This window comes from Streptomyces sp. NPDC089919 (assembly GCF_040684615.1).
Lineage (GTDB): Bacteria > Actinomycetota > Actinomycetes > Streptomycetales > Streptomycetaceae > Streptomyces.
Window position 1 is genome coordinate 1 of sequence record NZ_JBFBGK010000055.1, and the last position, 50,966, is coordinate 50,966.

General features: G+C 73.4%; 45 protein-coding genes, 2 tRNA genes and 1 pseudogene. 40 read left to right on the forward strand and 8 right to left on the reverse strand.

What is annotated here, in order from left to right; translation table 11 throughout:
- Positions 1-298 precede the first annotated feature (298 nt).
- From AB0O40_RS21825 to AB0O40_RS21855, 7 genes are all read left to right on the forward strand, one after another.
- Positions 299-1,282: a glycosyltransferase family 2 protein gene (locus AB0O40_RS21825; RefSeq protein ID WP_365044067.1), complete on the forward strand. Its 984-nt coding sequence runs from the start codon at positions 299-301 to the stop codon at positions 1,280-1,282.
- Positions 1,279-1,728, forward strand: a complete 450-nt coding sequence (locus tag AB0O40_RS21830) for a GtrA family protein (protein WP_365044070.1) — start codon at positions 1,279-1,281, stop codon at positions 1,726-1,728. The genes AB0O40_RS21825 and AB0O40_RS21830 overlap by 4 nt, the downstream gene beginning before the upstream one ends.
- A 159-nt stretch (positions 1,729-1,887) precedes the next feature.
- Positions 1,888-2,994, forward strand: a complete 1,107-nt coding sequence (gene proB, locus AB0O40_RS21835; RefSeq protein WP_365044185.1) for a glutamate 5-kinase — start codon at positions 1,888-1,890, stop codon at positions 2,992-2,994.
- Between the two features lie 135 nt (positions 2,995-3,129).
- Positions 3,130-3,513 (forward strand): hypothetical protein, encoded by a 384-nt coding sequence (locus AB0O40_RS21840; RefSeq protein ID WP_365044188.1) that lies wholly within the window; start codon positions 3,130-3,132, stop codon positions 3,511-3,513.
- Positions 3,514-3,580: 67 nt separating this feature from the next.
- Complete coding sequence (locus AB0O40_RS21845; RefSeq protein WP_365044073.1) at positions 3,581-4,855, forward strand: glutamate-5-semialdehyde dehydrogenase; 1,275 nt, start codon at positions 3,581-3,583, stop codon at positions 4,853-4,855.
- 77 nt (positions 4,856-4,932) lie between these two features.
- Positions 4,933-5,535, forward strand: coding sequence for a hypothetical protein (locus AB0O40_RS21850; RefSeq protein ID WP_365044075.1), 603 nt, complete (start codon positions 4,933-4,935; stop codon positions 5,533-5,535).
- Between the two features lie 62 nt (positions 5,536-5,597).
- The gene (locus AB0O40_RS21855; protein WP_365044078.1) at positions 5,598-6,719 is read left to right on the forward strand and encodes a hypothetical protein; all 1,122 of its coding nucleotides are present in this window, start codon (positions 5,598-5,600) and stop codon (positions 6,717-6,719) included.
- Here AB0O40_RS21855 and AB0O40_RS21860 read toward each other — a convergent pair.
- Positions 6,685-7,842: a M48 family metallopeptidase gene (locus AB0O40_RS21860; RefSeq protein WP_365044080.1), complete on the reverse strand. Its 1,158-nt coding sequence runs from the start codon at positions 7,840-7,842 to the stop codon at positions 6,685-6,687. The two genes, AB0O40_RS21855 and AB0O40_RS21860, sit on opposite strands and share 35 nt — an antisense overlap.
- Before the next feature lie 120 nt (positions 7,843-7,962).
- On the opposite strand from AB0O40_RS21860, the gene AB0O40_RS21865 reads away from it, so the two are divergent.
- The 7 genes from AB0O40_RS21865 (at position 7,963) to AB0O40_RS21895 (ending at position 12,434) form a co-directional block, all read left to right on the forward strand.
- Positions 7,963-8,127, forward strand: a complete 165-nt coding sequence (locus tag AB0O40_RS21865; RefSeq protein ID WP_365044083.1) for a hypothetical protein — start codon at positions 7,963-7,965, stop codon at positions 8,125-8,127.
- A gap of 38 nt (positions 8,128-8,165) precedes the next feature.
- Positions 8,166-8,783, forward strand: coding sequence for a nicotinate-nucleotide adenylyltransferase (gene nadD / locus AB0O40_RS21870; RefSeq protein WP_365044086.1), 618 nt, complete (start codon positions 8,166-8,168; stop codon positions 8,781-8,783).
- Between the two features lie 23 nt (positions 8,784-8,806).
- A complete protein-coding gene (locus AB0O40_RS21875; protein ID WP_365044089.1) occupies positions 8,807-10,615 on the forward strand; it encodes an LCP family protein in 1,809 nt (602 codons plus the stop codon).
- A 98-nt stretch (positions 10,616-10,713) separates the two neighbouring features.
- Positions 10,714-11,160: a ribosome silencing factor gene (gene rsfS, locus AB0O40_RS21880; RefSeq protein WP_365044093.1), complete on the forward strand. Its 447-nt coding sequence runs from the start codon at positions 10,714-10,716 to the stop codon at positions 11,158-11,160.
- Entirely contained in the window at positions 11,157-11,804 is a 648-nt protein-coding gene (locus AB0O40_RS21885) for a histidine phosphatase family protein (protein ID WP_365044191.1), read from the forward strand. The genes rsfS and AB0O40_RS21885 overlap by 4 nt, the downstream gene beginning before the upstream one ends.
- A gap of 141 nt (positions 11,805-11,945) precedes the next feature.
- Positions 11,946-12,018, forward strand: a tRNA-Ala gene (locus AB0O40_RS21890).
- A 182-nt stretch (positions 12,019-12,200) separates the two neighbouring features.
- Positions 12,201-12,434, forward strand: coding sequence for a hypothetical protein (locus AB0O40_RS21895; protein WP_365044096.1), 234 nt, complete (start codon positions 12,201-12,203; stop codon positions 12,432-12,434).
- Here the strand turns inward: AB0O40_RS21895 and AB0O40_RS21900 are convergent.
- A pseudogene (locus AB0O40_RS21900) lies at positions 12,427-13,617 on the reverse strand (glycosyltransferase 87 family protein); the annotation flags it as partial. The gene AB0O40_RS21895 and the pseudogene AB0O40_RS21900 overlap by 8 nt on opposite strands.
- Positions 13,618-13,779: 162 nt before the next feature.
- On the opposite strand from AB0O40_RS21900, the gene AB0O40_RS21905 reads away from it, so the two are divergent.
- From AB0O40_RS21905 to AB0O40_RS21935, 7 genes are all read left to right on the forward strand, one after another.
- Positions 13,780-13,852, forward strand: a tRNA-Ala gene (locus tag AB0O40_RS21905).
- A gap of 259 nt (positions 13,853-14,111) precedes the next feature.
- On the forward strand, positions 14,112-16,982 hold the full coding sequence (gene leuS, locus AB0O40_RS21910; protein WP_365044099.1) for a leucine--tRNA ligase: 2,871 nt from the start codon (positions 14,112-14,114) through the stop codon (positions 16,980-16,982).
- A 175-nt stretch (positions 16,983-17,157) separates the two neighbouring features.
- Complete coding sequence (locus AB0O40_RS21915; RefSeq protein WP_365044102.1) at positions 17,158-17,865, forward strand: hypothetical protein; 708 nt, start codon at positions 17,158-17,160, stop codon at positions 17,863-17,865.
- Positions 17,866-18,097: 232 nt separating this feature from the next.
- Positions 18,098-18,943, forward strand: a complete 846-nt coding sequence (locus tag AB0O40_RS21920) for a DegV family protein (protein ID WP_365044105.1) — start codon at positions 18,098-18,100, stop codon at positions 18,941-18,943.
- A gap of 1,180 nt (positions 18,944-20,123) precedes the next feature.
- Positions 20,124-20,831, forward strand: coding sequence for a ComEA family DNA-binding protein (locus tag AB0O40_RS21925; protein ID WP_365044108.1), 708 nt, complete (start codon positions 20,124-20,126; stop codon positions 20,829-20,831).
- Positions 20,832-21,091: 260 nt separating this feature from the next.
- Positions 21,092-23,539, forward strand: a complete 2,448-nt coding sequence (locus AB0O40_RS21930) for a ComEC/Rec2 family competence protein (RefSeq protein WP_365044111.1) — start codon at positions 21,092-21,094, stop codon at positions 23,537-23,539.
- A gap of 119 nt (positions 23,540-23,658) precedes the next feature.
- A complete protein-coding gene (locus AB0O40_RS21935) occupies positions 23,659-24,540 on the forward strand; it encodes a YceI family protein (RefSeq protein ID WP_365044114.1) in 882 nt (293 codons plus the stop codon).
- An 84-nt stretch (positions 24,541-24,624) separates the two neighbouring features.
- Here AB0O40_RS21935 and AB0O40_RS21940 read toward each other — a convergent pair whose 3' ends face one another.
- Positions 24,625-24,876 carry a hypothetical protein gene (locus AB0O40_RS21940; protein WP_365044117.1) on the reverse strand — a complete coding sequence of 84 codons (252 nt, stop codon included), beginning with the start codon at positions 24,874-24,876 and terminating at the stop codon, positions 24,625-24,627.
- 78 nt (positions 24,877-24,954) lie between these two features.
- Between AB0O40_RS21940 and holA the strand changes: the two genes are divergently transcribed.
- Complete coding sequence (gene holA, locus AB0O40_RS21945) at positions 24,955-25,944, forward strand: DNA polymerase III subunit delta (RefSeq protein ID WP_365044120.1); 990 nt, start codon at positions 24,955-24,957, stop codon at positions 25,942-25,944.
- A gap of 96 nt (positions 25,945-26,040) precedes the next feature.
- Here holA and AB0O40_RS21950 read toward each other — a convergent pair whose 3' ends face one another.
- Together AB0O40_RS21950 and rpsT are read right to left on the reverse strand one after the other, a co-directional pair.
- Positions 26,041-26,283: a hypothetical protein gene (locus AB0O40_RS21950; RefSeq protein ID WP_365044123.1), complete on the reverse strand. Its 243-nt coding sequence runs from the start codon at positions 26,281-26,283 to the stop codon at positions 26,041-26,043.
- A 250-nt stretch (positions 26,284-26,533) separates the two neighbouring features.
- Positions 26,534-26,800, reverse strand: a complete 267-nt coding sequence (gene rpsT, locus AB0O40_RS21955) for a 30S ribosomal protein S20 (RefSeq protein ID WP_365044126.1) — start codon at positions 26,798-26,800, stop codon at positions 26,534-26,536.
- 187 nt (positions 26,801-26,987) lie between these two features.
- Here rpsT and lepA point away from each other — a divergent pair, with 187 nt between their 5' ends.
- The 3 genes from lepA (at position 26,988) to hemW (ending at position 32,509) form a co-directional block, all read left to right on the forward strand.
- The gene (lepA, locus tag AB0O40_RS21960) at positions 26,988-28,853 is read left to right on the forward strand and encodes a translation elongation factor 4 (RefSeq protein ID WP_365044129.1); all 1,866 of its coding nucleotides are present in this window, start codon (positions 26,988-26,990) and stop codon (positions 28,851-28,853) included.
- A gap of 214 nt (positions 28,854-29,067) precedes the next feature.
- Positions 29,068-30,957, forward strand: coding sequence for a long-chain fatty acid--CoA ligase (locus AB0O40_RS21965; protein WP_365044132.1), 1,890 nt, complete (start codon positions 29,068-29,070; stop codon positions 30,955-30,957).
- 319 nt (positions 30,958-31,276) lie between these two features.
- Positions 31,277-32,509: a radical SAM family heme chaperone HemW gene (gene hemW / locus AB0O40_RS21970; protein WP_365044134.1), complete on the forward strand. Its 1,233-nt coding sequence runs from the start codon at positions 31,277-31,279 to the stop codon at positions 32,507-32,509.
- Between the two features lie 19 nt (positions 32,510-32,528).
- On the opposite strand, the gene AB0O40_RS21975 is transcribed toward hemW, so the two are convergent.
- Together AB0O40_RS21975 and AB0O40_RS21980 are read right to left on the reverse strand one after the other, a co-directional pair.
- A complete protein-coding gene (locus AB0O40_RS21975; protein ID WP_365044137.1) occupies positions 32,529-33,329 on the reverse strand; it encodes a DUF3097 domain-containing protein in 801 nt (266 codons plus the stop codon).
- A gap of 22 nt (positions 33,330-33,351) precedes the next feature.
- Positions 33,352-34,083 (reverse strand): MBL fold metallo-hydrolase, encoded by a 732-nt coding sequence (locus AB0O40_RS21980; protein WP_365044140.1) that lies wholly within the window; start codon positions 34,081-34,083, stop codon positions 33,352-33,354.
- Between the two features lie 154 nt (positions 34,084-34,237).
- Here AB0O40_RS21980 and hrcA point away from each other — a divergent pair, with 154 nt between their 5' ends.
- The 12 genes from hrcA (at position 34,238) to AB0O40_RS22040 (ending at position 44,842) form a co-directional block, all read left to right on the forward strand.
- A complete protein-coding gene (gene hrcA, locus AB0O40_RS21985) occupies positions 34,238-35,254 on the forward strand; it encodes a heat-inducible transcriptional repressor HrcA (protein ID WP_365044143.1) in 1,017 nt (338 codons plus the stop codon).
- Positions 35,255-36,391, forward strand: a complete 1,137-nt coding sequence (dnaJ, locus tag AB0O40_RS21990; protein WP_365044146.1) for a molecular chaperone DnaJ — start codon at positions 35,255-35,257, stop codon at positions 36,389-36,391. It abuts the gene before it with no gap.
- A gap of 100 nt (positions 36,392-36,491) precedes the next feature.
- A complete protein-coding gene (locus AB0O40_RS21995) occupies positions 36,492-37,565 on the forward strand; it encodes a nitronate monooxygenase (RefSeq protein ID WP_365044149.1) in 1,074 nt (357 codons plus the stop codon).
- On the forward strand, positions 37,562-38,305 hold the full coding sequence (locus AB0O40_RS22000) for a 16S rRNA (uracil(1498)-N(3))-methyltransferase (protein WP_365044152.1): 744 nt from the start codon (positions 37,562-37,564) through the stop codon (positions 38,303-38,305). Before AB0O40_RS21995 ends, AB0O40_RS22000 begins: the two co-directional genes overlap by 4 nt.
- Before the next feature lie 66 nt (positions 38,306-38,371).
- On the forward strand, positions 38,372-38,731 hold the full coding sequence (locus AB0O40_RS22005) for a histidine triad nucleotide-binding protein (protein WP_365044155.1): 360 nt from the start codon (positions 38,372-38,374) through the stop codon (positions 38,729-38,731).
- A gap of 3 nt (positions 38,732-38,734) precedes the next feature.
- The gene (locus AB0O40_RS22010; protein WP_365044158.1) at positions 38,735-39,640 is read left to right on the forward strand and encodes a ribonuclease Z; all 906 of its coding nucleotides are present in this window, start codon (positions 38,735-38,737) and stop codon (positions 39,638-39,640) included.
- 182 nt (positions 39,641-39,822) lie between these two features.
- Positions 39,823-40,950: a PfkB family carbohydrate kinase gene (locus AB0O40_RS22015; RefSeq protein WP_365044161.1), complete on the forward strand. Its 1,128-nt coding sequence runs from the start codon at positions 39,823-39,825 to the stop codon at positions 40,948-40,950.
- Positions 40,951-41,100: 150 nt separating this feature from the next.
- Entirely contained in the window at positions 41,101-42,126 is a 1,026-nt protein-coding gene (locus AB0O40_RS22020) for a PhoH family protein (protein ID WP_365044164.1), read from the forward strand.
- A gap of 12 nt (positions 42,127-42,138) precedes the next feature.
- Positions 42,139-42,636 carry an rRNA maturation RNase YbeY gene (gene ybeY, locus AB0O40_RS22025; protein ID WP_365044167.1) on the forward strand — a complete coding sequence of 166 codons (498 nt, stop codon included), beginning with the start codon at positions 42,139-42,141 and terminating at the stop codon, positions 42,634-42,636.
- Positions 42,633-43,931 (forward strand): hemolysin family protein, encoded by a 1,299-nt coding sequence (locus tag AB0O40_RS22030; RefSeq protein WP_365044170.1) that lies wholly within the window; start codon positions 42,633-42,635, stop codon positions 43,929-43,931. Before ybeY ends, AB0O40_RS22030 begins: the two co-directional genes overlap by 4 nt.
- Positions 43,928-44,281, forward strand: a complete 354-nt coding sequence (locus AB0O40_RS22035) for an MmcQ/YjbR family DNA-binding protein (RefSeq protein WP_365044173.1) — start codon at positions 43,928-43,930, stop codon at positions 44,279-44,281. Before AB0O40_RS22030 ends, AB0O40_RS22035 begins: the two co-directional genes overlap by 4 nt.
- Positions 44,282-44,494: 213 nt before the next feature.
- The gene (locus tag AB0O40_RS22040; protein ID WP_365044176.1) at positions 44,495-44,842 is read left to right on the forward strand and encodes a cytidine deaminase; all 348 of its coding nucleotides are present in this window, start codon (positions 44,495-44,497) and stop codon (positions 44,840-44,842) included.
- Positions 44,843-44,880: 38 nt separating this feature from the next.
- On the opposite strand, the gene AB0O40_RS22045 is transcribed toward AB0O40_RS22040, so the two are convergent.
- A complete protein-coding gene (locus AB0O40_RS22045; RefSeq protein WP_365044194.1) occupies positions 44,881-46,125 on the reverse strand; it encodes an MFS transporter in 1,245 nt (414 codons plus the stop codon).
- Positions 46,126-46,288: 163 nt separating this feature from the next.
- On the opposite strand from AB0O40_RS22045, the gene AB0O40_RS22050 reads away from it, so the two are divergent.
- From AB0O40_RS22050 to era, 3 genes are all read left to right on the forward strand, one after another.
- Positions 46,289-47,287 carry a helix-turn-helix domain-containing protein gene (locus tag AB0O40_RS22050; protein WP_365044179.1) on the forward strand — a complete coding sequence of 333 codons (999 nt, stop codon included), beginning with the start codon at positions 46,289-46,291 and terminating at the stop codon, positions 47,285-47,287.
- Positions 47,288-47,391: 104 nt separating this feature from the next.
- A complete protein-coding gene (locus AB0O40_RS22055) occupies positions 47,392-48,723 on the forward strand; it encodes a beta-xylosidase (protein ID WP_365044182.1) in 1,332 nt (443 codons plus the stop codon).
- A gap of 1,157 nt (positions 48,724-49,880) precedes the next feature.
- Positions 49,881-50,822: a GTPase Era gene (gene era / locus AB0O40_RS22060; protein WP_365044197.1), complete on the forward strand. Its 942-nt coding sequence runs from the start codon at positions 49,881-49,883 to the stop codon at positions 50,820-50,822.
- The last annotated feature ends 144 nt before the right edge of the window (positions 50,823-50,966 follow it).

The window sequence follows — 50,966 nt, forward strand, 5'->3', positions numbered from 1 at the left end:
CGACCCCGTTAAGGGTCTGGTCCAGGACGGACTGGACCGCCGTCGGCAGACGCTCTGCGTCGTTGTAGACGATGACGACCACGGAGACGTCAGGCACTGGCACCTCAAATCCACATTGTGTTCCGTTTGCGGCCACGCGGATCGGATCCGGTGGGGCCCGAGCAAAAGTACCGTGTGTTGCGTTCAACCCGGGCAGGCGGCCGGGTGGCACGCGCCGGGCGGGCATACTTCTGTAGAGGTGTCTGCCGGGCGGCGGTCGGCGACATTCATCCGATCGGACCCGTAGCAGGAAGAACCCATGACGAAGCTGTCCGTAGTCGTTCCTTGTTACAACGAAGAAGCGGTCATCGACAGCTTCGACTCGGAGATCCGCAGAGTCCTCGACGGGCTCCCCGTCGACTACGAGGTCTGCTACGTCGACGACGGTTCCAAGGACGGCACCCTCGGCAGGCTCCGCGCCATCGCCGCGGCCCACGGCGACCGCACCCGCTACGTCTCCTTCAGCCGGAACTTCGGCAAGGAGGCCGGCATGCTCGCCGGCCTGCGCGAGTCCACCGGCGACGCCGTGGTGATCATGGACGCCGACCTCCAGCACCCGCCGGAGCTGATCGGCAAGATGCTGCAGCTCTACGGCCTCGGCCACGACCAGGTCATCGCCCGCCGCAACCGCGAGGGCGACAAGAAGGTCCGCTCCGCGCTGAGCAGCCTCTACTACCGCGCGGTCAACAGCTGGGTGGACGTCGAGCTGAGCGACGGGGTCGGCGACTTCCGGCTGCTGTCCCGCCCGGCCGTCGACGCGCTCCTGGCGCTCCCCGAGAACAACCGCTTCTCCAAGGGCCTGTTCTCCTGGATCGGCTTCGACACCGTCACCTTCGACTACCAGAACGCCCAGCGCGAGGCCGGCGAGACCAAGTGGAAGTTCGGCGCCCTGCTGAACTACGCCATGGACGGGCTGATCTCGTTCAACAACCGTCCGCTGCGGCTGGCCATCTGGACCGGCGGCGTACTGACCGCCCTGGGCGCCCTCTACACCCTGTGGATCGTCATAGGAGCACTGATCGGGGGCGTCCAGACCCCCGGCTACGTCACCCTCGTCGCGATCATCGTCGGGCTCGGCGGCGTCCAGATGACCATGCTCGGCCTGATCGGCGAGTACATCGGCCGCATCTACTACGAGACCAAGCGCCGCCCGCACTTCCTGGTGAAGGAGTCCCACGGCGTCGACCCCCGCACGGGTGAACCGCAGCCGATGGCCTCCGTCGCCGAGCGGGACGGCCGGTGAGCCGGCTGGGCGGCCAGCTGGGCCAGATCGTCCGCTTCGGGCTGGTCGGCGGGGTCAACACCGGCACCTTCTTCGGCGCCTACCTGCTGCTGCACCCGTGGATGCCGTACTTCGCCGCCTACACGCTGGCCTTCCTGATCAGCATGGTCGGGTCGTTCTTCATGAACACCTACTTCACGTACCGCACCAAGCCGACGTGGAAGAAGTTCTTGCTCTTCCCGCTCACCCAGGTGACGAACTACCTCGTCCAGTCCGCCGGCCTCTTCGCCCTGGTGACCTGGGCCGGCATGAACACGAAGATCGCGCCGCTGGCCGCCGCCGTCATCGCGATCCCCTTCACCTACCTGATCGCCCAGCGGATCCTCACCGGCCGCGCCCCGGCCGCCGCCGGCCCCGCGCCCGCCGCCGAGGACGTCCGGCCGGTCGGCACCGCGCCGAAGGGCTGACCGGCCCGCCCGGAGGGCCGCCACCGCCCCCGCTGTCCACGCAGCGGAATGCGGAGGCGGCCCCGCACCGGCACCCCGTAAATTTGGCGGTGCACCATCCGGGTGAGCGAGTAAGGGGGCAGGGACGTGTCAGCGGCAAGTCAGCCGGCAAGGCAGGGTGTGGTCGACGCCCGCAGGATCGTCGTCAAGGTCGGCTCCTCCTCCCTCACCACCGCCGCCGGCGGCCTCGACGCGGACCGGGTGGACGCCCTGGTCGACGTGCTCGCCAAGGCCCGCAGCGGCGGCGAGAAGGAGATCGTGCTGGTCTCCAGCGGCGCCATCGCCGCCGGCCTCGCCCCCCTGGGACTGCGCCGCCGGCCCACCGACCTGGCCCGCCAGCAGGCCGCCGCCAGCGTCGGCCAGGGACTGCTCGTCGCCCGCTACACCGCCTCCTTCGCGCGCTACGGCGTCCGCGTCGGCCAGGTCCTGCTCACCAGCGACGACACCAGCCGCCGGGCCCACTACCGCAACGCCTACCGGACCCTGGACCAGCTGCTGGCCATGGGGGCCCTGCCGGTGGTCAACGAGAACGACACCGTCGCCACCGACGAGATCCGCTTCGGCGACAACGACCGCCTCGCCGCCCTCGTCGCCCACCTGGTCCGCGCCGACCTGCTGGTACTGCTCTCCGACGTCGACGGCCTCTACGACGGCGACCCGTCGCTGCCCGGCACCTCCCGCATCGAGGAGGTGCACGGCCCCGAGGACATCGCGCACGTCTCCATCGGCAGCGCCGGCAAGGCCGGGGTCGGCACCGGTGGCATGGTCACCAAGGTCGAGGCCGCCCGGATCGCCGCCGCCGCCGGCATCCCCGTGGTCCTCACCTCCGCCAGCCAGGCCGCCGACGCCCTCGCCGGCCGCACCACCGGCACCCACTTCCACCCGACCGGCCGCCGCTCCACCGACCGGCTCCTGTGGCTCCAGCACGCCTCCACCCCCCAGGGCCACCTCACCCTCGACGCGGGCGCCGTCCGGGCCGTCACCGAGCGCGGCAGCTCCCTGCTGCCCGCCGGCATCGCCGCCGTCTCGGGCGAGTTCGTCGCCGGGGACCCGGTGGAGCTGCGCGACACCGACGGCCGCGCGGTCGCCCGCGGGCTGGTCAACTTCGACGCCAAGGAGCTGCCCCGGCTCCTGGGCCGGTCCACGAAAGAACTCGCCAAAGAACTCGGTCCCGAGTACGAGCGCGAGGTGGTCCACCGCGATGACCTGGTGCTTCTCCAGCGCTGAGGGGTCGGATCCGGTAAAACCGTCGCACGGCGGGCCGCGGACTGGTCCACTTTGTTGGCAGGGACAGCGGGCACAGCAGCAGACCGACGCACAACCAGGAGGCCGCCGGTGAGACGAGCGCGTGCCGAGCGAGCGCTGACCAGCGTCGCAGTGGGCGAGGGGGCCGGGCCCGCCGAACCCTCCCGGCTCTGGCACGTCACGCTCAGCGTCTCCGGCGACCCCGCCCCGCTCGCGGAGGTCCGCCGGGGCCTGGAGCAGCTGGCCCACGACCACCCCTTCCTCCTCACCAGCCGGTACGCCGCCGACCACGCGGAGATCCGGTACTGGGAGGAGGCCCGGGACCTGCACGACGCGGCGGCCGTCGCCCTGCGCCTGTGGGGCGAGCACCGCTCCACGGCCAAGCTCCCGCCCTGGGAGATCGTCGGCCTCGAGGTCATCGACCGCGCCACCTACCACCAGCGGGTGGCGGAGGGCTACGGCCCCCCGCCCGCCTCCCCGGTCGGCGTGCACCCGTACTGACCGCGGGCGCCGTCTCGCGGGCTGAAACCCCTGCGGGAGGCGCCCGGCCGAGGACTACCCTGCACCCATGACCTCGCAGCACGCCGCTTCCCCCGTCCTCGCCGCCGCGCAGCGCGCCCGCACCGCCGCCGCGGAGATCGCCCCGCTGCCGCGCTCCGCCAAGGACGCGGCACTGCACGCCATCGCCGACGCCCTCGAAGCCCGCACGGCCGAGATCGTCGAGGCCAACGCCGTGGACGTCGAGAAGGCCCGCACGGCCGGCACCAGCGACACCGTCGTCGACCGGCTCACCCTCACCCCGGAGCGGATCCGCGCCATCGCCTCCGACGTGCGCGACGTCGCCGCCCTGCCCGACCCGGTCGGCGAGGTGGTCCGCGGCTCGACCCTGCCCAACGGCATCGACCTGCGGCAGGTCCGCGTCCCGCTCGGCGTGGTCGGCATCATCTACGAGGCCCGTCCCAACGTCACCGTCGACGCCGCGGCCCTGTGCCTGAAGTCCGGCAACGCCGTCCTGCTGCGCGGCAGCGCCTCCGCGTACGCCTCCAACACCGCCCTCGTCGGGGTGCTGCGCGACGCGGTGGCCGCCGCCGGCCTGCCCGCCGACGCGGTCCAGCTCGTCCCCGGCGAGTCCCGGGACTCCGTCCGCGAGCTGATGCGCGCCCGCGGCCTGGTCGACGTCCTCATCCCGCGCGGCGGGGCCTCGCTCATCAAGACCGTCGTCGAGGAGTCCGTCGTCCCGGTCATCGAGACCGGCACCGGCAACTGCCACGTCTACGTCGACGCCCTGGCCGACCTCGACATGGCCGTGGACGTGCTGATCAACTCCAAGGCCCAGCGGCCCTCCGTCTGCAACTCCGCCGAGACGCTGCTCGTGCACGCCGACATCGCCGACGCCTTCCTGCCCCGCGCGCTGGACGCCCTCGCCGAGGCCGGCGTGACCGTGCACGCAGACCCGCGCGTGCTCGGCTACGCGGCGGGCTCCAAGGCCACCGTGGTGCCCGCCACCGAGGAGGACTGGGAGACCGAGTACCTCTCCTACGACATCGCCGCCGGCGTGGTCGACTCCCTCGAGGACGCCGTCGCGCACATCCGCCGCTGGACCTCCGGCCACACCGAGGCGATCGTCACCACCTCGCAGGCCGCCGCGCGCCGCTTCACCCAGCTGGTCGACTCGACCACGGTCGCCGTGAACGCCTCCACCCGCTTCACGGACGGCGGTCAGTTCGGCTTCGGCGCGGAGATCGGGATCAGCACCCAGAAGCTGCACGCCCGGGGCCCGATGGGGCTTCCGGAGCTCACCTCCACCAAGTACATCGTCACCGGCGACGGTCACGTTCGGTAGTGGCGGCCTGAACCCCGAGTGGCCGATTTTCGGCGCACTCCCTGCCCAAAACAGTCCCCCCGGTCTACGCTGGTCCCGTGCCGGACGACGTGGGGGGCAAGCCGATCCCGGACGACGGGAAGCCCGACGACGACCGCGGAGGCGCGGATCAGGACTTCGCCTCCGTGGTGTTCGACGAGGCCTTCGTCCGGAGCGCCACGATTCACGAACCGACGGCCTCGGAGCGGCTGCACGCCGCTGCCCAGGCCCGGGCGCAGGCCGAGGAGGCGCGCGCCGTCGCCGCCGCCCGGTCCGCCGACGACGACCTCTTCGAGGGGTACGACGGCTACGTCGACCGCTTCGGCTACGGCTACACCTCCGACGGCGAACCGTACGGTTTCGGCCCCGACTATGCGTACGGATACCACCTCGGCTACGGCCCGTACGGCGCCTACGGCGGCTCGCTGCGCCCCTACAAGGGGCGGGCCCGCTGGCTGCGGCCGGTGGCCTGGATGCTCGCCTTCGTGATGGGCGTCGGCATGGTCGCCCTCGCCTTCACCGCCGTCTACAAGAGCGCCACGCGCGAGGAGTCGGTCGCTCCGCCGGCCACCACCGGCGGAGCCCCCGCGCTCGTCCCCGCAAGCCCGTCCAAGTTCCCGCCCGGCGGCGCGTTTACCTACACCGGTAGCGACCAACCCTGAAAGTACGACCCCTCCGCATCTCGAGGGGGCTTCTCTATTGCGGGGACAGCGGGGAGAAGCGAATGGCCGCGCCAGGAGATCCACCTGACGGCGCCCCCGAAGGCATCGGCGGCGACGACGAGTACCGGTCCGTGGTGTTCGACGAGGACTTCGTGAGGGCCGCCAGGCTCCAGGAGTTCTCCGCCCACGAGCGGATGGGAGAGCACGCCCGCGCGGTGCGCAGCCGCTCCGCGTGGTCCGCCGGCAGCAGCGGCGGCACCGCCCGCGGCGGCGGGCGCAGCGGCCGGCAGGGGCTGGTCCTGCTGCTGGTCGTGCTGCTCGCCTTCAGCGCCGCCGTCTACATGGGACTGCGCAATCCGTACGTGCCGCCGGAGCCCGGGCAGCCGGACCCCTTCACGGCCACCGTCGTCCCGCTGGCTCCGCCCGCGGTCGTGCCCGGCGGGACGCCCGGCGCCCTCTTCGACGCCAGCCCGGCCGCCGGCTACGGCATCGGCGCGGCCGGCATCAACCTGCCCGCGGTCCAGCGCACCCGGCACTTCAGCGACGCGCAGGTGGTCGCCGCCCTCACCACCGCCAAGGAATACCTCGTCCGGTCCGCCCTGGACCCGGACGCCCTCGCCGGCGGCAGTGCCCGGCCGGCCCGGATCCTGCTCCACCCGGACCAGTTCGACCAGTTCGACCGCAGCCTGGCCCGGCCCGCCCCCGACGGGCGGCACGCCGCCACCGGCTGGCTGGTCCGCTTCGATCCGGCGGTGGCCGTGGTCGCCGACCCCCGGGTCCGGGTCGAGGGCGTGATGGGCTTCGCCGAGATCGGCCCCGACACCCTCGAGGTCACCACCGACCACGTCTTCGTCTACGCCGTCCGCCCGGCCGTCGCCGGCCCCCGCGCCCAGGGCGGCGCGGCCTCGCTCTTCACCGTCCGCCGGGAGCTGCGGCTCCGCTTCGACCGCGACGACCTCGAGGCGCGGCGGGCCCGGCTGCTCTCCGCGTACGTCCAGGCCGGCCCGCAGGACTGCGCGGCCGACCCGGCCGGGGCCTTCCGCCCGCTGCTCGCCGGGCAGCGGGCGACCGGTACCGGACCGGCCGCCAGCGACCCCTACGACGCCGGCCGGGCGCACCCGGCGGCGGGGCTCTGCGGCACCCTGGCGGCTAGCGCCCTGCCGAGCCCGGCTCCCCGTCCGTAGCGTCCGTACCGCCGTCACCGGTACCGCCGGTACCACCGGAGGCGTCCGCGGCGGGGCCGGCCGCCGGGCCGGTGCCCTTGCCGGCGCCGGCGCCCGAGCCCGAGCCGCCGCCGAAGCGGTCGAAGAGCTTGCTGCCGGCCTCGCCCACGCCCCCGGCGATGTCGCCGACCAGCTTCATCAGCGGGTCCTTGCTGCTCTTCACCGCATCGGCGTAGTGCGCGGCGGACTCCCGGAAGGAGTCGCTCACGGAGGTGTCCTTGTCCTCCTCGCGGCGCGGGTAGTGGCCGTCCATGATCCGCTGGTGGTCCCGGCTCTCCGCCCACTTCTTCAGCTCGGCGGCCCGCACCGTGGTGAAGGGGTGGGTCCGGGGCAGGACGTTGAGGATCTTCAGGACGGAGTCCCGCAGGTCCCCGCCGGCCTCGAACTCCTCCGCCTGGGCCAGGAAGGCGTCGACGTTCATCTCGTGGAGGTGGTTGCCGCCGGCGATCTTCATCAGGCCCCGCATCGAGGCCCGCAGGTCCTGTCCCACCAGCAGCCCCGCCCGGTCCGCCGACAGCTCCGACTTGCGGAACCACTCGCGCAGCGCCGTCACGATCGCCATGATCGCGACGTTGCCCAGCGGGATCCACGCGACCTTCAGGGCGAGGTTGGTCAGGAACAGCAGGATCGTGCGGTAGACGGCGTGGCCGGAGAGGGCGTGGCCCACCTCGTGGCCGACGACCGCCCGCATCTCCTCCTCGTCGAGCAGCTCCACCAGCGCGGTGGTCACCACGATGATCGGCTCGTCGAGCCCGATGCACATGGCGTTGGGCTTGGGGTCCTGCTGGACGTACATCTGCGGGACCTTCTCCAGGTCCAGGATGTAGCAGGCGTCCAGCAGCATGGTGTGCAGGTGCGGGAACTGCTCCGGTCCCACCCGGACGGAGTCCGACAGGAACAGCAGCCGCAGGCTGCGCTCCGGGAGCAGCCCGCTCAGTGCCTTGAAGACGGTGTCGAAGCCGCTCAGCTTGCGCAGGGCCACCAGCGCGGAGCGGTCCGCCGGGTGCTCGTAGGCCCGTGAGGAGATCCCCTGGAACCGCCGTCGACTACGGCCCGGAAGCGTCTCGAAGCCGGTCTCGCTCATCTTTCCCCCATCGGTGCGCCTGGACGTCCACCCTCCTAACGCCTGAGTCGGCGTGAGCGTGCCCGGACCGCACGCATACGATGTGCGCGACGTCTCAGCCCACACGATAGGTCCCTGCTGATGAGCCTGATGAGCACCGCCCACACCCTGGTCACCCTCGCGGAAGAAGGCGGCGAGCACGGCGGCAACCACGAGAGCCTCAACCCCTTCCTGACCGGCGGCGGCGCGCTCTTCGTGCTGCTGCTCCTGCTGTGGATCACCACGCGCCTGAACCGCGACCGCTGATTCCGGGCCGCTCCACCGGGCCAGTAGGCTCTGCGCACATGGGAGAGCAGGAAGTGCCTACCGGTCCGGTCAAGCGCCGTCTCGGAGTCATGGGCGGGACATTCGACCCGATCCACCACGGACACCTGGTGGCCGCCAGCGAGGTGGCCGCGCTGTTCCACCTCGACGAGGTGGTGTTCGTGCCGACCGGCGAGCCGTGGCAGAAGTCCCAGCGGGCCGTCTCCGCCGCCGAGGACCGCTACCTGATGACGGTCATCGCCACGGCCTCCAACCCGCAGTTCTCGGTCAGCCGGATCGACATCGACCGCGGCGGTCCCACCTACACGATCGACACCCTGCGGGACCTGCGTTCCCTGAACACGGACGCGGACCTGTTCTTCATCACCGGCGCCGACGCCCTCGCGCAGATCCTGACCTGGCGCGATGCCGAGGAACTGTTCTCGCTGGCCCATTTCATCGGCGTCACCCGCCCCGGCCACATACTGACTGACGACGGCCTCCCGGAGGGCGGCGTCTCCCTGGTGGAGGTGCCCGCGCTCGCGATCTCCTCCACCGACTGCCGCAACCGGGTGGGTTCGGGCGATCCGGTCTGGTACCTGGTGCCGGACGGCGTGGTGCGCTACATCGACAAGCGAGAGCTGTACCGGGGCGCCTGAGGTTCCGGAAGAGAGGGGCACCGGTGAACGACCGCCAGGAGCCGCAGGACCCGTACTCCGTCCCCGAGCAGCAGCTGATCGGGTACGACGACTACGGGCAGCCGGTGTACGCCCAGGTGCCCGCCCGGCCCGCGCAGCAGTACGACGCGTACGGATACGGCTACGACGCGTACGGCGCGCCCGCCCCGCAGTACCCCCAGCAGTCCCCGCAGCAGCCGGACCAGGGCTACGACGCGTACGGCTCCGGCGGGCAGCAGTACGCCGGCCAGGGCTACGACTACGGGACCGGCCAGTACCCGGCCGCGGACGCCACCGGCCAGTACCCGGCCGTCGATGCCACCGGTCAGTACCCGGCGGTCGACGCGACCGGCCAGTACCCGGCGGTGGAAGCCACCGGCGCCTTCCCCGCGGCCGACGCCGCGCAGGCCGGCGGCCAGTACCCCTACCAGGCGGCGGTGGACACCGCCCAGCAGTGGATCCCGCAGCAGGCCGCCGCACCCGGAGCGGCGGCTCCGGAGGCGCCGGACACGGCCCCGGACGCCCCCCAGGTGCCCGAGCCCCGCCGGCCCGCCCCCGACTACCGCACCGAGCAGTTCTCGTTCCTCGAGGAGCCCGACGAGGACTCCGAGGACGTCATCGACTGGCTCGCCTTCACCGAGAGCCGCACCGAGCGCCGCGAGGAGGCCAAGCGGCGCGGCCGCAACCGGGTCGTGGTCCTGATCGTCGCGCTCGCCGTCTTCGTCGTCTGCGGCGTCGGCTACCTCTGGTACGCCGGCATGATCCCCGGCCTGGGCGGCGGCTCCGGCGGCGCCGGGCAGGCGGCCACCGGCCCGCAGAAGCGCAACATGATCGTCGTGCACCTGCACGACACCAAGAAGGGCGGCACCTCGACCGCCCTGCTGGTCGACAACGTCACGACGAAGAAGGGCGCCACGGTCCTCATCCCGAACGCCACCGTCGTCACCGGCGACGACGGCTCCGGCACCACCCTCGCCAAGTCGGTGGACGCCGACGGCCTCGGCGGCACCCGCGACTCCCTCGACACGCTCCTCGGTACCAAGATCGAGGGCACCTGGCGGCTGGACACCCCCTTCCTCGCCAACCTCGTCGACCAGCTCGGCGGGATCGAGGTGGACACCGACACCGCCGTCCCGGCCGGCCCCAAGGGCAGCACCCCGGCCGTCGCCAAGGGCGAGAAGCAGAGCCTGAGCGGGGCCATGGCCGTCGCCTACGCGACGTACCGCGCCGCCGGCGAGCCCGACACCAAGCAGCTGTCCCGCTTCGGCACCGTCCTGTACGGCGCGCTGCGCAAGATGCCCGGCGACGACCAGGCCGCGACCGTCACCGTGGAAACCCTCGGCCAGATCCTCGACCCCTCCCTCACCGAGAAGGACCTCGGCGCGGCCCTGGCCCGGCTCGGCGAGCACGCCAAGGTCGGCGACTACACGACCGAGGTCATGCCGGTGAAGGAGGACGGCGCCCTGACCGCCGGGGCCGTGGACACCGTGGTCAAGGGCCTGCTCGGCGGCGCCCTGAAGGACCCGGCGCCCAACACCGCCCCCCGGGTCGCCCTCAAGGACGCGAGCGGCAGCGCCAAGACCGCGCTGGACGTCCGCGCCGCACTGGTCAACGGCGGCTACACCTTCGTCGACGGCGGCAAGACGGCCACCCAGTCCGAGACCGTGGTCACCTACGCCGACGACGCGCAGAAGGCCAAGGCCGTGGAGGTCGCCAAGACCCTCGGGCTCACCGAGACCGCGGTCAAGAAGGCCCCGGCCGGCGCCAACGCGGAGGTCACGGTCGTCCTGGGGACGGCCTTCAAAACTCCCTGACCTGGGACGACATCCATACGGACAGTTAAATTGCGGGGGGTGGCGGCGGTACATGAGACCCTTGAACCGATCTGCCACCCGACCCGAAAGCATGGCCAGTGACCGCCACGGACCGCTCCATCGAGCTCATCACCGCCGCCGCCCAGGCCGCGGCCGACCGGCTCGCGCACGACATCATCGCGTACGACGTCAGCGACGTGCTGTCGATCACCGACGCCTTCCTGCTCGCCTCGGCGCCCAACGACCGCCAGGTCAAGTCGATCGTCGACGAGATCGAGGAGAAGCTCCAGAAGGAGCTCGGCGCCAAGCCCGTGCGCCGCGAGGGCGACCGCGACGCCCGCTGGATCCTGCTCGACTACGTCGACATCGTCGTCCACGTCCAGCACAGCGAGGAGCGGGTCTTCTACGCCCTGGAGCGGCTGTGGAAGGACTGCCCCGAGATCGACCTGCCCGAGGACGCCAAGCTCACCAAGGGCAAGGCCGCCGAGCACGCCAAGCTGCGCGAGGCGGCGGGCGACGACGACCTGGACGGTGATCTGTTCTGAGCACGTCCAAGCCCGGCCGCAAGATCGTCCTGTGGCGGCACGGCCAGACCGCGTGGAACCTGGAGCGGCGCTTCCAGGGCTCCACGGACATCGAGCTGACCGAGGCCGGCCTGACACAGGCCCGCCGGGCCGCCCGGCTGCTGGCCTCGCTGAAGCCGGACGCCATCGTCTCCTCCGACCTCAAGCGGGCCGCCGCCACGGCCGCCGAGCTGGCCGCCGTCACGGGCCTGCCGGTCGAGCACGACGCGGACCTGCGGGAGACGTTCGCGGGTGAGTGGCAGGGCCTGACGCACGACGAGATCCTGGCGAAGTACGGCGAGCAGTACACGGCCTGGCGGCGCGGCGAGCCGGTGCGCCGCGGCGGTGGCGAACTGGAGACCGAGGTCGCCGACCGCGCGGCCCCCGTGGTCCTGCGGCACGCCGCCCAGCTGGGCGAGAGCGGCACCCTCGTGGTGGTCAGCCACGGCGGCACCATCCGCACCACGATCGGGCGGCTGCTGGGCCTGGAGGCCGACGCCTGGGAGAGCCTGGGCGGCCTCTCGAACTGCTGCTGGTCGGTGCTGGGCGAAGGCGCCCGCGGCTGGCGGCTGCTGGAGCACAATGCGGGCACGCTGCCCGAGCCGGTGCTCGGCGACGACGACTGAGTGTGCAGGTCCGGGCCTCGGAGGCGCCCCCGGAGGGGCCTCCGGGACCGGATTTCACTTTCCGGCCGACCACAGGCTAGAGTTCTTCTTGTTCGCAGCGAAGAGCGCCGGAAACGGAGCGAAGAGCAGCGAGTCAGGCAAGGGGCTATAGCTCAGTTGGTAGAGCGCCTGCATGGCATGCAGGAGGTCAGGAGTTCAATTCTCCTTAGCTCCACAATCAGGATCCCGTCCCCAACAGGGGGCGGGATCCTTGTTTTTGTCATCCGAGGGCCGTCAGAAGTCGCCACGGTCCCGGACCCACCGGACATTCGGGGCTGACCCGCCGCGCGACGGCATGGCAGAATCGGACGGCCGGAGGGGGAGACGACGGCCCGAACGGGAGGGAGTCGCTGACGGATGGGTGCACACCGGCGGCGGTGCGATTGGTGCGACAACGGCACGCCGATCGTCAAGGACATGGACCCGGTCAATCCCGACTACCAGTACTGGTGCGAGGAATGCGCGCGGGCGCTGATCATAAAAGGCGACCCGATCGAGCGGTACCGCGAGCTGGAGGGGGAGCCGATCTACGGCCGGCTGCTCGACGAGCACTGCACTCTGAAGCGGTTCTACTCCTTCGCCAGAGCATGACCAGGGCCCCGGCGGCGGTCAGCGCGTAGAGCCCCGAGAGGGCCATCTGCCCGCCGCTCTGGGCCAGTTCCGGGCGCGCCGGCCCGTGCGGCACCCACCACGGCGCGTACGAGCCGAAGACCAGCGCGACCGCGGCCGCCGGCCGCCACCCCGCCCGGTCCCGGACCAGCAGGACCAGCGGTACGCACCAGACCCAGTGGTGGGTCCACGACACCGGGCTCACCAGCAGGGCCGTCAGGCCGGTCGCCACCACCGACACCGCCCGGTCCCCGCGCCGCTCCGCCCGCACCGCCACGGCCAGTCCGGCGGCCCCCGCGAGGGCGGCCCCGGCCAGCCACCACAGGCCCGGCTGGTCCGTGTGCAGCAGCCGGGCCAGCACGCCCCGCAGCGACTGGTTGGCGGTCGTCTCGGGGAAGCCCGCCCGGTCGGAGTCCAGCACCAGGTGGCCCCAGTACGTCCGGGAGTCGCGGGGCAGCAGGACGGCGGCGACGGCGGTGGCCGCCGCGAAGGCGGCCGCAGCGGTGCCGGCCGCGCGCAGGGCCGCCCGGCGGGCCCCCTCGGCTGGCGGTGCCGCGCCTCCGGGCCGGCGTACCAGGGCGGCGGCCAGCAGGGTGACGGCGAACAGCGCCGGGGTGAGCTTCACCGCCGCCGCCAGCCCGATGCCCACCCCCGTCCAGCGGCTCGGGCGCCGGCGGGTCAGGTCGGCCAGTACGGCCACCGCGAGCAGCAGGTTGACCTGGCCGTAGCGCAGGGTGGCCCAGACCGGCTCGCACCAGACGGCCGCCGCCGCGGTCCACAGCACGGCCGCGGTCCCGGCCGGCCGGCCCACCAGCCGCGCCGACAGCCGGACGAAGGCCACCAGCAGCGCGAGGTTCGCCAGCGTCCCCAGCACCCTCAGCACGGCGACCGGAGGCAGCGCCAGCGGGGCGAACAGCAGGGCCGCGAAGGGCGGGTAGGTGGCCGGCAGCCGGGCCGCCCCGGCCCGCATCGCGTAGAGGTCCCGGCCGGCCAGGACGGTGGTCCCCTCGGCGCGGTAGACGAGCAGGTCGACGTGGGAGACGTAGGCGAGGTGCTGGGCGAGGCAGAAGACCGCGAAGGAGAACAGGCAGCCGGCCGCGGCGCGGACGGTGCTCCGGCGGTCGGGGCGGGACGGGGGAGTCGGAGTGGCATCGGAGCAGCGCACTGACGGCACGAAAGGTGACATTAGCGCTCTAAAGGTACGCAGGGTCGCTCCCGGTGGATGCGATTTTTGGAGCAGGGCCATGACCGTGTAATGTTTGGGATGTCGCCAGGGGGAACCGGCCGGGAAGACCGGAAGGGAAACCGGGGGACAGCAGCACAGCGAGGGGCTATAGCTCAGTTGGTAGAGCGCCTGCATGGCATGCAGGAGGTCAGGAGTTCAATTCTCCTTAGCTCCACAGTGAAGAAGCGGGTCGTCCGGACGGACGGCCCGCTTCTCGTTGTGCGGTCGGCTGTGCGGCCGCGCGGGCCCCTGCGGTACCCTGACGCCATGCGTGCCGTACGCCTTCTGCTTACCGAGCCGCGCTGAACAGATCCGGCCGGTCCCCATGGACAGACCAGGCCGGCCTCGGCGCGGCGTCCCCTCCTGTGCGAGGGGTTTTTTCGTTTGGTGGCGCGGAACCCACGGCAGAGACGATCGATGGAGCTTCAAGAATCATGAGCGAGACGAATTCCCCGGCCCCCGAGGCGGCCGAGGCACACCGTTACACGGCCGCCATGGCCGCCGTCGTCGAGGCACGCTGGCAGGACGCCTGGGACGCCGAGGGCACGTACGAGGCGCCCAACCCGAGCGGCGACCTGGCCGGGGACCCGGCGGTCGTGGCCCGGCCCAAGAAGTTCATCATGGACATGTTCCCGTACCCGTCCGGTGCGGGTCTGCACGTCGGCCACCCCCTGGGGTACATCGCCACCGACGTGTACGCCCGCCACCAGCGCATGACCGGGCACAACGTCCTGCACACCCTGGGCTTCGACGCCTTCGGCCTGCCCGCGGAGCAGTACGCCGTGCAGACCGGCACGCACCCGCGCGTCTCGACCGAGGCGAACATCGAGAACATGAAGGTGCAGCTGCGCCGCCTGGGCCTGGGCCACGACCGGCGCCGCTCCTTCGCCACCATCGACCCGGACTACTACAAGTGGACGCAGTGGATCTTCCTGCAGATCTACAACTCCTGGTACGACGCGGACGCGAAGAAGGCCCGCCCGATCGACGAGCTGGTCGCGGAGTTCGAGTCCGGCGCCCGTGAGGTGCCCGGCGGCCGCGACTGGACCGGCCTGACCGCCGCCGAGCGCGCCGAGGTCCTGGGCGGGTACCGGCTGGCCTACTCCTCCGACGCCCCGGTCAACTGGTGCCCCGGGCTGGGCACCGTCCTGGCTAACGAGGAGGTCACCGCCGACGGCCGGTCCGAGCGCGGCAACTTCCCCGTCTTCAAGGCGCGGCTGAGCCAGTGGAACATGCGGATCACCGCGTACGCCGACCGCCTGCTGGACGACCTGGACGAGCTGGACTGGCCCGAGGCCATCAAGCTGCAGCAGCGGAACTGGATCGGCCGCTCCGAGGGCGCCCGCGTCGACTTCGCGCTGGGCGAGGAGGCCGTCACGGTCTTCACCACCCGCCCCGACACCCTGTTCGGCGCCACCTACATGGTGCTGGCGCCCGAGCACCCGCTGGTCGAGAAGTTCATCCCGGCGGCCTGGCCCGAGGGCACCCACGAGGCGTGGACCGGCGGCCACGCCACCCCCGCCGAGGCGGTCGCCGCCTACCGCGCCTTCTCCGCCGCCAAGTCGGACGTGGAGCGCCAGGCCGACGCCAAGGAGAAGACCGGCGTCTTCACCGGCGAGTACGCGGTCAACCCGGTCAGCGGCCAGAAGGTCCCGGTCTTCATCGCCGACTACGTCCTGATGGGCTACGGCACCGGCGCGATCATGGCCGTCCCCGCCCACGACGCCCGCGACTTCGAGTTCGCCCGCGCCTTCGAGCTGCCCATGCGCTGCGTGGTCCAGCCCTCGGACGACCGCGGCACCGACCCGGCCCAGTGGGAGGACGCCTTCGTCTCCCACGACGCGAAGCTGGTCAACTCCTCGGGCGAGGGCATCAGCCTGGACGGCCTGGGCGTGGTGGAGGCCAAGGCCGCCATCACCGCCTGGCTGGAGGAGCGCGGCATCGGCGCCGGCACCGTCAACTTCCGCCTGCGCGACTGGCTGTTCAGCCGCCAGCGGTACTGGGGCGAGCCCTTCCCGATCGTCTACGACGAGGACGGCGTCGCGCACCCGCTGCCCGAGTCGATGCTGCCGCTGGAGCTGCCCGAGGTCGACGACTACTCGCCGCGGACCTTCGAGCCGGACGACGCCGCCTCCCAGCCGGAGACCCCGCTGTCGCGCCGCGAGGACTGGGTCAACGTCGAGCTGGACCTGGGCGACGGCCGGGGCGTGCGGTCCTACCGCCGCGAGACCAACACCATGCCCAACTGGGCCGGCTCCTGCTGGTACGAGCTGCGCTACCTGGACCCGCACAACTCCGAGCAGCTGGTCGACCCGGCGATCGAGCAGTACTGGATGGGCCCGCGCGAGGGCGCGCCGCACGGCGGCGTCGACCTGTACGTGGGCGGCGCCGAGCACGCCGTGCTGCACCTGCTGTACGCGCGCTTCTGGTCCAAGGTGCTGTTCGACCTGGGCCACGTCTCCTCGGCGGAGCCGTTCCACAAGCTGTTCAACCAGGGCATGATCCAGGCGTACGCCTACACCGACGCCCGGGGCGTGTACGTCCCGGCGGCCGAGGTCGAGGAGCGCGACGGCCAGTACTTCTACGACGGCCAGCCGGTCAAGCGCGAGCACGGCAAGATGGGCAAGTCCCTGAAGAACGCCGTCACCCCCGACGAGATCTGCTCCGAGTACGGCGCCGACACGCTGCGCCTGTACGAGATGGCGATGGGCCCGCTGGACGTCTCCCGGCCGTGGGACACCCGCGCGGTGGTCGGCCAGTACCGCCTGCTGCAGCGCCTGTGGCGCAACATCGTCGACGAGGAGACCGGCGCGGTCACCGTCGTCGACGCGGAGCCGGGCGAGGACACCCTGCGCGCGCTGCACAAGGCCATCGACGGGGCCGGCTCGGACATGGCGGGGCTGCGGTTCAACACCGCCATCGCCAAGATCACCGAGCTGAACAACTTCCTGACCAAGGCCGGCCGCCCGCTGGAGCGCTCGGTCGCGGAGCGGCTGGTGCTGCTGGTCGCCCCGCTGGCCCCGCACATCGCCGAGGAGCTGTGGCACCGGCTGGGCCACGCCGACTCGGTGGTCCACCAGGACTTCCCGGTCGCCGACCCGGCCTACGTGGTGGACGAGACCGTGACCTGCGTCGTCCAGGTCAAGGGCAAGGTCAAGGCCCGTCTGGAGGTGCCGCCGGCGATCGCCGACGGCGACCTGGAGAAGCTGGCGCTGGCCGACGACGCGGTCGTGGCGGCGCTGGGCGGGGCCGAGATCCGCAAGGTGATCGTCCGCGCGCCGAAGCTGGTCAACATCGTGATCTGAGCCGGGAGGCCGTCCCCGGTCCGGCGGTTCCCGTCGGCCTAGGGGAGATCCCGTACGGGCAGGTTGGGGGTTCGAAGGGAACCCCCGGCCTGCCCTTCGCGTTTACGGTGGAGGGACGAGTTACCGGAGCCCGGCACGAGCGGGACCGGACCGCACCGGGGAAGGGACGGCTCTGATGACGGCCGCGTTGATCATCTTCGCGCTGATGTTCCTGGCCTGCGTGGCCCTGGGGGTGTACGCGACGGTCAAGGCGGTCGGCGCGGCGAAGCGGGGCGTGGACCGCACGATCGAGCAGGCCCGGCGGACGGTCGAGGACACCACCCTGCGCGCCCGGAGCATCGGCCAGGGCGGCGTGCCGGGGGCCCTCGCCCAGCTCCGGATGGAGCTGCGCACCTCGATGCGGGCCACCCGGGCCGCGCTGGAGGAGGGCGTCCGGACGGACGCCTCGCTCCACGAGTCCATCGCCCTCTTCCAGCAGCTCAGCGCGCACGGCCTCGAGCTGGACGCCGAGCTGAAGCGGCTGGAGCAGGAGCCGGACCGGTCCAGGACCGGCGCGCGCCTCCCGGAGCTGCGCGAGCGCACCCGGCGGATCACCTCCTCCGCCGACTCCCTCCGCTGGGCCGCCCACGACCGCGCCAGCCGCCTCGCGGACGACGAGCTGAGCCGCCTGACCAGCCAGATCGAGGTCGAATCCGACGCCCTGCGGGACTGGTCCCGAACCGACGCACCGGAGGCGGCGTGGGACCCGGCCCCGCACACCCCGAAGAACACCGCGCGCGCAGACGCGCGTGAGGATGCCCCCCGCGCGCTGAACGCCCCCGAGGAACATCCGTTCGGCCCGTACCCATGGCAGAAGGCACCGAGGCCGGAGGCGGCGGGCTGAGGGGGGGCAGATCCAGCCTCGCCGGGCGGGGTCCGGGGCGAAGCCCCGGTTTCGGGATGGGGCGGGGTGGGGGAGAGCCCCGCAGGGCCCAAGCCGGCTACAGCCCCGCTACAGGGCCCGCCGGGCACCCCCGGCGAGAGCCCCAGGAGGTGGCAACCTCCAAGGTGAGGGGCGGGCGGGCGGGACCACCCCGAGCTGCCACCGAGCCACCGCTCCCGGTAACCTCCGCCTCATGTCCCGCCATGTCGCGATCGTCACCGATTCCACGGCCTACCTGCCCGACCCGGCGATCCGGCGCCACCGCATCACCGCCGTCCCCCTGACCGTCGTCATCGGGGACCAGGCCCTGCAAGAGGGCACCGAGATCTCGGCGCGCTCGCTCGCCCTCGCGCTCCAGAAGCGGCGGTCCGTGACCACCTCCCGGCCGAGCCCGGAGGAGTTCGCGCAGGCCTACCGGGCCGCGGCCGAGGCCGGGGCGAGCGCGATCGTCTCGCTGCACCTGTCCGCCGAGTTCTCCGGCACGTACGACGCGGCCGTGCTCGCCGCCCGGACCGCGCCCGTCCCGGTGCGGGTCGTGGACACCGGCATGGTCGCGATGGCCCTGGGCTTCTGCGCCCTGGCCGCGGCCGAGACGGCCGAGGCGGGCGGCTCCCTCGACGAGACCGTCGCCGCCGCCGAGAAGCGGGCCTCGGGGATGTCCGCGTACTTCTACGTCGACACCCTCGACTACCTGCGCCGGGGCGGCCGGATCGGCGCCGCGCAGGCCCTCCTGGGCTCGGCCCTGGCGGTCAAGCCGCTGCTCACGCTCGACGGGGGCCGCATCGAGATGCTGGAGAAGGTCCGCACGGCCTCGAAGGCGATCGCCCGGCTCGAAGAACTGGCGGTCGAGCGGGCCGGCGCGGCGCCGGTCGACGTGGCGGTCCACCACCTCGCGGCCCCCGAGCGGGCCGAGAAGCTTGCCGCGCGGCTGCGCGAGCGGGTCCCGGGGCTCGTGGAGCTCCACGTCAGCGAGATCGGTGCGGTCATCGGCGCCCACACGGGCCCGGGTCTGCTCGCCGCGGTGGTCTCCCCGCGCTGACGGAGCTGGCCGCGCCCGTCGCTGCCCTCACTCGTGCGAGTGACCGGGTTATCCACAACTGGCGCTGTATCCACGGGAATCGGCGGAGCCGGCCGCGAAGTCCGGCTGGTGGCTAACGTCCTGTGGCATGACTCTTCGAACTCACGTCCCGAGCTCCGCACTCACCCCGACGACACCGGCCACCACTCTGCCGCCCGTGACCCGGCGGCCCGGCCCGGCCGGGCCGTCCCCGGCCCTGGCGCCCCCGGCACTTGTGCCCGCGGCCCTGACGCCCCGGGCCCTGGCGTCCCCGGCACCTGTGCCCACGGCCCTGGCGTCCCCGGCCTCCCCGCCCGGGCCCTCGGCTCGAGGGCCCGCCGAACTCCCGCCTCCCGCAGCCGAGATGTCGAGGCGCGGGTCCTCGGTGCGCCGCCGTGCCTTTCCCGGCAGGGCCCCGCGCGGGGGGCACGCCCCGCCGGGTGCTGCGGCCGCCCGGGTCCGGGCCGCCCTGGCCGAGCCACCCGCCCGAGGCCACCCGTGGGGCGGGGGCACGGTCCGCGCCACCACGCCTGCCGCCGTGCCGGATCCGGAGGCGGCGATCCCCCCGGCAATTCCTGCCGTCGGCACCAGCGCCGTGGTCGCCGCCGCCGATCGGACGGTCCGAGGGCGCAGTTCGGGCGAAGGTCCGGCGATCCGCACCACGAGCCGGACGGCTCCCGATGCCCCGGATCCCGGGGCGGTCGCGATCGGCACGGCTCCCGTCGGCACGAGCGTCGGGGAGGCCGGCCCCGGCTACCCGGGAGGTCCGGCGGGTCCGCCGCGGCCGTCCCGGAACCGGGTCCGTACCCGTGCCGGCGTCCCGGTCCGGGCGCGCGGTTCCGCCACGAGCGGGCCGGGCCGACCTCGTGGGTCGGACGGCCGGTTCGTCGGCCGCCGCGTGGACCGCGCCCTGCGCGAGCCTGCCGCGGCACCGGCGGCCACGACTGCCGCACCAGGCCGGGCGCCGTCCCCGGCTCTGGAGGCCCAGGCCGTGGGTGCCGGGGTGGCGGTTGCGGTCTCGGATCCGGCTCGGGCCACACCCGCGGTCGCCGAGGCGCCTGTCCCGGCCGCGGTCCAGGCTCCGGCGCCGGCCTTGGGCGCCGGGGTGTCGGTCCCGGACCCAGCTCGGGACCCGGCCGGGGTCGGGGTCGAAGAGGCGCCGGTGGCGGTGGCGTCGTACGACGACCTGCGCGCGGTGCGGCGGATGCCGCTGCGGGAGCGGTTCCGGGAGCGGTTGCCGGTGTGGGTGCAGCTGCGCTGCGGGCTGGAGCCGCGCGCGGTGGCGGCCGTCGGGGTCGTCCTCGTGCTGGCCGCCGGTTTCGCCGCCCAACAGTTCTGGTCCGGCCGCCCGGAGGCGGTGGCCGCACCTGAGGTGGTGGCTGCCGGAGCCGCCGTCCCACCGGCACCGGCTCTGGCCGGGTCGGCGCCCGCACCGACGGGTGTGGTGGTGGACATCGCGGGCAAGGTCCGGGATCCGGGACTCCGCCGGCTGCCCGCCGGGGCCCGCGTCGAAGACGCCCTGGCGGCCGCCGGGGGCGTGCGGCCGGGCGCGGACACCACCGGCCTCAACCGGGCCAGGATCCTGGTCGACGGCGAGCAGGTGGTGGTCGGTCTCCCGCAGCCCGCCCCCGCTCCGGGTCCCGGCACTGGCACCGGTGCCGGTCCCGCAGGGGTGCCCGCGCCGGTCAGTCTGAGTACGGCGACGGCGGATCAGCTCGACGGCCTGCCGGGCGTCGGCCCGGTGCTGGCCCAGCACATCGTCGAGTTCCGCACGGCCCGTGGTGGTTTCCGTTCCGTCGAGGACCTGCGACAGGTCACCGGCATCGGCGAGCGCAGGTTCGCCGACCTCCGCCCCTTGGTGCGGCCATGAGCCGCCCATCGTCCGCCCGACCGACCTCGGGTGCCACCACCCCACCGCAGCAGCCGTACGCCCCACCTGACGGCTCGCCAGAAGCAGACGTGCCCCAGGGCGGGGGAGGGCCGCCGGGCCCCGGCAGCCCTCCAGGCGTCGGACGCGTACCGGGACCGGACGGCGCCACTCCTACGGGCGGGGAAGGGCCGTCCGACGCCGGTGGCCCACCGAGCGGCGAAAGCGCGGCCGGACCGGGCGGTCCGTCGGAGGAAGGGCCGGTGGATCTGCGGCTGGTGGGGCCGGCGGTGGGGGCCTGGGCGGCGGCCGGGCTCGCGGTGGCTGCGCCGGGGGAGTGGACGGGGGCCGCCGTGGCGGGCGGGGTGCTGGCGGCGGGGCTGCTGCTCCTGGGGGGCGCCCTGCGGCGGGGGCCGCGGCGGGCGGTGGTGACGGCGCTGGCCGCGGTGCTGCTGTGCGGGGCGGCCGGGGGTGCCGTCGGGGGACTGCGGGCCGCCGAGGCCCGGGCGGGTCCGGTCCCCGCCCTGGCCGAGGAGCACGCCCGGGTCGCCGTCGAGCTGACGATCACCGCTGACCCCCGCCGCACCCGCACCGGGCCGCCCGCCGTGGCGGTGGACGGCGAGCTGACGGCGGTGACGCCGGTGTCCCCGGCCGGCCCGCGGGCCACCGGGACCGGCACCCCGGTCCTGGTCCTCGCCCGGCACGACGCGTGGAGCCGGCTGCTGCCCTCCACCCGGGTGGTGGTGACCGGACGGCTGGCGCCGGCCCGGGACCGCGGCGAGCGGGCGGTGGCGGTGCTGAGCGTCGGGCCGGGGGTGCCGCCCCGGGTGACCGGCGGGCCCGACACCCTCCAGCGGAAGGCCGGGGCGCTGCGCGACGGCCTCCGGACGGCCGTCGCCGGGCTGGCGCCGGACGCTCGGGCGCTGCTGCCGGGGCTGGTGGTCGGAGACACCTCCGGGGTGCCGCCCGACCTCGAGGAGGCCTTCCGGGCCACCGACCTGGTGCACCTGCTCGCCGTGTCCGGCTCCAACCTGACCGTGGTGCTCTTCCTGCTCATCGGACCGCCGGGCCGGGCGGGCCGGGCCGAGCGGGGCGGGCTGGCCCCGCGGCTGGGGCTGTCGCTGCGCGCCACGGCCGGCTGCGGGGCCGCGCTCACCCTCGGCTTCGTGCTGGTGTGCCGGCCCGAGCCGAGCGTGCTGCGGGCGGCGGCCTGCGGGGCGGTCACCCTGCTCGCTATCGCGACCGGCCGCCGCCGGTCCCTGATCCCCGCGCTGGCCGCGGCGGTCCTGCTGCTCGTGCTGTGGGACCCCTGGCTGGCCCGGAGTTACGGATTCCTGCTGTCCGTGCTGGCCACCGGGGCGCTGCTGACCCTGGGGCCGCGGTGGAGCGGGGCCCTGCGGAGGCGGGGGCTGCCGCCGCGGCTCGCGGAAGCCCTCGGGGCGGCGCTGGCCGCCCAGGCCGTGTGCGCCCCGGTGGTGGCGGTGCTGGCGGCCCGGGTCAGCCTGGTGGCCGTCCCGTGCAACCTGCTCGCCGAGGCGGCGGCCGGGCCTGCGACCGTCCTCGGTTTCGCAGCGCTCGCGGCGGCGCAGGTGGCGCTGCCGGCGGCCCGGGCGATCGCCTGGTGCGCGGGGGTGCCGGCCGGCTGGATCGCGGCGGTGGCGCGGACCGGGGCGGGGCTGCCCGGGGCGGAGCTGCCCTGGCCCGGCGGGTGGGCGGGCGGGCTGTCGCTCGGGTTCCTGACGGCGGTGGCCGTGGCCCTCGCGATGCGCGCGGCCCGGCGCCGGGGGCCGGACCGGGGACCGCCGCCGGCCGGGCGGCGCGGATCGGAGCGGCCCGGATCGGGGCGACACCGGTCGGGGCGGCGGTGGCTGGCCGCGGCGGCGGCCCTCGGCCTGGCGCTGGTGGTGGTCCGGCCGGTGCCGTTGGCGCGGGTCGTGACCGGCTGGCCTCCGGAGGGCTGGCGGTACGTCCAGTGCGCCGTGGGTCAGGGGGACGCGGGGGTGCTCGCGGTGGGGCCGGGGACGGCGGTGGTGGTGGACGCCGGGCCCGAGCCGGGGCCGGTGGACCGCTGTCTGGCAGGGCTGGCCGTGACCCGGGTCCCGCTGCTGCTCCTGACGCACTTCCACGCCGACCACGTCGGCGGGCTGGCGGGGGTGCTGCGGGGACGCAGCGTCGGGGTGATCCAGACCACCGGCTTCGGGGAGCCGCCGGAGCAGGCCGCGGCGGTCCGGCGGGCGGCCGCGGTGGCGCGGGTCCCGCTGGCGGTGGCCGTGGCGGGGGAGCGGCGGCGGGCCGGTCCCGTGGAGTGGGAGGTGCTGTGGCCGCCGGCCGGCGCGCGCCCCGAGGGCCCGAACGACGCGAGCGTGGTGCTGCTGGTCCGGGTGGCCGGGCTCACCCTCCTCCTGCTGGGAGACCTCGAACCGGAGGCACAGCAGGCCCTGCTGACGGCCCGTCCGGAGCTGGGGCCGGTGGACGTCCTCAAGGTCGCCCACCACGGCTCGGCGCACCAGGATCCGGCCCTGCTGCACCGGCTGCGGCCACGGCTGGCCGTCGTACCGGTGGGCGCGGACAACCGCTACGGCCACCCGGCGCCGGCCACCCTCGCGGCCCTGCGGGCCATGGGCGCCCGAGTGGTGCGGACCGACCGGGACGGTGCCGTCGCGGTGCTCGGTACGGCCTCCCGGCTGCGGGTCCGGACCGGTGGAGGGTAACCGGCCACGGGTGCGGGCGGGGGTGGTCCGCGGTGTTCTGTTTGCCCGGGAGTCGGGGGCGTGATCGAATGCGTTTTCGCCAAAAGGGCGTTGTCGAAGAAGCACGGGGGTGCGTCTACATGTTCGGTCGCCGACAGGGGCGCGAGACGGCCGGAAGTCCGAGTTCGAGTCATGCACCGGTCCTGGAACTACCGGCCACGGCCGCACTGTTCGGGGTCCGGGTGTTCGATCCGGCCGGACAGCCGGTCAGACAGGCAAAGGTGGAGGTGAGCGATCCGATCGGACGCCGCATCGTGAGCGGGGAGACCGACCCGTACGGCGGCTTCCACGCCGCGGTGCCGGAGGGTGAGTACCGGATGGCCGTCACGGCCGAGGGCTACGCGCCGTACCACGCCTCGACGTTGCTGCCGGCCGGTGGCCGACCCGGTCCGGGGGACCTCGTCCTGGAGGAGATCGATCCGCCGCTCCTGCCGGAGCCGGGTCACTGGGAGCTCGAACCGGCCCACTCCTCCATAGGTTTCACGGCCCGTCACATCGGACTGGCAAAGATCCGCGGGCGGTTCAACACCTTCGCGGGGGCGGTCCGGATCGCCGACCGCATGGAGGACTCCTCCATGCACGTGATCATCGACGCGGCGAGCATCGACACCGGTGTGCGGCTGCGCGACGAGCACCTGCGGTCGGGGGACTTCCTGGACGCGGGGCGGTACCCGACGATCGAGTTCTACAGCGAGCGGTTCATCCACCGCAGCGGTACCCGCTGGGCGGTGGCGGGGGCCCTGACCCTGCACGGGGTCAGCCGGTCGGTGACCCTCGACGCCCAGTACCTCGGGCTGGGCACCGGCCTGGAGGGCGAGACGCGGGCGGCCTGCCGGGCCACCACCGAGCTGCACCGGGAGGACTTCACCCTCAACTGGCAGTCGATGCTGGCGCACGGCATCGCCGCCATCGGCTCGAGCGTGGCGGTGGAACTCGACGTGCAGATCGTCCACAAGAACTGACCGCCGCGGCGGGTGGGCGGTCGCCCGGGACCGGGGGGCCTCCCGGGGGCGGCCGGGAGGGCGGGGATCCGGCGGGCGGGCGTCCTACGGGGCTTCGAGCCAGCCCTCGTGCTCGGCCGCCAGCCCGTCCAGGGCCGCGGGGTCCAGCCGGGCGTCCGGGTCCTCCACGACCACCAGCCACTGGGCGTCCTCGGCGTCGTCCTCGCCGGCGAGCGCATCCCTGACCAGGTGCGGCTCCTCGGCGAGGCCGAAGCGGTCGGTGAGGTCCTGGGCCACCTCTTCGGCGGCGTCGCGGTCGGGGAGCACCAGTACATGTCGAGCGTTCACACCGGACATTCTCCGGCACGCCCCGGCGCCGGGTGCGCCGGGGGAGCGGGCCGTCGTTGTCGGTGCGGCGTGGGATGCTGGACGGCGATGGCCACCAGGACGAACTCCACCGACGACCTCCTCGCCCCGCTCACCCTCGCGGTGGGACAGGAGGAGCTGCTGCTCGACCGCGCCGTGCGGGAGGTGGTGGCGGCCGCCCGGGCCGCCGACGCCGACACGGACGTGCGGGACCTGATGAGCGAGCAGCTCCAGCCCGGCACCCTGGCCGAGCTGACCAGCCCCTCGCTCTTCTCGGAGCGCAAGGTCCTGGTCGTGCGCAATGCCCAGGACCTCTCGGCCGACTCGGTCAAGGACGTCAAGGCCTACCTCGCAGCGCCGGTCGAGGAGATCGTCCTGGTCCTGCTGCACGCCGGCGGGGCCAAGGGCAAGGCGCTGCTCGACGCGGCCCGCAAGGCCGGGGCCCGCGAGGTGCAGTGCCCCAAGATGACCAAGCCGGCCGACCGGCTGGCGTTCGTGCGGGGCGAGTTCCGGGGGCTGGGCCGCTCCGCCACGCCCGCGGCCACCGAGGCCCTGGTCGACGCCATCGGCAGCGACCTGCGGGAGCTGGCCAGCGCGGCCGCCCAGCTCTGCGCGGACGTCGAGGGCACCATCGACGAGGCCGTGGTCGGCCGCTACTACACCGGCCGGGCCGAGGCCTCCAGCTTCACGGTGGCCGACCGGGCGGTGGAGGGGCGGACCGCGGAAGCCCTGGAGGCGCTGCGCTGGTCGCTGTCGACCGGCGTGGCCCCGGTCCTGATCACCAGCGCGCTGGCGCAGGGCGTCCGGGCCATCGGCAAGCTGGCCTCGGCCCCGCGCGGCGCCCGGCCCGGTGACCTCGCCCGGGACCTCGGCATGCCCCCGTGGAAGATCGACCGGGTGCGCCAGCAGATGCGCGGCTGGTCGGCCGACGGGGTGTCGGTGGCGCTGCGCGCGATCGCCGAGGCCGACGCGGGCGTCAAGGGCGGCGGGGACGACCCCGAGTACGCCCTGGAGAAGGCCGTGGTCGCCGTCGCCCGAGCCGCCCGCCCCCGCCGCTGACCCGCCTCCGCCGCCCGCCCCCGCCGCTGACCCGAGGCGCCGGGCGATCGGCCCCGCCGGCCCCGTGTCCGGCCGTCCCCGTGGCCGACCGCGCCGTCACCAGTCGTGGGGGCTCTCCGGGGCGGCGATCTCGCGGGCTTCCGCGGGGGAGGCCTCGACGGGGGGTTCGGTGAGGTGCCGGGCCAGCGTGGTGACCGTGTGGGGGTTCAGCTTCCCGCCCACCGAGCCGCGGACCGTGTCCAGTACCGGCGGTCCGTCCGCGGCCAGGGCCGGGCCGCAGAGGGCGAGGGCCGCGCCGCCGAGGGCGGCGGCGGAGAGGATGCGCAGCGTCGTGTTCACCCCCTGCCAACGACGCGGGGGCGTCCCGGTTGCCCCGTACCCGACCGGCCCGAGGGCTACGGGCACCTCCGCGGGACCGTGGGTACACCGAAGGCCCCGGGGCGTCCTGGGGAAGGACGGCCCGGGGCCTTCGGATCAAGAAAACGTGCGCCGCACCCGCGTGGCGAACGCAGGCCGCGTGCGGCGCGGGGGCCGGAGGGGAGCGGGGTAGAGGGCCCGCTGGGTCCCGACCGGCGTACTACATCAGTTTTCAGCCCTGGAGGGCGGCAACCTTGGTGGCCAGCGCCGACTTCTTGTTGGCGGCGGCGTTCTTGTGGATGACACCCTTCGAGACAGCCTTGTCGAGCTGACGCGAGGCGGCACGGACCGCAACGGTGGCCTTCTCGACGTCGCCGGCGACGACGGCCTCGTTGGCCTTGCGGATGAAGGTGCGCAGCGCGGACTTGACGGACTTGTTGCGCAGGCGCGCCTTCTCGTTCGTCTTGTTGCGCTTGATCTGGGACTTGATGTTCGCCACGAAAGAGCCTTTTCAGGTTCAGAGAGTTTCCTTGGGATGTGTCCCGCAGGCTGAGAGGGCATACAAGACACAGCTGCCCACGGTACCAGGCGCCGTTCGGTCGGCCCAAACCGAGCGCAGTGGCCCGGCCATGGGACCATGGGGGTCTGCGTATCGATCCGACATCGCCCGAGAATCAGGACACTGCGTGCCCGCGATCCCTAGCCACGTGCCCGAGCCGAGCCGTACCGACCCGGCGCTGATCCGCAATTTCTGCATCATCGCGCACATCGACCACGGCAAGTCGACGCTCGCCGACCGGATGCTCCAGCTGACCGGAGTCGTCGAGCAGCGGGCGATGCGTGCCCAGTACCTCGACCGCATGGACATCGAGCGTGAGCGGGGCATCACGATCAAGTCCCAGGCGGTCCGACTGCCCTGGGAGCCGCGGACGGGCGAGGGCGTGGGCAAGACCCACATCCTCAACATGATCGACACCCCGGGCCACGTGGACTTCACCTACGAGGTCTCCCGCTCGCTGGCCGCCTGCGAGGGCACCGTCCTGCTGGTGGACGCCGCGCAGGGCATCGAGGCCCAGACCCTGGCCAACCTGTACCTGGCCATGGAGAACGACCTCGCGATCGTCCCGGTCCTGAACAAGATCGACCTGCCGGCCGCCCAGCCGGAGAAGTTCGCCGAGGAGCTGGCGAACCTGGTCGGCTGCCAGCCCGAGGACGTCCTGCGGGTCTCCGCCAAGACGGGCGTGGGCGTGGACGCCCTGCTCGACAAGGTCGTCCGGGAGGTGCCGGCCCCCGTGGGCGTGGCCGACGCCCCGGCCCGCGCGATGATCTTCGACTCGGTGTACGACTCGTACCGGGGCGTGGTCACCTACGTGCGAGTGGTCGACGGCCAGCTCAACAAGCGCGAGCGGATCCGGATGATGTCCACCGGAGCCACCCACGAGCTGCTGGAGATCGGCGTCTCCTCGCCCGAGATGACCCCGGCCGACGGCATCGGCGTCGGCGAGGTGGGCTACATCATCACCGGCGTGAAGGACGTCCGTCAGTCCAAGGTCGGTGACACGATCACCAGCCTGCACAACGGCGCGACCGAGGCCCTGGGCGGCTACAAGGACCCGAAGCCGATGGTCTTCTCCGGTCTGTACCCGCTGGACGGCTCCGAGTACCCGGACCTGCGCGAGGCCCTGGACAAGCTCCAGCTCAACGACGCCGCGCTGGTCTACGAGCCGGAGACCTCGGCCGCGCTGGGCTTCGGCTTCCGCGTCGGCTTCCTCGGCCTGCTCCACCTCGACGTGATCCGCGAGCGCCTCGAGCGCGAGTTCGGCCTCGACCTCATCGCCACCGCGCCCAACGTGGTCTACCGCGTGGTGCTGGAGGACAAGAGCGAGGTCACCGTCACCAACCCGAGCGAGTTCCCCGAGGGCAAGATCTCGGAGGTCTACGAGCCGGTCGTGCGCGCCACGATCCTCGCGCCCAGCGAGTTCATCGGCGCGATCATGGAGCTGTGCCAGACCCGGCGCGGCACCCTGATCGGCATGGACTACCTGTCCGAGGACCGCGTCGAGATCCGGTACACCCTGCCGCTCGCCGAGATCGTCTTCGACTTCTTCGACCAGCTGAAGTCCAAGACCCGCGGCTACGCCTCCCTGGACTACGAGCCCACCGGCGAGCAGGCCTCCAGCCTGGTCAAGGTCGACATCCTGCTGCACGGCGACAAGGTCGACGCCTTCTCCGCCGTCACCCACAAGGACGCCGCCTACGCCTACGGCGTGCGCCTGGTGGCCAAGCTGCGCGAGCTCATCCCGCGGCAGGCCTTCGAGGTGCCGATCCAGGCCGCGATCGGCTCCCGGGTGATCGCCCGCGAGACCATCCGCGCGATCCGCAAGGACGTCCTCGCCAAGTGCTACGGCGGTGACATCTCGCGTAAGCGCAAGCTGCTCGAGAAGCAGAAGGAAGGCAAGAAGCGGATGAAGATGGTGGGCTCCGTGGAGGTCCCGCAGGACGCCTTCATCGCGGTGCTCTCCAGCGACGAGTCCGGCGGCAAGAAGAAGTAGTACGGCCGGTCACCTCACGTGACCTGGTGTGGAACGAGCCCCTGCGCGCGAGCGCCGGGGCTCGTTTCGTTATCAACAGGCCGCACCGGGGCCCTTACGCACCGGCCGGGCGGCCTTTACTCTGATCACTGCTCGATGGTTACTCGCCAGTCACAAAAACCCGCCAGTCCCCACGCTCCCACGCACTGCCGCGTGGACCGGTCCGGAGGATGTCGTGAGCGACACACAGTCCTTGATCGAGAATCGCCCCGCCTCGGTGGCGACCGTCTTCCTTGAGCGGGTCGCGGCCACGCCGGACGGCGAGGCCTACCGCTACCCGGTCCCGGCAGCCGCCGGCCAGGGCCCGGACGAGTGGAAGTCGCTCAGCTGGGGACAGGCGGCCGAACAGGTCTTCGCCATCGCCGCCGGCCTGCTCGACCTGGGCATCCAGCCCGAGCAGCGGGTGGCCCTCGCCTCCAACACCCGGGTCGAGTGGATCCTGGCCGACCTGGGCATCATGTGCGCCGGCGCCGCGGTCACCACCATCTACCCGAGCACCAACGCCGAGGAGTCGGCCTTCATCCTGGCCGACTCCGACTCCCGGATCCTGATCGCCGAGGACGGCGCCCAGCTCGCCAAGGCCCGCGAGCAGCGCGCGAACCTCCCCGGCCTGCGCCACGTGATCGTGGTCGAGGCGGCGGACGCGGTCGCCGTCGAGGGCGACCCGGAGGGCTGGGTGCTCTCCCTCGCGGAGCTGGAGAAGCGCGGCGCGGAATACCTCGCCGAGCACCCCGGCGCCGTCAAGGAGCGGATCGCGGCCATCACCGCCGACCAGCTCGCCACCCTCATCTACACCTCGGGCACCACCGGCCGCCCCAAGGGCGTGCGGCTGCCGCACGACAACTGGGCGTACATGGCCAAGGCCACCGTCGCCACCGGCCTGATGACCAAGGACGACGTCCAGTACCTCTGGCTGCCGCTGGCCCACGTCTTCGGCAAGGTGCTCACCTCCGGCCAGATCGAGGTCGGCCACGTCACCGCCGTCGACGGCCGGATCGACAAGATCATCGAGAACCTGCCGGTGGTGCAGCCCACCTACATGGCGGCCGTGCCGCGGATCTTCGAGAAGGTCTACAACGGCGTCGCGGCCAAGGCCCGCGCGGCCGGCGGGGCCAAGTACAAGATCTTTAAGTGGGCGGCCGAGGTGGCCCGCGAGTACGCCAAGGCCAGCCAGGACAACTTCCGGCGCACCGGCACGGCCAACGTCCCCTTCGCCCTGGCCGCCAAGCACGCCGTCGCCGACAAGCTCGTCTACGCCAAGATCCGCGAGGCCTTCGGCGGCAACCTGCGCGCCTGCGTCTCCGGCTCGGCCGCCCTCGCCCCCGAGATCGGCTACTTCTTCGCCGGCGCGGGCGTCCACATCCTCGAGGGCTACGGCCTGACCGAGTCCAGCGCCGCCTCCTTCGTGAACCCGGGCGAGGCCTACCGCACCGGCACGGTCGGCAAGCCGCTCCCCGGCACGGAGGTCCGGATCGCCGACGACGGCGAGATCCTGCTGCGCAGCCCCGGCATCATGGAGGGCTACCACGGCCTGCCGGAGAAGACCGCGGAGGTGCTGGAGGCCGACGGCTGGTTCCACACCGGCGACATCGGCGAGCTCTCGCCCGACGGCTACCTGCGGATCACCGACCGCAAGAAGGACCTGATCAAGACCTCCGGCGGCAAGTACGTCGCGCCGGCCGAGGTCGAGGGCCAGTTCAAGGCCATCTGCCCGTACGTCTCCAACATCGTCGTGCACGGCGCGGACCGGAACTTCTGCACCGCGCTGATCGCCCTCGACGAGCCGGCCATCCTCGGCTGGGCCGCGGAGAACGGCCTGGAGGGCAAGACCTACGGCGAGGTGGTGGCCGCGCCGGAGACCGCGCGGCTGGTCGAGACGTACGTGCAGACCCTCAACCAGGGCCTGCAGCGCTGGCAGACGATCAAGAAGTTCAAGCTGCTGCCGCGGGACCTCGACGTGGAACACGGCGACCTCACGCCCAGCCTGAAGCTGAAGCGCCCGGCGGTCGAGCGTGAGTTCAAGCACCTGATCGACGAGATGTACGAGGGGTCTCGGGAGGCGTAGGGGGGCTGCGGGGCGGGCGGTCGGGATGTGTGGGTCCCCGCGCCGCTTGACGGCCCGTGGCCTGCGGGCCCTGCGGCAGGCCCACCCCGTGGGCTTCGCGGCTTCGCCGTGGCCTGCGGCCACCCACGGCCCGGGCCCGCCTCCGGACCAGCCTGCCACGGGCCGTCAAGCGGCTTCCCCACACATCCCGACCGCCCTGGGCATGTGAAATCGGCGGGGCGTATCCAGCCTCGCCGGGGGCACATCCCGGCGGTAGCCGGGGAGGGGGGGGCGGGCGCGGGCGGGCCGGGGGTGTCGCCGGGTGCGGGAGAATGGGGGTATGCCTTCCGTACTGCCCGATGGTGAGCCCATGCCCGACGACGGGGCGCTGCCGTCGCACGCCCTGGAAGGCGCGGCGGAGCGGCCGCTCGGCTTCTACCTGCACGTGCCGTACTGCGCGACGCGCTGCGGGTACTGCGACTTCAACACGTACACCGCCACCGAGCTGCGCGGCACCGGCGGGGTGCTGGCCTCGCGCGAGAACTACGCCGACACCCTGATCGACGAGGTGCGGCTGGCCCGCAAGGTCCTCGGGGACGATCCGCGCGAGGTGCGGACGGTCTTCGTCGGGGGCGGCACGCCCACGCTGCTGCCCGCGGCGGACCTGGTGCGGATGCTCGGTGCGATCCGGGACGAGTTCGGGCTGGCGCCGGACGCCGAGGTCACCACGGAGGCGAACCCGGACTCGGTGGACCCGGGCTATCTGGCCGAGCTGCGGGCCGGTGGGTTCAACCGGATCTCCTTCGGCATGCAGAGCGCCCGGCAGCACGTCCTGAAGGTCCTGGACCGTACGCACACGCCGGGGCGGCCGGAGGCCTGCGTGGGCGAGGCGCGCGCGGCGGGGTTCGAGCACGTCAACCTGGACCTGATCTACGGCACGCCCGGGGAGTCCGACGACGACTGGCGGGCCTCGCTGGCCGCAGCGCTGGGCGCCGGGCCGGACCACATCAGCGCGTACGCCCTGATCGTCGAGGAGGGCACCCAGCTGGCCCGGCGGATCCGCCGCGGCGAGGTGCCGATGACCGACGACGACGTGCACGCCGACCGCTACCTGATCGCGGACTCGGTGCTGGCCGAGGCCGGGTACTCCTGGTACGAGGTGTCGAACTGGGCCACCTCCGACGCCGGGCGCTGCCTGCACAACGAGCTGTACTGGCGCGGGGCCGACTGGTGGGGTGCCGGGCCGGGGGCGCACTCGCACGTGGGCGGGGTGCGCTGGTGGAACGTCAAGCACCCCGGCGCCTACGCGGCCGCGCTGGCCGCCGGTCGGTCCCCGGGCGCCGGCCGGGAGCGGCTGTCGGACGAGGACCGGCGGGTGGAGCGGATCCTGCTGGAGCTGCGGCTGGTCGACGGCGTGCCGCTGTCCCTGCTGGCCCCGGCGGGCCTGGCGGCCTCCCGCCGGGCCCTGGCGGACGGCCTGCTGGAGCCGGGCCCCTATGAGGACGGCCGGGCCGTCCTGACCCTGCGCGGCCGGCTGCTGGCCGACGCCGTCGTCCGCGACCTGGTCGACTGACCCGGCCGGGCGGCCCCCGTCAGGGGGCCGTGACGAAGTCGATGAGGTGCTCGACCGAGCCCAGCAGGCTCGGCTCCAGGTCCCGGTACGAGCCGACCCGGGACAGGACGTGCTGCCAGGCCGCGCCGGTGTTCGGGGGCCAGCCCAGGGCCTGGCAGACGCCGGTCTTCCAGTCCTGGCCGCGCGGGACGACCGGCCAGGCCGGGATGCCCAGCGAGGACGGCTTCACGGCCTGCCAGACGTCGACGTACGGGTGGCCGACGACCAGGACGTCCGGGCCGGTCACGGCCGCGGCCAGGCGGGACTCCTTCGAGCCCTCGACCAGGTGGTCCACCAGGACGCCCAGCCGGGCGTCCGGCCCCGGCGCGAACTCCGCGACGATCGCCGGCAGGTCGTCCACGCCCTCCAGGTACTCCACGACCACGCCCTCGATGCGCAGGTCGTCGCCCCAGACCTTCTCGACCAGCTCGGCGTCGTGGCGGCCCTCCACGTAGATCCGGCCGGCCCGGGCCACCCGCGCCCGGGCCCCCGGTACCGCCACCGACCCCGAGGCGGTACGGGCGGGCCGGGCCGGTCCCCGGACGGGCCGGACCAGCGTCACCACCGCACCCTCCAGCAGGAAGCCGCGCGGCTCCAGGGGGAAGACCCGCCGCTTGGCGAAGCGGTCCTCCAGCGTCACCGTGCCGCTCTCGCAGGCGACCACCGCGCCGCACCATCCCGTCGCCGCCTCCTCGACCACCAGGCCGGGGTCCGCCGGCACCTCCGGCACCGGCCGGGACTTCTTCCAGGGCGGGGTCAGGTCGGCTGAGTACTCACGCATTCGAATGACAGTAGGAACGCCGTCAGTCCCGCGCGCGCGACACGCCGAACCGGTTGGCCAGTGTGTCGCGTTGCTCATGGACAAAGCGGGCATCCACCACCGCGCCGTGCCCCGGGACGTACAGTGCGTCCTCGCCGCCCAGCGCCAACAGCCGGTCCAGCGCCGCCGGCCACTGCCCCGGCACCGCGTCGGAACCCGCCTGCGGCTCCCCGGACTCCTCCACCAGGTCGCCGCAGAAGACCACCTCCCGCTCCCCGGGCACCAGCACCGCGAGGTCGTGGCCGGTGTGCCCGGGGCCGACGTTCGCCAGCAGCACCTGCAACCCGCCCAGGTCCAGCGTCCACTCGCCGGAGACCGGGTGGCGGGGCAGCACCAGCGCGTCCACCGCCTCCTCCGCCTCGTCGGCCGCCAGACCCTGCGCCACCGCGCCCGCCCGCAGCTCCTCGCGTTCCGCGGAGAGCACCCCGGCCAGGCCGACCGCACCGAACACCTCGGCGCCCGCGAAGGCCGCCGCACCCAGGACGTGGTCGAAATGCCCGTGCGTGTATGCGAGGTGCGTCACTCTCCGGCCGGTCAGCCGCTCCGCCTGGGACCGCAGCTCGGCCCCCTCGCGCAGGCTCGAACCGGGGTCGACCAGCAGCACGGAATCCGTGCCCACCACCAGTCCCACCGTGCAGTCCCACACCGGAAGGCGCCGCCGGCCGACCCGCGCGGCCAGCCGTTCCCACCCCAGCTCTTCCCAAGCGATGTCCATACCGCGACGCTACCGTGACGGGCCACCCTTGCCCGGGGCGTACCCGGCCGCCGTACACTGACCGGGGGATCTCTGGCACTCGGGCACATCGAGTGCCAGCACGGTTCCGGAACCACGGGAAACGACCAGGCATCACAGCTGGAGGTGTGCGCGGATGCTCAGCGAACGCAGACTCGAAGTGCTGCGCGCCATCGTCCAGGACTACGTCGGGACGGAGGAGCCGGTCGGCTCCAAGGCGCTCACCGAGCGGCACAAGCTCGGCGTCTCGCCCGCCACCGTGCGCAACGACATGGCGCTGCTGGAGGAGGAGGGGTACATCGCCCAGCCCCACACCAGCGCCGGCCGCATCCCGACCGACAAGGGCTACCGGCTCTTCGTCGACAAGCTCGCGGGCGTCAAGCCGCTGTCGACCCCGGAGCGCCGGGCCATCCAGAACTTCCTGGACGGCGCGGTCGACCTGGACGACGTCGTCGGCCGCACGGTCCGGCTGCTGGCGCAGCTGACCCGGCAGGTCGCGGTGGTGCAGTACCCGAGCCTGACCCGGTCGACCGTGCGCCACGTCGAGCTGCTGCTGCTGGCACCGGCCCGGCTGATGCTCGTCCTGATCACGGACACCGGACGGGTCGAGCAGCGGCTGGTGGACTGCCCGTCGCCGTTCGGCGACCAGTCGCTGGCAGACCTGCGGGCCCGGCTCAACAGCCGTGTCGTCGGCCGCCGGTTCGCGGACGTCCCGCAGCTGGTGCAGGACCTGCCGGAGTCGTTCGAGGCGGAGGACCGGGGCACCGTCTCCACCGTCCTGGCGACCCTGCTGGAGACCCTGGTGGAGGAGACCGAGGAGCGTCTGATGATCGGCGGCACCGCCAATCTCACTCGCTTCGGGCACGACTTCCCCTTGACGATCAGGCCGGTGCTGGAAGCGCTGGAGGAGCAGGTCGTGCTCCTCAAGCTGCTCGGCGAGGTCAATGAATCGGGCATGACCGTGCGAATCGGGCACGAGAACGCCTACGAAGGACTGAACTCCACGTCCGTCGTGTCGGTCGGCTACGGTTCGGGCGGCGAGACAGTCGCCAAACTCGGCGTGGTCGGACCGACCCGCATGGACTACCCCGGAACGATGGGAGCGGTACGCGCAGTGGCACGTTACGTCGGACAGATCCTGGCGGAGTCGTAAGTGGCCACGGACTACTACGCCGTACTCGGCGTGCGCCGCGACGCGTCCCAGGACGAGATCAAGAAGGCCTTCCGCAAGCTCGCCCGCGAGCTGCACCCGGACGTGAACCCGGATCCCAAGACGCAGGAGCGTTTCAAGGAGATCAACGCCGCGTACGAGGTGCTGTCGGACCCGCAGAAGAAGCAGGTCTACGACCTCGGCGGGGACCCGCTGTCCGCCTCCGGCGGCGGTGGCGCCGGCGGCTTCGGGGCCGGCGGCTTCGGCAACTTCAGCGACATCATGGACGCCTTCTTCGGCCAGGCCTCGCAGCGCGGCCCGCGCTCGCGCACCCGCCGCGGCCAGGACGCCATGATCCGCCTCGACCTCGAGCTCGACGAGGCGGCCTTCGGCACGACCAAGGACATCCAGGTCGACACGGCCATCGTGTGCACGACCTGCTCCGGCGAGGGCGCCGCCCCCGGCACCTCCGCGCAGACCTGTGACATGTGCCGCGGCCGCGGCGAGGTCTCCCAGGTCACCCGCTCCTTCCTCGGCCAGGTCATGACCTCCCGGCCGTGCCCGCAGTGCCAGGGCTTCGGCACCGTCGTCCCGACCCCGTGCCCCGAGTGCGCGGGCGACGGCCGCATCCGGTCCCGCCGCACCCTCACGGTCAAGATCCCGGCCGGCGTGGAGAACGGCACCCGCATCCAGCTCGCGGGCGAGGGCGAGGTCGGCCCCGGCGGCGGCCCCGCCGGCGACCTGTACGTCGAGATCCACGAGCTGCCGCACCCGGTCTTCCAGCGGCGCGGGGACGACCTGCACTGCACGGTCACCCTCCCCATGACGGCGGCGGCGCTGGGCACCAAGTGCCCGCTGGAGACGCTGGACGGCATGGAGGAGGTCGACATCCGGCCCGGTACCCAGTCCGGCCAGTCGATCCCGCTGCACGGCCGCGGCGTCACGCACCTGCGCGGCGGCGGCCGGGGCGACCTGATCGTGCACGTCGAGGTGCAGACCCCGGCGAAGCTGGACCCGCAGCAGGAGGACCTGCTGCGCCAGCTCGCCAAGCTCCGCGGCGAGGAGCGCCCCCTGGGCCAGTTCCAGCCCGGCCAGCAGGGCCTCTTCTCCCGCCTGAAGGACGCCTTCAACGGTCGCTGACGGTGCCGGGGCGCCCGGTCCTGCCGGGCCGGGTGTGCCGGCTGTGCCGGGGGTACAGATCAATTCGGCTGGGTGCGGGGGACATGGCACGATGCGTGTCATGTCCCCCGCGCTGAGCGATCTCCACCCTTATCCGATCGTGCAGGCCCCCATGGCAGGCGGTGCCTCCGGACCCGAGCTGGCCGCCGCCGTCTCCGCGGCCGGCGGCCTCGGCTTCCTGGCCGGCGGCTACAAGACCGCCGACGGCATGTACCAGGAGATCAAGCGGTTGCGGGCGCTCACCCGGCGGCCCTTCGGCGTCAACCTCTTCATGCCGCAGCGCAGTTACGTCGACCCGGCCGCGGTCGAGGCCTACCGCGGTCAGCTGGCCGGCGAGGCCGCCTGGTACGACACCCCCCTCGGCGAGGACGTCTTCGCCGGCAGCGACGACGGGTACGACGCCAAGCTCGCCATCCTCCTCGAGGACCCGGTCCCGCTGGTCTCCTTCACCTTCGGCTGCCCCGATCCGGCGGTGCTGCGCTCCTTCACGGCCGCCGGCACCTGGACGGTGGTCACCGTCACCTCCGCGGAGGAGGCCCGGACCGCCCAGGCGGCGGGCGCGGCGGCCGTCTGCGTCCAGGGCATCGAGGCCGGCGGCCACCAGGGCACCCACCGCGACGACCCCTGCGCCGACGGCACCGGCTTCGGGCTGCTGCCGCTGGTGGCCCAGGTGCGGGAGGCCGTCGCGCTGCCGATCATCGCCGCGGGCGGGCTGATGCGGGGCGCCCAGATCGCGGCCGTACTGGCCGCCGGGGCGCAGGCCGCCCAGCTGGGCACCGCCTTCCTGGTCTGCCCCGAGTCCGGGGCCAGCCCGCTGCACAAGGCGGCGCTGACCGACCCGATGTTCCCCCGCACCGAACTCACCCGTGCCTTCTCGGGCCGCCCGGCCCGGGGCCTGGTCAACCGCTTCATGCGCGAGCACGGCCCCTACGCGCCGGCCGCCTACCCGCAGGTGCACCACCTCACCAGCGGGCTGCGCAAGGCCGCCGCGGCGGCCGGGGACCCGCAGGGGATGGCCCTGTGGGCGGGCCAGGGCCACCGGCTGGCCCGGACGCTGCCCGCGGGGGAGCTGGTGGAGGTCCTGACCGCCGAACTGGCGCAGGCCCAGAACGCGTTGACAAGGAGCACGTCATGACAGCCCCGGTATTCGTCGTCGAACAGGTCCCCGCGGGGCCCGGGTTCGTGCTGGACGGACCCGAGGGACGCCACGCGGTGTCCGTGAAGCGGCTGGAGCCGGGCGAGGCCGTGGTCCTCACCGACGGCCGCGGCGGCTGGGCCGAGGCCGTCGTCGCCTCGGCGGAGGGCAAGGACCGGCTCACCGTCACCGTCACCGCCACCGGTACCGAGCCGGCGCCCGCGCCGCGGATCACCGTCGTGCAGGCGCTGCCCAAGGGGGACCGCGGGGAGCTGGCCGTCGAGACCATGACCGAGACCGGGGTGGACGCGATCGTGCCCTGGCAGGCGTCCCGCTGCATCACGCAGTGGCGCGGGGACCGCGGTGCGAAGTCGCTGGCGAAGTGGCGCAGTACGGCCCGGGAGGCCGGGAAGCAGTCCCGGCGGGTGCGGTTCCCCGAGGTCGGGGAGGCGCTGTCCACCAAGCAGGTGGCCGCGCTGCTGGCCGGTGCGGACCTCGCGGTGGTGCTGCACGAGGACCGGGACACGCCCTCGCAGGCCCTGGCGGTCGCCGAACTGCCGGCTTCGGGGTCGATCGTCGTGGTGGTCGGGCCGGAAGGCGGGGTGTCGCCCGAGGAACTGGAGCTCTTCGCGTCCGTCGGCGCCGCGCCGTACCGCCTGGGGCGTTCCGTGCTGCGGACGTCCACCGCCGGGACGGCCGCGGTGGCCGTCCTGCTCGCCCGCACCGGCCGGTGGTCGTAGCGGGGCCGGTCGCACCGCGCCGGTAGCATGCGCGGCACAGGGCACACGTCAACAGGAGGACCGGACATGGCAGGCGAAGCACAGGCGGACTGCCTGTTCTGCAGGATCGTCAAGGGCGAGATCCCGGCCACGATCGTGCGCGAGAGCGAGACCACCGTCGCCTTCCGCGACATCAACCCGCAGGCCCCGACGCACGTCCTGGTCATCCCGCGGGCGCACTACCCCGACGCCGCCTCCCTCGCCGCCGCCGAGCCCGCGCTCGCCGCCGACGTGCTGCGCGAGGCCGGCGAGGTGGCCGCCGCGGAGGGGCTGGACGGCTCCGGCTACCGCGTGGTGTTCAACACCGGCGCCGGCGCGGGCCAGACGGTCTTCCACGCCCACGCCCACGTCCTGGGCGGCCGCGGCCTCCAGTGGCCCCCCGGATAAGCCGTGTCCGCACGCGAGTTCGTGGTGCTGGGGACCGCCAGCCAGGTACCGACCCGGCACCGCAACCACAACGGCTACCTGCTGCGCTGGGACGGCGAGGGCATCCTCTTCGACCCGGGCGAGGGCACCCAGCGGCAGATGCTGCGGGCCGGGGTCGCCGCGCACGACATCAACCGCATCTGCGTCACCCACTTCCACGGTGACCACAGCCTGGGCCTGGCCGGGGTGATCCAGCGGATCAACCTGGACCGGGTGCCGCACCCGGTCACCGCCCACTACCCGGCCAGCGGGCAGCACTTCTTCGACCGGCTGCGGTACGCCACGGCCTACCGCGAGACGGTCGAGCTGGCCCAGGCGCCGGTGGCCGAGGAGGGGGTGCTCGCGACCGGTCCCTCGTACACCCTGGAGGCGCGGCTGCTGAGCCACCCCGTCGAGTCCTTCGGCTACCGGCTGACGGAGCCCGACGGCCGGCGGATCCGGCCCGACCTGCTGGCCCGGCACGGCATCAAGGGCCCGGACGTGGGCCGGATCCAGCGCGCGGGCGTCCTGGACGGGATCACCCTCGAGCAGGTCAGCGAGCACCGGCCGGGGCAGTCGTTCGCCTTCGTCATGGACACCCGGCTGTGCGAGGGCGTCACCGCGCTCGCCGAGGGCTGCGACATGCTGGTGATCGAGTCGACCTTCCTCGACGAGGACGTCCGGCTGGCCACCGAGCACGGCCACCTCACGGCCGGGCAGGCCGCGAAGGTCGCCGCCGGGGCGGGGGTGCGCCACCTGGTCCTGACCCACTTCTCGCAGCGGTACACCGAGCCGGAGGCCTTCGAGCGCCAGGCCCGGGCCGCCGGTTTCACGGGCGAGCTCACCGTCGCCCAGGACCTGCTCCGGATCCCGCTGCCCAAGCGGCCCTGACGGCGCCGGGCGTGCCCCGGTGACGGGCCCCCGTACCCCCGGTCCCGGGAGTGCGGGGGCTTTTTCGCGGAGTTCTGGGACACACTGGGTTTGACCCGTCCCATCGCGGGAAGGGCTGCACACTTTCATGTACGCAGCCACTCGTCCGCGCCGTACGCGCACGCAGCACCCGGGAGCACGCCGTGACCAGTAGGAATGGACAGCACCCGGGCCGCGCCGCGCTGGATCCGCTCAGCCGGGTGCGGGCGCCCCGGGACCCGGGCTGCGACGTCTTCCTGACCGGCACGGTCTTCCTGGACATCATCTTCACGGGCCTGGACTCGGCCCCCGTGCGCGGTACCGAGTCCTGGGCCAAGGGCATGGGCCAGAGCCCCGGCGGGGTGGCCAACATGGCCACCGCGCTGGCCCGGCTGGGCCTGCGGACCTCGCTGGCCGCCGCCTTCGGGGACGACCACTACGGCTCGTACTGCTGGGACGCCCTGGCGCAGGGCGAGGGCATCGACCTGTCGATGTCGCGCACGGTCCCCGGCTGGCACTCCCCGGTGACCGTCTCGATGGCGTACGAGGGCGAGCGCACGATGGTCTCGCACGGCCACGAGGCGCCCCCGCCGGCCGGGCCGGGCCCCTTCCCCGACTGTCCGCCCCGGGCGCGGGCGGCGGTGGCCTCCCTGGAGCCGGGCCGGGGGGCCGACTGGATCGCCACCGCCGCCGGCCGCGGCGCCCGGATCTTCGCGGACGTGGGCTGGGACGAGAGCGGCCGCTGGGACCTGGCGGGGCTGGCGGACCTGCGGCACTGCGAGGCCTTCCTGCCGAACGCGGGCGAGGCCATGCGCTACACCCGCACCGACTCCCCGCGGGCCGCCGCCCGGGCGCTGGCCGAGCGGGTGCCGATCGCCGTGGTGACCATGGGCGAGGAGGGCTCGTACGCCGTGGACGGCCGGACCGGGGAGAGCGCCCAGGTGCCGGCGATCCCGGTGGAGGCGCTGGACCCGACCGGTGCGGGCGACGTGTACGTGGCGGGCTTCCTCACCGGGACGCTGGCCGGCTGGCCGCTGGCCGACCGGCTGGCCTTCGCGGGGCTGACCGCGGCCCTGTCGGTACAGGAGTTCGGCGGCTCCCTCTCGGCCCCCGGCTGGGCCGAGGTGGCCCACTGGTGGCGGGGCGTGCGGGCGCTGCCCGGCGGGGTGCCGCCGCAGCTGGCGCACTACGGCTTCCTGGAGGACCTGCTGCCCGCGGAGGCGCTGGCCGGCGCCCCGGCCGCGGCCCGCCCCCGGGCCGTCCCCACCATCGGCTTCCGCCACACCGCCTGACCCGTACGTTCGTCCGCACGGACGTACGTCCGTGCGGTCCGGAAAACCCCTCGGGGACCGGCGGTGCGCGTCGTACGCTTGGAAGTCCAGGAGGCCGTCGACCGGCGAGGCCTCAGTACGGGAGGTATGCGCAGGCCGCAGAGCCAGCCCATGACTCAGACACCCACAGCCCGCAGCCTTGCGCCGGGGCAGGCACGAGCCCACTTCACCGTTCCCGCGAAGCACCCCATGGTGATGGTGCTGGGCTCGGGTGACGCCCTGTTGCGCGTGATCGAGCGGGCTTTCCCCGCCGCCGACATCCACGTCCGCGGCAACCAGATCAGCGCGGTCGGCGACGCCCAGGAAGTCGCCCTCATCCAGCGCCTGTTCGACGAGATGATGCTGGTGCTCCGCACCGGTCAGCCGATGACGGAGGACGCAGTGGAACGCTCGATCGCCATGCTCAAGGCGAGCGAGAACGGCAACGGCCCGGACGAGACGCCGCACGAGGTGCTCACCCAGAACATCCTCTCCAGCCGCGGGCGCACCATCCGGCCCATGACGCTCAACCAGAAGCGGTACGTCGACGCGATCGACAAGAACACGATCGTGTTCGGCATCGGCCCCGCCGGTACCGGCAAGACCTACCTCGCCATGGCGAAGGCGGTCCAGGCCCTGCAGTCCAAGCAGGTCAGCCGGATCATCCTGACCCGGCCCGCCGTCGAGGCGGGCGAGCGGCTCGGCTTCCTGCCGGGCACGCTCTACGAGAAGATCGACCCGTACCTGCGGCCGCTGTACGACGCGCTGCACGACATGCTCGACCCCGACTCGATCCCGCGCCTGATGGCGGCGGGGACCATCGAGGTCGCGCCGCTGGCGTACATGCGCGGCCGCACGCTCAACGACGCCTTCATCATCCTCGACGAGGCGCAGAACACGAACCCGGAACAGATGAAGATGTTCCTGACCAGGCTCGGGTTCGAATCGAAGATCGTCATCACCGGTGACGTGACCCAGATCGACCTCCCCGGCGGCACGAAGTCGGGTCTGCGGCAGGTGCAGGAGATCCTCGACGGGGTCCCCGATGTGCACTTCTCGCGGCTCACCTCGCAGGATGTCGTACGGCACAAGCTCGTCGGCCGTATCGTCGACGCGTACGAGCAGTACGACAGCCGTAACGGTTCCCGAGGGAAGTAGTACAAGAGCACCATGTCGATCGACGTCAACAACGAGTCCGGTACCGAGGTCGACGAGCGGGCGATCCTCGACATCGCCCGCTACGCCCTCACCCGGATGCGGATCCACCCCCTGTCCGAGCTCTCCGTGATCGTCGTCGACGCCGACGCCATGGAGCAGCTGCACATCCAGTGGATGGACCTGCCCGGACCGACCGACGTCATGTCCTTCCCGATGGACGAGCTCCGTCCGCCGGCGAAGGACGACGAGGAGCCCCCGCAGGGGCTGCTCGGCGACATCGTGCTCTGCCCCGAGGTGGCCACCAGGCAGGGCGAGGAAGCCCCGACGCGGCACTCCATGGACGAGGAACTCCAGCTCCTGACCGTCCACGGAGTGCTGCACCTGCTCGGCTACGACCACGAGGAGCCGGACGAGAAGGCCGAGATGTTCGGCCTCCAGGCGGCCATCGTGGACGGCTGGCGGGCCGAGCAGGGCATCACGGGCCCGTCGCCCGCGCCCACCGTCTCGTGAGCACCCCCCAGCTGATCGCCGGGGCCGTCGCGCTGGTCGTGGTGGCCTGGCTGGCCGCCTGCGCGGAGACCGGCATCGCCCGGGTCTCGAGCTTCCGGGTCGAGGAGGCGGTCCGCTCCGGCCGCCGGGGCAGCGCCCGGCTGGCGCAGCTCACCGCCGACCCGACCCGGTACCTCAACGTCGCCCTGCTGGTCCGGGTGGCCTGCGAGATGGCCGCCGCGGTCCTGGTGACCTACGCCTGCCTGGAGGAGTTCGGCGAGACCTGGAAGGCGCTGCTGGTCGCGATCGCCGTCATGGTGCTGGTCTCGTACGTGGCCGTCGGGGTCTCCCCGCGCACCATCGGCCGCCAGCACCCGCTGAACACCGCCACCGCCTCGGCGTACGTCCTGCTGCCGCTGGCGCGGATCATGGGGCCGGTCCCGCAGCTGCTGATCCTCATCGGCAACGCCCTCACCCCCGGCAAGGGCTTCCGCAAGGGCCCCTTCGCCTCCGAGGCCGAGCTGCGCGCGCTGGTCGACCTCGCGGAGAAGGAGTCGCTGATCGAGGACGACGAGCGCCGGATGGTGCACTCCGTCTTCGAGCTCGGCGACACGCTGGTGCGCGAGGTGATGGTGCCGCGCACCGACCTGATCTGCATCGAGCGCTACAAGACCATCCGCCAGGCCACCACCCTGGCGCTGCGCTCGGGCTTCTCGCGGATCCCGGTGACGGGGGAGAACGAGGACGACATCGTCGGGATCGTCTACCTCAAGGACCTGGTCCGCAAGACCCACATCAACCGCGACGCCGAGGCCGACCTGGTCTCCACGGCGATGCGCCCGGCGGTCTTCGTGCCCGACACCAAGAACGCCGGCGACCTGCTGCGGGAGATGCAGCAGGTGCGCAACCACGTCGCGGTGGTCATCGACGAGTACGGCGGCACGGCCGGCATCGTCACCATCGAGGACATCCTCGAGGAGATCGTCGGCGAGATCACCGACGAGTACGACCGCGAGATCGCGCCCGTCGAGGAGCTGGGGGAGGACCGCTACCGGGTCACCGCCCGCCTCGACATCACCGACCTCGGGGAGCTCTTCGGCCTGGAGGCCTTCGACGACGAGGACGTGGAGACGGTCGGCGGGCTGCTGGCCAAGGCCCTGGGCAGGGTGCCGATCGCGGGCGCCAGCGCGTCCGTGGAACTGCCCGACGGGCGCTCGCTGCGGCTGACCGCGGAGGCTCCGGCCGGCCGCCGGAACAAGATCGTCACGGTGCTGGTGGAGCCGGTGGCGCCGGCGGGAGAGAAGACGGACGCATGACCCCGGAGCGGCTGCGGGCCTTCTGCCTGTCCTTCAACGCGGCGGTGGAGGAGTTCCCCTTCAACGCCGAGACCTCGGTCTTCAAGGTGCTGGGCAAGGTGTTCGCGCTCAGCGCGCTGGACTCGCGGCCGCTGACGGTCAATCTCAAGTGCGATCCGGAGGCGGCCCTGCGGCTGCGTGCCGAGCACCCGGCGATCGTGCCCGGCTGGCACATGAACAAGCGGCACTGGAACACCGTGACCGTGGGCGGGGTGCCCGAGGCGCTGCTCCGGGAGCTGATCGAGGACTCGTACGACCTGGTGGTCGCGGGGCTGCCGCGGGCGGAGCGGCTCCGGCTCGACCGGCCCTGAGGCGCCCGGCCGGCGGGGGAGTGACGTACGCGACACCGTTCCAAGGTCACGATTTGTCGCGGGCAGATAAGCGGAAGATCTGATTCCCCTAAGGTGATCCGTGTTTGCGCCAAGCAAGATCCCCTCTTGCTGGCCAAGGAGGGGAGAGCGCCTCGGTGGTCCGGTATCCGGGCCGCCGAGGCGCTCCTTTCCCCCGCTTCCTATGCTTCGTCCATGACCGACACGATGGACCCCGAGGACCAGAAGCTCATCACCCTGGCGCGCAGCGCCCGGGCCCGCAACGGCGTCGCCGAGGGCGCGGCGGTGCGCGACGAGACCGGCCGCACCTACGTCGCCGGCACGGTCGAGCTGGACTCCCTGAAGCTGACCGCGCTGCAGACCGCCGTCGCGATGGCGGTGGCCAGCGGGGCCCGGTCCCTGGAGGCCGCCGCCGTGGTCAGCGCCGCCGACGCCCCGGCCGACCCGGACCGCGCCGCCGTCCGCGACCTGGGCGGCGCCGGCACCCCGGTCCTGCTCGCCGCCCCCGACGGCACCCTGAAGGCCACCGTCCAGGCCGGCTGACGCCGGCCGCCCGGAATCCGCGGGCCCGCGGCGGCCGCTCAGGCCGCCGTGGCCACGGCGGACGGGGCCGGCCGCCGGATGATCATGGACATGATGGCGGCCACCGCGCACAGGGCGCCCGCGGCGTACCAGACGACGTCGTACGAGCCGAAGACGTCGCGGGCCACGCCGCCGAGGAAGGCCACCACCGCGGCGCCGACCTGGTGGGAGGCGAGCACCCAGCCGAAGACGATCGCGCTGTCCTCGCCGTATTGCTCCCGGCACAGGGCGATGGTCGGGGGTACGGTCGCCACCCAGTCCAGGCCGTAGAAGACGATGAAGAACAGCATCGGCGGGTGCACCGCCGGGGCCAGCAGCATCGGCAGGAACAGCAGCGAGATCCCGCGCAGGGCGTAGTAGACGGCCAGCAGCCGGCGGGCCTCGAAGCGGTCGGTGAACCAGCCGGAGGCGATGGTGCCGGCCACGTCGAAGACCCCGATCACCGCGAGCAGCGAGGCGGCGGCCGTCACCGGCATGCCGTGGTCGTGGGCCGCGGGCACGAAGTGGGTCTTGACCAGGCCGTTCGTGGAGGCGCCGCAGATCGCGAAGGTACCGGCCAGCAGCCAGAAGGGGCCGGTGCGGGCGGCCCGCAGGAGCACCGTGACGGCCCGGCGGGCGGCCCCGAGCGCGGGCGCCGGCTTGGCCACCGGCTCGGTGGCGCCGTACGGGGCCAGCCCCACGTCCGCCGGGTGGTCCCGCAGCAGCAGCCACACGAACGGCACCACGGCCAGCGCGGAGAGCGCCACGGTCACCGCGGCGGGCCGCCAGCCGTGCCGCTCCACCAGCCAGGACAGCAGCGGCAGGAAGATCAGCTGGCCGGAGGCGCCGGCCGCGGTGAGGATGCCGGTCACCAGCCCCTTGCGGGCCGCGAACCAGCGGTTGGTGACGGTGGCCGCGAAGGCCAGCGCCATCGAGCCGCTGCCCAGGCCCACCAGCACGCCCCAGTAGAGGACCAGCTGCCAGGAGGCGGTCATCCACACGGTGAGCAGCGAGCCGGCGGCGATCACCGTGAGGGCCAGCGCGACCACCTTGCGGATGCCGAAGCGGTCCATCAGGGCGGCGGCGAAGGGCGCGGTCAGCCCGTAGAGCGCGAGGTTGACCGAGACGGCGAAGCCGATCGTGCCCCGGGACCAGTCGAACTCCCGGTGCAGCGGCTCGATGAGCAGCCCCGGCAGCGACGCGAAGGCCGCCGCGCCGATGATCGTCACGAAGGTCACCGCGGCCACGGACCAGGCGCGGTGGATCCGGCCGGGCGCGCGGGCGGGGGCGGGGGTCTGGCCGGCGGGCCCGGCGGGTCCGGTCGACGCCTGCTGCTGGGGAGTGGTCTGCGTGGTCACCCCTTGAGGATCGATGACCTGAACGCGTCATTCGAGTGGCCCGATGGTCAGCCTTCGCTACGATCGGGCCATGACTCCTCACCGCGTCGTCGTCTTCGCGCTGCCCGGGGTGCTCCCCTTCGAGCTGGGCATCCCGCACCGGATCTTCGGCCGGACCAGGGTCGCCGGGGGCCGTGTCCCGTACGAGATCCTGACCTGCTCGCTCGCCCCCGGCACGGTGGCCACCGAGGCCGACTTCGCCATCACGGTGGAGCACGGCCCCGAACTGCTCGCCACCGCCGACACCGTGGTCGTCCCCGCCTCCTACGAGCTCGGCCCGGTGTACGAGGAGGGCCGGCTCACCGACGCGCTGGCGGCGGCCCTCGCGCACATCCGGCCCGGCACCCGGCTGGTCGCCATCTGCACCGGCGGGTACCTGCTGGCCGCCGCCGGCCACCTCGACGGCCGCCGGGCCACCACCCACTGGGCCTCGGCGGACCACTTCCAAGGGCTCTTCCCGCAGATCGAGGTGGACCCGGACGTGCTGTACGTCGAGGACGGGCACGTGTTCACCTCGGCCGGGGTGGCCGCCGGCGTGGACCTGTGCCTGCACATCGTCCGCAACGACCACGGCGCGGCGGTGGCCAACGACGTGGCCCGCCGCACCGTCGTGCCACCCCACCGCGACGGCGGACAGGCCCAGTTCATCGAGCGGCCGGTGCCCGCGCCCCAGCACGCCAGCACCACCGCGGCCCGCGGCTGGGTGCTGGAGCGCCTGGGGGAGCCGCTGCGGCTGAGCGACATGGCCCGCCAGGAGGCCATGTCCGTACGGACCTTCACCCGCCGCTTCCGCGAGGAGGCCGGGGTCAGCCCCGGGCAGTGGCTCACCCTCCAGCGGGTGGAGCGGGCCCGGCACCTGCTGGAGTCCACCGACCTGCCGGTCGACCGGGTCGCCCGGGAGGCGGGCTTCGGCACCGCCCAGTCGATGCGCAAGCACCTCCAGTCCGCCCTCGGCGTGACGCCCACCGGCTACCGGCGCACCTTCCGCGCCGCCCGCGGCACCGGGCCGGCCGACCCTCCCAGTATCTGATGGTCCATCAGTCGATGGCCCGCGCCGCCCTTGACTTCTCCCGCCCCCGACTTGTGAATGGGCCGCCTGGAACACGGGGAGCGAGCGGCGCGTAGGGGGATGCGATGACGGCACGGAGTCGCTGGTCGGCGGCGGCCCTCGGAGTGCTCGCGCTCGCGGCCGTGGGCGTCCCCGCCAGCGCCGCGAGCCCGGACGAGCCGGAGCCGCCCGCCACCGGCGCGGTGGAGTTCCCCACCCACTGCGTACCGCCCCAGGAGGCCGGGCTGCCGCCCGCCGACGGCTCCACCACCGCCGAGATCACCGTCGACAACGCCCACCCCGCGGTCGGCGACACCGTCACCGTCACCTACCGCGTCACCCGCACCGCCGCCGCCAACCCGCTGGACGCCCCGCTGCCGGCCGACGTGCTCACCCCCGCCGGCAAGGTGGTCCTCGGCGGCGCCCAGACCGGCGAGGTGACCGTGGCCGGCCCCAAGAAGAACGCCCCGGTCCCCGGCAAGGCGGCCTTCCCCGCCTTCTCGATGACCGGCACCTTCACCGTCACCGAACCCGGCGAGATCACCCTCGCCCCGGGCGACTACACCGTGCACACCAGCCACCTCATGGAGCTGGACACCCCCTGCGCCGTGGACCGCACCAGCCCGCCCCCGGTCTCCGAACGCATCGACGCCGCCCCCCGGGCCGAGGCCAACACCCGCGCCCTCGCCCTGGGCACCGCCTCCGGCAGACCGGGCGCCGCGGTCAAGGTCACCGGCGCCGGCTTCACCCCGGGCGCCGCCGTCACCCTCGCCGGCCGGGCCGGCGCCGCCCCGACCGCCGACCACGTCACCGCCACCGCCGACGAGCTGGGCGTGGTCCTGGCCGAGCTGCCGGTCACCGACCCGGACACCACCGCCGTGGTCGGGTACGAGGGCCCCGCCTGGACCGCGGAGCGCGGCACCGGCCCGGCCACCTACACCGTCCTGAAGGCCACCCCGCTGCCGCCCGGCACCCAGAAGATGACCCTCGACGTCGAACCGGGCGCGCTCTCCATGACCCAGGCCGGCGAGGAGATCGCGCTCAGCCCCGTCCCCTACGGCCAGGGCGGCACCGCCCAGGGCCGGATCCGCACCGTCACCGTCAAGGACCTGCGCGGCGGCCCCGCCGGCTGGGTCCTCACCGGCAAGCTCTCCGACTTCACCGGCCCCGCCGGCGCCACGATCGACGGCGCCCGGCTCAGCTGGACCCCGGCCTGCGCGACGAAGGAGGGCAGCCCCAGCACCTGCGTACCCGGCAGCCCCGGGCCCGTCGGCCCGGCCGGCGCCACCCTCGCCGGCGCCCCCGACGCCCCGCTGGTCGGCGGCGAGTTCACGGTCGACGCCGAGGTCGCACTGACGGTGCCGCCGTACACGGCGCCGGGCGCCTACGCGGCGATCTTGACCTTGACGTTGTCGTGAGGGGGGTGGGGCGGGCCGGGCGTGGTGTGCGGGTCCCCGGCGCATGGCGGGGTGCGGCCTGCAGGCCCTGCGGCAGGCCCACCTCGGGGGCAAGCGGCTTCGCCGTGGCCTGCGGCCACCCCCGACCCGGGCCTGCCTCCGGCCCAGCCTGCCACACCCCGCCAAGCGCCTCCCCGCACACCACGCCCGGCCCGGGCCTGCCTCCCCGCACATCCCGACCGCACCCCCGCCCGCTGCTCGCCGCGGCACTGTTCGCCCTGGTGCTGCTGCTCGCCGGGCCGGTCGGACCGGCTGTCGCGGCGGACAACGGGCAGTGGTCCGTGGTGCCCGCCGCCACCCGGATCGCCCAGCGGCCCTACTTCTTCCTCACCACCGCCCCCGGCGGCACCGCCGGCGACCGGGTCACCGTCACCAACCGCACCGCCCGCCCGCTCACCCTCCGCCTCTACGCCGCCGACGCCTACAACACCCCCCGCGACGGCGGCTTCGCCGTCCGGGACCCCGACGAGCCCCGCACCGGCGTCGGCGCCTGGGCCAGGCTCGCCGCCGACCGGGTGACCGTGCCTGCCCGCTCCGCCGTGACCGTGCCCTTCACCCTCACCGTCCCCGACCGGGCCGAACCCGGCGACCACCCCGGCGCCATCGTCGCCCTCGACCAGCGCACCGAGGCCGCCACCGGTGGCCTGGGCGTCCGGCGGGCCGTCGCCGCCCGGGTCTACCTGCGGGTCGCCGGGCCCACCGCCCCCCTGCTCGCCGTGGAAGGGCTGGGCGTCCGCCGGACCGGGGGCGCGGCCGAGGTCTCGTACACCCTGCGCAACCAGGGCAACGTCACCCTGCACCCCACGGCCGTGCTGGCCGCCGAAGGGCTCTTCGGCCGCCGGCTGCTGCACCGGCCGCTCACCAAGGTCCCCACCGACCTGCTGCCCGGCCAGGCCGTCCGGCTCACCGAGCGCTGGGACGGACCGCCCGGATTCGACCGGGTGGCGCTGACCGTGACCGCCACCGCCCAGGGCACCGACGCCCGCGCCACGACCAGCCTGCGCACCGGCCCCTGGGGCCCGGCGGCCCTCGGCCTGACCCTGCTCGCCGGGCTCGCGGTGGTCCTCGTACGCCTCCGTGGCCGGCCCTGGTCGGCGGGCGCGGCCCGATCGGGGAGAATGGCCCGCATGAGCGATCGTTCCTCCTCCGCACACCGCGCGGGCTTCGCGTGCTTCGTCGGCCGACCCAACGCCGGCAAGTCGACCCTGACCAACGCACTCGTGGGCACGAAGGTCGCGATCACCTCCAACCGGCCGCAGACCACCCGGCACACCGTGCGCGGCATCGTGCACCGCGAGGACGCCCAGCTCGTCCTGGTGGACACCCCCGGCCTGCACAAGCCCCGCACCCTCCTGGGCGAGCGGCTCAACGACGTCGTGCGCACCACCTGGGCCGAGGTCGACGTGATCGGCTTCTGCCTGCCCGCCGACCAGAAGCTCGGCCCCGGCGACAAGTTCATCGCCAAGGAACTCGCCGGCATCAAGAAGACCCCGAAGATCGCCATCGTCACCAAGACGGACCTGGTCGACTCCAAGACGCTGGCCGAGCAGCTGCTCGCCATCTCCCAGCTCGGCGAGGAGCTGGGCATCGAGTGGGCCGAGATCGTCCCGGTCTCCGCCGTCGGCGACGCGCAGGTGCAGCTGCTGGCCGACCTGATCGCCCCGCTGCTGCCCGAGAGCCCCCCGCTCTACCCGGAGGGCGACCTCACGGACGAGCCCGAGATGGTCATGGTCGCGGAGCTGATCCGCGAGGCCGCCCTCGAAGGCGTCCGCGACGAGCTGCCGCACTCCATCGCGGTCGTGGTCGAGGAGATGATCCCGCGCGAGAACCGGCCGGCCGACAAGCCGCTGCTGGACATCCACGCGAACGTCTACATCGAGCGCCCCAGCCAGAAGGGCATCATCATCGGCCCCAAGGGCTCCCGCCTGAAGGAGGTGGGCATGAAGTCGCGCAAGCACATCGAGGCGCTGCTCGGCACGCCCGTCTTCCTCGACCTCCACGTCAAGGTCGCCAAGGACTGGCAGCGCGACCCGAAGCAGCTCCGCAAGCTCGGCTTCTGACAAACCCCCTCGTCCCGACCCCCCGTCCCGTTCGTGGTGTGTGGGGTAGCCCCTTGACGGGGTGTGGCAGGCTGGCTCGGAGGCAGGCCCGGGCCTGGGATCGCCGCAGGCGACGGCGGAGCCGCGAAGTCCCAGGGGTGGGCC

What these genes read in the sequence shown, in the direction of transcription:
- AB0O40_RS21825 (WP_365044067.1), top strand. Translation starts at nt 299, where the DNA reads ATGACGAAGCTGTCCGTAGTCGTTCCTTGTTACAACGAAGAAGCGGTC.
- AB0O40_RS21845 (WP_365044073.1), top strand. Translation starts at nt 3,581, where the DNA reads ATGACCTCGCAGCACGCCGCTTCCCCCGTCCTCGCCGCCGCGCAGCGC.
- AB0O40_RS21855 (WP_365044078.1), top strand. Translation starts at nt 5,598, where the DNA reads ATGGCCGCGCCAGGAGATCCACCTGACGGCGCCCCCGAAGGCATCGGC.
- AB0O40_RS21860 (WP_365044080.1), bottom strand. Translation starts at nt 7,842, where the DNA reads ATGAGCGAGACCGGCTTCGAGACGCTTCCGGGCCGTAGTCGACGGCGG.
- AB0O40_RS21865 (WP_365044083.1), top strand. Translation starts at nt 7,963, where the DNA reads ATGAGCCTGATGAGCACCGCCCACACCCTGGTCACCCTCGCGGAAGAA.
- nadD (WP_365044086.1), top strand. Translation starts at nt 8,166, where the DNA reads ATGGGAGAGCAGGAAGTGCCTACCGGTCCGGTCAAGCGCCGTCTCGGA.
- AB0O40_RS21895 (WP_365044096.1), top strand. Translation starts at nt 12,201, where the DNA reads ATGGGTGCACACCGGCGGCGGTGCGATTGGTGCGACAACGGCACGCCG.
- leuS (WP_365044099.1), top strand. Translation starts at nt 14,112, where the DNA reads ATGAGCGAGACGAATTCCCCGGCCCCCGAGGCGGCCGAGGCACACCGT.
- AB0O40_RS21915 (WP_365044102.1), top strand. Translation starts at nt 17,158, where the DNA reads ATGACGGCCGCGTTGATCATCTTCGCGCTGATGTTCCTGGCCTGCGTG.
- AB0O40_RS21920 (WP_365044105.1), top strand. Translation starts at nt 18,098, where the DNA reads ATGTCCCGCCATGTCGCGATCGTCACCGATTCCACGGCCTACCTGCCC.
- AB0O40_RS21935 (WP_365044114.1), top strand. Translation starts at nt 23,659, where the DNA reads ATGTTCGGTCGCCGACAGGGGCGCGAGACGGCCGGAAGTCCGAGTTCG.
- AB0O40_RS21940 (WP_365044117.1), bottom strand. Translation starts at nt 24,876, where the DNA reads ATGTCCGGTGTGAACGCTCGACATGTACTGGTGCTCCCCGACCGCGAC.
- holA (WP_365044120.1), top strand. Translation starts at nt 24,955, where the DNA reads ATGGCCACCAGGACGAACTCCACCGACGACCTCCTCGCCCCGCTCACC.
- hemW (WP_365044134.1), top strand. Translation starts at nt 31,277, where the DNA reads ATGCCTTCCGTACTGCCCGATGGTGAGCCCATGCCCGACGACGGGGCG.
- AB0O40_RS21975 (WP_365044137.1), bottom strand. Translation starts at nt 33,329, where the DNA reads ATGCGTGAGTACTCAGCCGACCTGACCCCGCCCTGGAAGAAGTCCCGG.
- AB0O40_RS21980 (WP_365044140.1), bottom strand. Translation starts at nt 34,083, where the DNA reads ATGGACATCGCTTGGGAAGAGCTGGGGTGGGAACGGCTGGCCGCGCGG.
- hrcA (WP_365044143.1), top strand. Translation starts at nt 34,238, where the DNA reads ATGCTCAGCGAACGCAGACTCGAAGTGCTGCGCGCCATCGTCCAGGAC.
- AB0O40_RS21995 (WP_365044149.1), top strand. Translation starts at nt 36,492, where the DNA reads ATGTCCCCCGCGCTGAGCGATCTCCACCCTTATCCGATCGTGCAGGCC.
- AB0O40_RS22000 (WP_365044152.1), top strand. Translation starts at nt 37,562, where the DNA reads ATGACAGCCCCGGTATTCGTCGTCGAACAGGTCCCCGCGGGGCCCGGG.
- AB0O40_RS22005 (WP_365044155.1), top strand. Translation starts at nt 38,372, where the DNA reads ATGGCAGGCGAAGCACAGGCGGACTGCCTGTTCTGCAGGATCGTCAAG.
- AB0O40_RS22020 (WP_365044164.1), top strand. Translation starts at nt 41,101, where the DNA reads ATGACTCAGACACCCACAGCCCGCAGCCTTGCGCCGGGGCAGGCACGA.
- ybeY (WP_365044167.1), top strand. Translation starts at nt 42,139, where the DNA reads ATGTCGATCGACGTCAACAACGAGTCCGGTACCGAGGTCGACGAGCGG.
- AB0O40_RS22035 (WP_365044173.1), top strand. Translation starts at nt 43,928, where the DNA reads ATGACCCCGGAGCGGCTGCGGGCCTTCTGCCTGTCCTTCAACGCGGCG.
- AB0O40_RS22040 (WP_365044176.1), top strand. Translation starts at nt 44,495, where the DNA reads ATGACCGACACGATGGACCCCGAGGACCAGAAGCTCATCACCCTGGCG.
- AB0O40_RS22050 (WP_365044179.1), top strand. Translation starts at nt 46,289, where the DNA reads ATGACTCCTCACCGCGTCGTCGTCTTCGCGCTGCCCGGGGTGCTCCCC.
- AB0O40_RS22055 (WP_365044182.1), top strand. Translation starts at nt 47,392, where the DNA reads ATGACGGCACGGAGTCGCTGGTCGGCGGCGGCCCTCGGAGTGCTCGCG.
- era (WP_365044197.1), top strand. Translation starts at nt 49,881, where the DNA reads ATGGCCCGCATGAGCGATCGTTCCTCCTCCGCACACCGCGCGGGCTTC.